We start from the raw sequence: 57,671 nt of genomic DNA on the forward strand, positions 1-57,671 counted from the left end.
GATACAACTAAATTTGACGCAGCTAACAAGGACAACATCCAATCAGTAGGAATCTCAGATGACTACGATGAAACTAAATTAGAGCTTGATGCAACTAAGATCAAAGCTTACGATTCAGTAACAGGTGATGATGTCACAGCTAAGTTCGATATCACAGTTGAAGGTGGAGTGATTACTGCAACACTTAAAGCTGGCTTCACTAAGTCACTTGGCGATGCAGAAAATACTCAAGTTATCGACACAACTAAGTTCGCCTTCGGACGTTACTACAAATTTGATATCCCAACAACAGTGAAAGCTGATGTACCTGGCGGTGTAGATATCGAAAATACTGCGGCTCAAGTAGTTAACTACTACAACCCAACTACGAAGAAAGTTGAAAAACCAAGCAAACCAACTGAAAAACGTGTCAACAGCGTACCAGTACAAGTAGAGTTCAACTTCACTAAACGCTTGGAAGGTCGTGAGTTGAAAGCGAACGAATTCAGCTTCGTTCTTAAAGATTCAACAGGTAAAGTTGTTGAAACTGTAACGAACGATGCATCTGGAAACGTTAAGTTCTCAGCTATCGAATTCAAGAAAGAACAAGCAGGCGTTCACAACTACACAGTTGAAGAGGTAGCTGGAACAGACGCAACCGTTACATACGATACTATGAAAGCGAATGTAACAGTAACTGTTTCTCACGATGGAACAGCTAAAGTTCTTGTGGCTACTGTTGGCGATATCGCTGATAAAGAATTCAACAACCGCGTAACTCCTCCAGAAGAACCTAAGTTCCAACCAGAGAAATACGTTGTTTCTGAAGAGAAATTCGATATCACAGGCGACAAGCTCGTTGACGATGACAAAGAATTGGCAGATAAGGTCGCAGATACAAATGCCAACCCATATGCGGATGATGCATCAAACAACGAAGCACAAAACTTGAATACGAAGACTGTGAAACGTGGCGATAAATTGGTTTATCAAGTTTGGTTGGATACAACTAAATTTGACGCAGCTAATAAGGACAACATCCAATCAGTAGGAATCTCAGATGACTACGACGAAACTAAGTTGGATCTTGATTCTACTAAGATCAAAGCTTACGATTCAGTAACAGGTGATGATGTCACAGCTAAATTCGATATCGCTGTGAACAATGGTGTGATCACTGCAACCCTTAAAGCTGGCTTCACGAAGTCACTTGGCGACGCAGAAAACACTCAAGTGATCGACACAACTAAATTCGCCTTCGGACGTTACTACAAGTTTGACATCCCAACAACAGTGAAAGCTGATGTACCTGGTGGTGTAGATATTGAAAATACTGCGGCTCAAGTAGTCAACTACTACAACCCAACTTCTAAGACAGTTGAAAAACCAAGCAAACCAACTGAAAAACGTGTGAACAGCGTACCAGTACAAGTAGAATTCAACTTCACTAAACGCTTGGAAGGTCGTGAGTTGAAAGCGAACGAATTCAGCTTCGTTCTTAAAGATTCAACAGGTAAAGTTGTTGAAACTGTAATGAACGATGCGTCTGGAAACGTTAAGTTCTCAGCTATCGAATTCAAGAAAGAGGAAGCAGGCGTTCACAACTACACTGTAGAAGAAGTAGCTGGAACAGACGCAACCGTTACATACGATACCATGAAAGCGAATGTAACAGTTACAGTTAAACACGATGGAACAGCTAAAGTTCTTATCGCAACTGTAGGCGACATTGCGGATAAAGAATTTAACAACGTCGTAACTCCTCCAGAAGAACCTAAGTTCCAACCAGAGAAATACGTTGTTTCTGAAGAGAAATTCGATATCACTGGCGACAAGCTTCTTGATGATGATTCTGAGTTGACTGATAAATATGGTGAAACAAATACAAATCCATATGTAGATGGAACTTCAAACAACGAAGAACAAAACTTGAACACTAAGACTGTTAAACGTGGCGCTAAATTGGTTTACCAAGTATGGTTGGATACAACTAAATTTGACGCAGCTAACAAGGACAACATCCAATCAGTAGGAATCTCTGATGACTACGATGAAGCGAAGTTGGAACTTGATTCTACTAAGATCAAAGCTTACGATTCAGTAACAGGCGCAGAAGTAACAGATAAATTCGACATCACTGTGAACAACGGTGTGATGACTGCAACTCTTAAAGCTGGCTTCACTAAGTCACTTGGAGACGCAGACAACACTCAAATCATCGATACAACTAAGTTCGCATTTGGACGTTACTACAAGTTCGACATCCCAACAACAGTGAAAGAATCTGTTAAAGCTGGTGCAGATATCGAAAATACTGCAGCTCAAGTCGTTAACTACTACAACCCAACAACTAAGAAGGTTGAAAAACCAAGCAAACCAACTGAAAAACGTGTAAATAGCGTTCCAGTTCCACTTGATCTTAAATTCACGAAATCTCTTGAAGGTCGTCAATTGCAAGATCAAGAATTCACATTCGTTCTTAAGAAAGATGGCAATGTTGTCGAAACAGTGAAGAATGACGCTACTGGTAAAATTACCTTCAAGACTCTTGAATTTGGTAAAGACGATCTTGGTAAGACTTATAACTACACTGTAGAAGAAGTAGCTGGAACAGACGCAACCGTTACATACGATACTATGAAAGCGAATGTAACAGTAACTGTTTCTCACGATGGAACAGCTAAAGTTCTTGTGGCAACTGTTGGCGATATCGCTGATAAAGAGTTCAACAACGTTGTAACTCCACCAGAAGAGCCTAAGTTCCAACCAGAGAAATATGTCTTGAATGAAGAGAAATTCTCAATCACTGACAACAAACTTCTTGATGATGATTCTGAATTGACTGATAAATATGGTGAAACAAATACAAATCCATATGTCGATGGAACTGACAACAACGAAGCTCAAAACATCAATACTAAGTCTGTTAAACGTGGTCAAAAACTTTACTACCAAGTATGGCTTGATACAACTAAATTTGACGCAACTAACAAAGACAACGTTCAATCTGTAGGAATCACTGATGACTTCGATGAAACGAAAGTCGATGTAGATGCTTCAGCTATCAAGGCTTACGATTCAATAAGTGGAGCAGATGTAACAGACAAGTTCGATATCAAGGTTGAAAATGGTGTGATGACTGCAACTCTTAAAGCTGGCTTCACTAAGTCACTTGGAGACGCAGAAAATACTCAAATCATTGACACAACTAAATTCGAATTCGGACGTTACTACAAGTTTGACATCCCAGCAACTGTTAAAGCTGACGTTAAAGGTGGAGTAGACATCGAAAATACTGCGGCTCAAATTGTAAACTACTACAACCCAGTAAGCAAGACTGTTGAAAAACCAAGCAAACCAACTGAAAAACGTGTGAACAGCGTACCAGTATCAGTAGAATTCAACTTCACTAAACGTTTGGAAGGTCGTGAGCTTAAAGCCAACGAATTCAGCTTCGTTCTTAAAGATTCAACAGGTAAAGTTGTTGAAACTGTAACGAACGATGCATCTGGAAACGTTAAGTTCTCAGCTATCGAATTCAAGAAAGAACAAGCAGGCGTTCACAACTACACTGTTGAAGAAGTGAAAGGTACTGATGGAACTGTCACTTATGATGAGATGAAAGCAGTAGTAACTGTAGAAGTTAAACATGACGGAACAGTGAAAGCTCTCATCACTAACGTAACTGATCCAGCAGACAAAGAGTTCAACAACAAGGTGACTCCACCAGAAACTCCTGAGTTCAATCCAGAGAAATATATTCTTAATGAAGAGAAATTTGATATCACTGGAAATAAACTCCTTGATGATGATAAAGAGTTGACTGATAAAGTAGCTGATACCAACAAAGATCCATACGTGGACAAAGTTGATAATAATGAAAAGCAAAATATCAATACTCAAACACTCCATAAGGGTGATAAGGTTGTTTACCAAGTATGGTTAGATACAACTAAATTCACTGAAGCTCACAATATTCAATCTGTTGGTATTACAGATAAATATGATAGCGAAAACTTGGATGTTAATGTAGCTGAAATTAAGGCTTATGATTCAGTAACTGGTGAAGATGTAACAGCTAAGTTTGATATCTCAATTGTGGATGGTGTCATTACTGCTACATCTAAGGCTGACTTGACTAAGTCACTTGGAGGTGCAGAAAATACTCAAGTAATCGACATTGCTAAATTAGCATTTGGACGTTACTACAAGTTTGATATTCCAGCACGTATCAAGGGAACTGCTAAAGAAGGTGTAGATATTGAAAATACAGCTTCTCAAATTGTTCACCAATATGATCCAACTAAGAAATCAGTTGAAAAACCAGAAAAACCAACTGAAAAACGTGTTGTTAATATTCCAGTGAAAGTTGAATTCAACTTCACGAAGAAATTGGAAGGTCGTGCGTTGAAAGCTGGTGAATTCAGCTTCGTATTGAAAGACAAAGATGGTAACGTGATTGAAACCGTAAGCAATGATGCTGAAGGTAAGATCAAGTTCTCAGCTCTTGAATTCAAACGTGGTCAAGAAGGTACTTATATCTATCATGTAGAAGAAGTGAAAGGTACAGAGGCTGGAGTTGAGTACGATAAGATGGTAGCGACTGTTGGAGTTACTGTAACTAAGGATGGTAAAGTGTTGACTCTTACTTCACAAATGCCTGAAGATACTGAGTTTAACAACAAGGTAACACCACCAACACCACCAACACCACCAACACCACCAACACCGCCAACACCGCCAACACCGCCAACACCGCCAACACCGCCAACACCACCAACACCACCAACACCACCAACACCACCAACACCGCCAACACCACCAACACCACCAACACCGCCAACACCACCAACACCACCAACACCAGAAAAACCTAAAGGTCCTGAATTGCCAAACACTGGTGAACAATCTAAATCTGGAATTGCTGCACTTGGTGCTGCACTTGGTCTTGTAGGTCTAGGTTTGGTTGTGAAACGCAAAAAAGAAGATGAAGCTTAATATTTCTAGTTTTCTAGAATGATTCAAGATTTATCTTTGAGTATCTAAACCAAAGATATTCTAAAGTTGGTTATACATTTATTAAATAAGTGTATGTAAACGCAAGAAGAGAGGTTCATGCCTCTCTTTTTGTTTTATAATTTATTTAAGAAACCGAAAACTTTGAATAAAAATAAAACTTTAAAATTAATTAAACAAATGGTCAGTAATTGTATATTTTTTAAATAAGTATGGTATAATTTGATTAGATAATCAAATGTTTTCTAATCGTAAAGGAGGTTATTATGAAGCATAAATTGTCTAGATGTTTAACATTTTTTTAATGTTTTTGCTAATAGGCTTATCAATAGTTAAATTAGCAAAAACAGTTCAAGCAGATTCGGTGACGGGTTATAATCTTGATACTAAGATTATTCATGAGAGATCTGGTCTTGAATTGAGTGATGATGTGGAAGTTATTGCTGGGGAACGTTTAATCGCAACTTATCAATTAACTTTTCCAGATAGTCAGAGTATCTCTGAGAATGATCAATTGATTTTAGATATTCCTAGAGAGCTTAGATTGATTACAAATTTGACCTTTGACGTTACAAATAGTAAGGGCACGAAGGTTGGTATTGCTCAAACAGATCCTAGTACAGGAAAAGTTACGGTAACTTTCACAGATTATTTTGCTAAGAGGCCTGAGAATAAAGAGCTTTCTTTACAGTTTAATTTAACTATTAATCGAGAAGTCATTAAGGAGAGTCAAACAGTTACTGTTACCATTGGTCATAAGACTTATAGTTTCAAGTACAAACAAGACAGTGGTGAAGCAGGCGACTATGAAATGAAATACGGTTATCAAGATGATACAGATCCAAGTATTATTAAGTGGCGTATTCTCTTGAATGCCAATCAAGATATGATTCGTGGGATGACAATTACGGATACTTTTGGTAATGGACAAACCTTAATTCCTGAGTCATTTAGAGCTGTTCGTTATGATACACAACCTACAAAAATTCGTAATGAGGCTCATATTCTTACGTTAGAGCCATCAGATAACTTTTCAAACAAGGCAGTATTCACTAAAAATGCTCAAGGAGGAATCACAGGCTTTACGATTCCATTTGGAGATAACTATCATTGGGCAATGTATATTGAATACTCTACTAAATTACCAGATGGAGTTCCTGCAGGTTCATTAGTATCGAATAATTTGGCATGGTCTGCCACAAATTTTAAGACACGTAGTATGGTACGTGAAGTCCGTCTAGAGTCAGGATCAGGTTTTGGTAACGCAGAAAAATCAGAATCAGTTATCTTAAAGGCTCACAAAACTTTAAAAGGGAAAACACTAGAAAAAGATCAGTTTAACTTTGCACTTTATGATGCTGCAAACCCTAGTGAACCTCTTCAAATTGTAAAAAATGCTGAAGATGGAAGTGTAACCTTCAATGCTATTAAGTATAAAAAAGAAGGAGTTTACAACTATATCATTCGTGAAGTTATTCCTGAAAGCACTGATAATTACGATTATGATAGTCATGAACTAAAGGTTACTGTAACAGTAACGGATGATGATGGTATCAAAATGGGAACAGTGTCTTACGGTGAAGAGGAAACTACATTTACCAATACTTATCGAGGAACTACAAGTATAAAAGGTAAGAAAATTTGGAATGATACAGATAACAAAGCTGGCATTCGTCCAGATGCTATAACTGTTCGTCTTTTAGCTAACGGTAAAGAAGTAGCAAGTAAATCTGTTAAATCAGAAGATAATTGGAACTTTACATTTGATCAGCTACCTGAAAATGATGCTGAAGGAAAGGCAATTGTTTATACTGTAGCAGAAGACAAAGTTGAGGGGTATACGACAGAAATAGATCAGACAAACTATATCATCACTAATACACATGTCCCTAATATTCCAGATACTCCTGAAGTGACAGAATTAAAAGTCAGCAAGAGTTGGGAGGATGCTGATAATAAAGCTGGGAAACGCCCAAATAGCATTAAGGTACAACTCTATGCTGATGGAAGTAAAGTAGGGCAAGAAGTTATTTTGAACGAAGATAATAATTGGACTCATACTTTTACAAATCTTCCGAAATATTTAGCAGGAAAAATGATTAGCTATACAATTAGTGAAGTCAATGTTCCTGAGGGATATGTATCAAAAATAGTTCGAGATAATGAAACGAACCTAGTTTTGATTAATACCTATCAACCACCAGTACCTCCGGGTCCAGTAACGCCTCCAGGCCCAGTAACGCCTCCAGGCCCAGTAACACCTCCAGGTCCAGTAACACCTCCAGGTCCAGTAACGCCTCCAGGCCCAGTAACACCTCCAGGTCCAGTAACACCTCCAGGTCCAGTAACGCCTCCAGGTCCAGTAACGCCTCCAGGCCCAGTAACGCCTCCGGGTCCAGTAACACCTCCAGCACCAGGAACATCATCAACGCCTGAAAAGAAAAAGGCCAATGAGTTACCGAAAACAGGTGAACAGAAAACTACAGTTTTAATCGTTTTAGGAGTAGCACTTGGTTTAGTTGGATTGAGTTTGGTTGCTAAACGTAAAAAATAATATAAGAAAAAGAATCATTTTCTAAAATATAATCAGGAAGTGTTTCTGATATAAGATTTAAGAGAGGACGTCAAACTCCTCTCTTTTTTTGTTTAAGGGTAGAACTCTTAATTGCTTTGTTTAGTATATTTATATTTCCAACAAAAATAAACCGTTTTCACTTGACAAAAATTGGTCTATACCATATAATGAAATAAAGAATATGGAGGACAAAATTATGAAAGTTATTCAAGTGGAAAATCCAATTGAAGGTGGAAAAGTTGCTTTTGATATCTTAAAAGAAAAATTGGAAAACGGTGCACAAACATTAGGGCTTGCAACAGGAAGTAGCCCTCTGGAATTTTACCAACGAATCGTTGAGAGCGATCTTGATTTTTCAAATCTCACAAGTGTAAACTTGGATGAATACGTAGGTCTTGATGGGGATAATCCTCAATCATACCGTTACTTTATGCAAGAAAATCTATTTAACAAGAAACCGTTTAAAGAAAGTTTCTTGCCACGTGGTGTCAAGGATAATGCAGAAGCAGAAGTAGAACGCTACAACCAAATTCTTGCTGACCATCCAGTTGACCTACAAATTTTAGGAATTGGTCGCAATGGTCATATTGGCTTTAATGAACCAGGCACACCATTTGATAGCCAAACTCACCTTGTAGAGCTTGACCAGTCTACAATCGAAGCTAACGCGCGCTTCTTTGAGAAGATTGAAGATGTTCCAACACAAGCTATTTCAATGGGGATTAAAAATATTTTGGATGCTAAATCTATCCTTCTCTTTGCTTATGGGGAATCAAAAGCAGAAGCTATCGCTGGAACTGTTGAAGGTCCTGTGACAGAAAGTCTTCCAGCAAGCAGCCTGCAAAACCATCCAGATGTGACTATTATCGCAGATGCAGCAGCACTCAGCTTGTTAAAGAAATAAGATTTTTTTCATTAAAAACCATTCGATCCTATAGATTGGGTGGTTTTTTGGTTTGGATATGTTCAAAAAATGAATACAGTTTATCTGAAAGTGGTACAATAGTTCTAATAGAAGAGTGCGTGATAGATTATCCCTTGAAAAGAAGAATATATAATCCTCATTTTTTAAAAAATAAATGGAATGATTGGGGGGAATTTCATTTTTTTCTTGACAATTTTCTTCTTTCCGTGTAAAATAGAATAGATCTTGAACTTGAAGGGAGTGAAAAAAATGTCTAAAACAGTAGTACGTAAGAATGAATCTCTTGACGATGCTCTTCGTCGTTTCAAACGTGCAGTTACTAAAGCTGGTACTCTTCAAGAAACACGCAAACGTGAATTCTATGAAAAACCTTCTGTAAAACGTAAACGTAAATCAGAAGCAGCTCGTAAACGTAAAAAATTCTAATTAATAAGAAAGGCTAGACTTGTCTAGTCTTTTTTGTTAGCTTCTAAGAGTGAAACCTCAGAGAAGATAGTTAATTCAGTGTTAAATAGATATAATGATATTAATTATAGCTGATTTTTTAAGATAGTTTTAAAAGATTAGAGTCAAGAAAGTATTTTTGCAGAGAAGGTTATAAACAAGCAGATAGAAGTTTAGGGAAAAATTATCAGAAACAGTTACTGAAGAAAAGTTATAGAGTACTATGATTACAGATAAAAGAGTACGAAAGTTCATCTTTCATATTTAAATACTATTGCAGAAAGAAGTCATTTTGGGTAGTAAAAATGACATTTTACATTTTTACACCCCTTTTTCATGTTTTTTTGGTATAATTATATATATTAGTAGAAAAATCTGAGAGGCTTTATCATGAAAAAAACAAAAGTTGCAGTCGCTTTAGGAGCATTTTTGTTTCTTAGTGTCAGCGCAAGAGTTGAGGCGGACACAAGTTCGCAGTCTGACGTGAATCGGATTCATTTCATTAATACCAAAGGAAGTCCAGGTACAGATGCCATTTTGCTTGAAAGTAATGGGCATTATGCGCTGATAGATATGGGTGAAGACTATGACTTTCCAGATGGAAGCGATCCTCTTTATCCATTAAGATCGGGGATTATTACGTCAAATTTCTACGCAATTGAAGATCGACTTTTCCGTCATCTTGACCATGTAGGTGTTCAGAAGTTAGACTTTATGCTTGGAACACATGTTCATAGTGACCATATCGGTGGAGCTGACGAAGTTCTAAAAAAATATAAGGTTGATAAATTTTATCTAAAACGATATTCGGATGATCGAATTGCCACTCAATGGGGCTTGTGGGATAACCTTTTCAACTATAATAATGCTCTGAATGCCGCTAGAAAATATGGAGTCAATCTTATCCAAGATATCTCTGATAATGATAGTCATTTCAAATTGGGGGATATGGATATTCAGTTGTATAACTACAAGAATGAATACGGTCCAGATGGAAAATTAAAGAAAGTATATGATGATAATCCCAATTCGATTGTTGCTGTAGTTACAGTAAATGGAAAGAAAATTTATCTGGGTGGGGATCTTGATAATGTTTATGGAGCTGAAGATCGCTTAGGACCACAAATTGGGAAAGTCGATTTGATGAAATGGAACCATCACCTCGATGGAAAAGTTTCGAACAGCATTAATTTCCTCAATAACCTCTCTCCATCTATCGTTGTGCAAACAACAGGTTTGGATATCAATGTTCAAGCAACAAGAGATAAATTGAAAGAGATGAATGTTCAAGTCGTTCATGCTTCAAGTGATAAAAAAGATGCTACTGTCTTTGATATAAAAACAGATGGCATTAATAATATTTCTCAAGAATACCCAGATATTCCGAATACTACTGCACGTTGGATCACTGAGGATGGATATAAGAAGTATTATTTCGCTGATGATCAGATGGCAACTGGTTGGCATACAATTGATGGTGCGAAATACTTCTTCAATGGTAAAGGACATCTGCAACAAGATAAATGGCTTCAAGATTTTGATGATGAAGGTACTCTTAAATCTTTATATATGGATAAAGATGGGAAGTTACAAACTTCTAAATGGCTTCAAATTGACAAGCATTGGTATTATGTAGATTCTAAAGGATATCGAAAAGAATCCGAGTTAGCAATCATTGATGGTAAGACCTATTACTTTGACGAAAAAGGGATTATGCAAACTGGTACCAGAACAGTGAATGGAGCAACTCTGGTCTTTGATGATACAGGTGCGCTTTCAAATGAAGTAAGAGCATCATCCTGGAATAAAATTGGTAATAAATGGTATTACCTAGATGAAAATAAAAAAATGACCATTGGTTTCAAAGAAATTGACGGAAAGTTGTACTATTTCAATGAAGCCGGAGAAATGGGAACTTATTGGCAATACACACACCAAAAATGGTATTACTTTAGCGCTTCAGGTGAAATGAAACGTGGTTGGCTCTATGATGCAGGTAAATGGTATTATCTAGATCCTAAAACTGGAGAAATGTTCACTGGTTTAAATAAGATTGACGGCAAACTCTATCGTTTCAATGATGGAGGCGTCATGGCAACTGGTTGGGAACAGTTTGATAACAAATGGTACTATTATACATCTAGTGGCGATCAGAAAAAAGGTTGGCTTAAATACAACAATGACTGGTACTATCTCGAACTGAAAGATGGAGAGATGGTTACTGGAACCAAAGAAATCGATGGACAACAATATAGCTTTAAAGATAGTGGTGCTATGGTTACTGGTTGGAAACAAACAGATGATAAATGGTACTATTATGCATCAAGTGGTGAACTGAAAAAAGGCTGGATTAAATATGCTGGTGATTGGTACTATCTTGATTCGAAAGATGGAGAGATGGTTACAGGAACCAAAGAAATCGATGGGCAACAATATAGCTTTAAGGCTAGCGGTGCTATGGTTACTGGCTGGAAACAAGAAGATGACAAATGGTACTATTATGCATCAAGCGGTGAGCAGAAAAAAGGTTGGATAAAATCTGCAGGTAAATGGTACTACTTGAATCAAAATGACGGAGTTATGGTGACCGGCAGACAGGAAATTGATGGTGTCAAATATAGCTTTAACCAATCTGGAGCTATGGAAACCGGATGGGTATTTGACGGCAAAGATTGGTACTATCATAAAGAATCTGGAGCTGCAGAGACTGGTTGGTTCAAGTACTCTGGTAAATGGTATTACTTAGACAATGAGACTGGTAAAATGGTCACAGGTATCCATGAAGTCTCTGGAGATTACTATTACTTTAATAAGTCTGGTGAAATGCAAGTTGGTTGGATTCAAGAAAAAGGAGACTGGTATTACTTCAAATCAAGTGGTGAAATGCTTCGAAATGCAACTACACCTGATGGTTACAAAGTAGGTAGTGATGGTAGAATGCTTTCTAATGGAGTAACAACAACCACAAGTACTACAACTACGACTCCAAACGCAACAACTGTGGAAGAACCAACTTCAACAGAAGCAACTCTAAGAGAACCAGCTGAACATACAACTGAATCTACAACAAGTAGTGAAGAAAAATCAGTACCAGCTAGCAGTGATAAAGTGTCTGAGTAGTCTAGTACTGTTGAATAGTTGAATAACTAAAGAGAAGGGATTAAACACTAACCTATTGTTTAATCCCTTTTGGCTGTTAAAATTATAAAGGTTGCTTTCTTAAATAAATACCCCAAACACTGTTAAAAACATAAACTTCCTAATACAATTTGATATAATAGTAGGGAGAACTCGATTGAAGGAGAAAATTATGTCGGTTTTAGTCAAAGAAGTGATTGATAAGCTCAGACTAGATATTGTCTATGGTGAGCCAGAATTACTTGAAAAAGAAATCAATACAGGCGATATTTGTCGTCCAGGTCTCGAAATGACAGGTTATTTTGATTACTATACCCCAGAGCGGATTCAATTATTGGGGATGAAAGAGTGGTCTTATCTGATTAGCATGTCTTCTAATAATCGCTACCATGTGTTACAGAAATTGTTCCAACCGGAAACACCTGCAGTTATTGTTGCGCGTGGTTTAGTAGTTCCAGAGGAAATGCTAAAGGCTGCTAGAGAATGTAAAATCGCTATTTTAACGAGTCGTACAGCAACAAGTCGTCTGTCTGGAGAATTGTCAAGTTACCTAGATTCTCGTTTGGCTGAGCGTGAAAGTGTACATGGTGTCTTGATGGATATCTATGGTATGGGTGTGTTAATCCAGGGCGACAGTGGTATTGGTAAGAGTGAGACAGGTCTAGAACTCGTGAAACGAGGACACCGTTTGGTGGCAGATGACCGTGTAGATATCTTTGCTAAGGATGAAATGACTCTCTGGGGTGAACCAGCTGAAATCTTGAAGCATTTACTTGAGATTCGTGGTGTTGGTATTATAGATGTAATGAGTCTCTATGGTGCCAGTGCAGTTAAGGATTCTTCACAAGTTCAGTTGGCTGTCTATCTAGAAAATTATGATACGCAAAAGACTTTTGATCGCCTAGGCAATAATGCTGAGGAATTGGAGATTTCTGGAGTAGCTATTCCACGTATTCGTATTCCTGTAAAAACAGGACGTAATATTTCTGTCGTTATTGAAGCAGCAGCTATGAATTATCGTGCTAAGGAAATGGGCTTTGATGCTACTCGACTATTTGAAGAAAGATTGACAAATCTGATTGCAAAGAACGAGGTGAAAAATGATTGATCCAATCGCTTTTCAAATTGGTCCTTTAGCTGTTAGATGGTATGCACTCTGCATCGTTTCAGGTCTTGTGTTAGCGGTATATCTTGCCAGTAAAGAAGCACCGAAAAAGAAGATTTTATCTGATGATATTTTGGACTTCATCTTAATTGCCTTTCCTTTGTCAATCATTGGAGCTAGACTCTACTATGTTATTTTTAGATTTGATTACTATAGCCAACATCTGGGAGAGATTTTTGCCATTTGGAATGGTGGTCTTGCCATATACGGTGGTTTAATTACTGGCGCGATTGTACTCTATATCTTTGCTGACCGCAAATTAATCAATACTTGGGATTTCTTAGATATTGCGGCTCCTAGCGTCATGATTGCTCAGAGTCTAGGGCGTTGGGGAAACTTCTTTAACCAAGAAGCTTATGGAGCAGTCGTTGACAATCTAGACTATTTACCTGGTTTTATCAAGAATCAAATGTATATCGATGGTTCCTATCGTCAACCAACTTTCCTATACGAATCTATCTGGAATCTGATTGGTTTTGCCTTGATTGTCATTTTTAGACGCCGATTAAAGAATATCCGTCGTGGTCATATCACTGCCTTTTATCTAATTTGGTACGGATTTGGACGTATGATTATCGAGGGTATGCGTACGGATAGTCTCATGTTCTTTGGACTCCGAGTATCCCAGTGGTTGTCCGCGCTATTGATTGGACTTGGTATTTATATCATATTTTATCAAAATCGGAAAAAAGCACCATTTTATAATGTAAAAAAGGAGAATTAAAATGTTAGAAGTTGCTTATATTATTGTGGCAATTGCCTTGGTTGTGTTTTTAGTTTATCTGATTATTACCCTTCAAAAAGTTGGTCGTGTAATTGATGAAACTGAAAAAACTGTTAAAACTTTAACATCAGATGTAGATGTAACTCTTCATCAAACAAATGAATTGCTTACAAAGGTCAACGTTCTTGTTGATGATATCAATGTCAAAGTTGCTACAATTGATCCCCTCTTTACAGCAGTTGCAGACCTTTCTGTTTCTGTTTCGGACCTAAATGAGCAAGCACGTGTTTTGAGTAAAAAAGCATCAACTGCTGGATCAAAAACTATAAAAACTGGTGCAGGATTGTCTGCTATTCGTGTTGCAAGTAAATTTTTTAAAAAATAAAAAAGGAGTTGACTAATGGGAAAACTATCATCTATCCTTTTAGGAACTGTTTCAGGTGTTGCAGCTGCCTTGTTTCTAACTAGTGATAAAGGAAAACAAGTTAGAAGCCAAGCACAAGAATTTTTAGAAGATCTAAAAGAAGATCCTGAGTATGCGAAAGAGCAGGTTTGTGAAAAAATAACGGATGTCAAAGAACAAACCAAAGAATTTGTTCTTAAAACAAAAGAGCAGATTGAATCTGGGGAAATTACTCTGGACACTGTTCTTGATAAAGCAAAATATCATGCTCAACAAGCGACTGAAGTTTCAAAAGAAACCTTGAATCATTTCAAATCACAACTGGAAGAAAAAGTAGTTGTGGAAGAAAATGGAAATGGTCAAGAAATTGTCATTGAGCTTCAAGAAAATTAAAATAGAGTCACCATTCTTTGTTTTCTAGAAAATCAAGAATGGTGATTTTTTTCTTGAGTGAACTCTTTGTGGTATAATAAATACTATGCAGAAGAAACCGACATCAGCCTATGTGCATATTCCGTTTTGCACACAGATTTGTTATTATTGTGACTTTTCCAAGGTCTTTATTAAAAATCAGCCAGTAGACAGCTATCTAGAGCATCTACTGCAAGAATTTCATTCTTATGATATTCAAAAATTGCGTACACTCTATATTGGTGGTGGGACACCGACAGCCTTGTCTGCTTCTCAGTTGGAAGTTTTGTTAGATGGATTGACTAAAAATCTGGACTTATCAATGTTGGAAGAGTTGACCATTGAGGCTAATCCTGGTGACCTGGATGCTGATAAGATTGCTGTTCTGCAAAATTCTGCAGTTAATCGTGTTTCACTAGGTGTTCAGACTTTTGATGATAAAATGCTGAAAAAGATTGGGCGTAGTCATACGGAAAAGGATATTTATGAAAATATCGATCGTCTCAAACTGGCTGGTTTTGACAATATTTCCATTGACTTGATCTACGCACTTCCTGGTCAGACCATGGATCAGGTCAAGGACAATGTTGCCAAGGCAATTGCCCTTGATATTCCTCATATGAGTCTCTATAGCTTAATTTTAGAAAATCATACGGTTTTTATGAATCGTATGAGACGAGGGAAATTACCACTTCCTAAGGAAGAATTAGAAGCAGAGATGTTTGAGTATATCATTGCAGAACTAGAAAGAGCTGGCTTTGAGCACTATGAGATTTCTAACTTTTCTAAGCAAGGCTTTGAAAGTCGCCATAATCTTATGTACTGGGACAATGCCGAGTATTATGGTATTGGTGCAGGTGCATCTGGTTATGTAGATGGTGTTCGCTATAAAAACCATGGGCCGATCCGCCATTATTTAAAGGCAGTAGAAGAGGAAAGTGCTCGTATCAATGAAGAACACTTGAGTCAAAGGGAGCAAATGGAAGAAGAGATGTTTCTCGGCCTTCGCAAGAAGTCAGGAGTTTCCATGGCACGCTTTGAAGAAAAATTCGAACGGTCTTTCCCGGAACTGTATGGAGAAATCGTCAAAGACTTGATTCAACAAGGTCTCATGCAGCTTGATGGTGACCGTGTTCGCATGACCAAGAGAGGTCTCTTTTTAGGAGATACAGTAGCAGAACGATTTATATTGGAGTAAAATTATGGGCTTAACTTATCAAATGAAGATGAAAATTCCTTTTGATATGGCTGATATGAATGGCCATATCAAGTTGCCAGATGTTATTTTGTTGTCCCTGCAAGTATCAGGAATGCAGTCAATTGAACTGGGAGTAAGTGACAAGGATGTTTTAGAACAGTATAATCTGGTCTGGATTATCACAGATTATGATATCGATGTGGTTCGTTTGCCTCGTTTTGCTGAGGAAATCACCATTGAAACAGAAGCTTTGACCTATAATCGTCTCTTTTGCTACCGCCGATTTACTATTTATGATGAAGATGGTCAAGAAATCATTCATATGCTAGCTACCTTTGTCCTTATGGATCGTGAAAGTCGAAAGGTTCATCCTGTAGTACCAGAAATTGTCGCCCCTTATCAATCTGAGTTTTCTAAGAAACTGGTCCGTGGGCCAAAATATAGAGAGCTGGAAGAAGCGATAAACAAGGACTACCACGTTCGTTTCTATGACTTAGATATGAATGGTCACGTCAATAACAGCAAATACCTAGACTGGATTTTTGAGGTCATGGGAGCAGATTTCCTTACTAATCATATTCCAAAAAAAATTAACCTCAAATATGTCAAGGAAGTTCGACCAGGTGGAATGATTACTTCTAGTTATGAATTAAATGGATTAGAGAGTAATCATCAAGTCACAAGTGATGGTGACATTAATGCTCAAGCAAAGATAACTTGGCAAGAAATTAACAAAGATTAGAAAGAAAGATATGACTTATAAAGGCTATTTAATTGATTTAGACGGAACGATCTATAAGGGGAAAGATAGAATCCCTGCGGGAGAGGCTTTTGTTCACGAGTTACAAAAAAGAGAGATTCCTTATCTTTTTGTAACAAACAACACCACTCGTACACCTGAAAGTGTTCAAGAGATGTTAGCCAATCAGTTTAACATTGACACACCTGTATCGACGATTTATACTGCAACTTTAGCTACAATTGATTACATGAATGACCTAGGACTTGAAAAGACAGTCTATGTCATCGGAGAAGCAGGCCTAAAGGAGGCCATTCAAGCAGCAGGGTATGTCGAAGATAAAGAAAATCCAGCCTATGTAGTTGTTGGTTTGGACTGGCAAGTAGACTATGAAAAATTTGCTACTGCAACCCTAGCTATCCATAAAGGTGCTCATTTTATCGGCACCAATCCAGATTTAAATATTCCAACAGAACGTGGACTTTTACCTGGTGCTGGTTCACTGATTACTCTTCTTGAAGTAGCAACTCGCGTAAAACCAGTTTATATTGGAAAACCAAACGCGATTATTATGGATAAGGCTGTTGAACACCTAGGACTTGAACGGCAAGAAATTGTCATGGTGGGGGATAATTATCTTACTGATATTCGCGCTGGTATTGACAATGGCATTCCTAGTCTATTGGTAACGACAGGATTTACAAAACCTGAAGAAGTAGAGGATTTGCCAATTGCACCAACTCATGTCCTTTCAAGTCTAGCGGAGTGGAATTTCGATGAAAACTAAGTTTACTTTTGTAGGAAGTATTCTCTTTTTCCTCTCGCTTGCGATTTTATTGACTATTTACCTGGCTTGGTTGGTTTACCCTCTGGAGATTTCTTGGTTAAACTTGACAAATCGTGTTCATCTGCAACCTCAGACCATCCAGCATAATTTTAATGTTTTGATGGATTATTTGACCAATCCATTGAGTCAAGTATTGGAAATGCCGGATTTTCCTTCCTCTGCCTCTGGTATTCACCACTTTGTGGTTGTAAAGGGACTCTTCCATCTTGCTCAAGGAGTAGCAGTAGTAACTCTACCGATTTTCTATCTTTTTTGGAAGCAAGTTATTCAGAAAGGTTTTCTGCCACTTTATCGTAGAGCACTCTTAATCATACTTTCTCTACCTTTGGTTCTTGGTTTAGTTGGTGTCTTCATTGGTTTTGAACAATTCTTTACCTTGTTTCATCAGATTCTATTTGTAGGTGATGATACCTGGCTTTTTGATCCCGCTAAAGATCCAGTCATTCTCATCCTACCAGAGAACTTTTTCCTCCAAGCCTTTCTCCTATTTTTCTGCTTGTATGAATTGATTTTTGGATTTATGTACCTACAGAGTCGAAAAACAAATAGATAAGTGAAGAAAAGTCTTACTGATTCCAAATAAAATGTAGGAAGAAACTATCATTTGTAACATGAATATTTCTATATTTAAGCAAAACATTCATATGTGATTCTAAAAAACCTATTTTTCTTGAAAAAGTAGGTTTTTTTACGGAAATAACTAGTCAAGCGCTTTATTTTTTTGTATAATAGAAATAGAAAAGTATGTAAAGAAGAGGAAAGCATGATTACACTATTTTTATCACCGAGTTGTACATCATGTCGTAAAGCAAAGGCCTGGCTCGAGAAGCATAAAGTGCCCTTCCAAGAGCATAATATTATGACCAGCCCTTTAACGAGAAAAGAACTGCAACACATTCTTTCCTTGACCGAAAATGGTACTGATGACATCATCTCGACTCGTTCAAAGATTTTTCAAAAATTGAATATTGATGTAGAGAGTATCTCAGTATCGGAGTTGCTTCATTTAATTGAGCAGTATCCAAGTCTTTTGCGTCGTCCGATTATTATTGATGCAAAGCGGATGCAAATCGGTTTTAATGAAGATGAGATTCGTGCTTTTCTCCCTCGTAGTTACCGTAAACAAGAACTGAAAGAAGCTACATTGAGAGCTGGTATTAATTAGATGAATAAACAGTATAGTTACCCACTAGATTTGTCGTGGAGCACTGAAGAACTTGCTTCAGTGCTTTCTTTTTTTAATGATGTTGAAGCAGCCTATGAGACTAAGGTAGAAGCAAAGAAACTACTAGATTCCTACAAGGGATTCAAAGCGGTTGTTCCAAGCAAGAGTGAAGAGAAACGCTTGGGTCGTGAATTTGAATCTGCGAGTGGTTATTCCTTCTATCGAGCTGTCCAATTGGCCAAAGAACAAGGGGAAGGGAAGATTTCGCTTGGAAAATAAATTTGTGTTTGCCAAAGAGATTGTCAAGGAAGCAGGAGACTATATTCTAGCTCATATGCAGGAAGAATTGCATATTGAGAGAAAATCATCTCCTACAGACTTGGTGACTCGTTTGGACAAGGAAGTTCAGAATTTTTTGGTTGATCGGATTCGTTCGCATTATCCTGATGACCAATTTTGTGCAGAAGAGGGCTGTCTACGTGCTTCAGTTGGATATGGATCTGTTTGGGTCATTGATCCCATTGATGGTACTAACAACTTTGTCGCACAAGGTGAAGATTTCGCCATTATGGTAGCGTATTTTGAAAACGGTGTGGGTCAGTTTGGGATCATTTATGATGTCATGAAAGGTCATTGTTATCATGGAGGAGGTGCTTTTCAGGCCTGTCTCAATGAAGAACTCTTGCCGAACTTTAAGGATAAGCCCTTGCGTGATTTTCTAATTGCGAGTAATGCTGGTATGTTGGAAACAAACGCTTGGGGTGTAGCAGAATTGGCTAATGCTTCACTTGGTGTGCGAATATATGGAAGTGCAGCTATCAGTTTTTCAAAAATCCTCTCTGGTCAGCTATTGACCTATATCACCTATCTCCAACCTTGGGATTATGCTGCAGCTAGTATTATAGGAGAAAGTTTAGGGTATCAGATTGTAACCTTAACTGGAGAACCGGTGGATTTTCAGACACGACAACCAATTATGATGGTTCCAACTGACAAGTTGGCAGAAATCCAATCCTATATCTATGAAAGGAAATAAACTTACATGCAATTTCCAGAAGGATTTGTAAAAAAATATGAAGCAATATTGGGAGATGAGGCAAGAGCTTTTCTTGCCTCTTTTGATGATGAGGCAGTTTCCGCCTTTCGCATCAATCCCTTAAAAGAAAGCCAAGTTTCTTTTTCAGATGCTATTCCAAATACACCCTGGGGCTATTATGGCAAGGTTTCAGGGAAATCACCTGAGCATGTAACAGGCTTGGTCTATTCCCAAGAACCTGCTGCACAAATGGTTGCACAAGTAGCTCAACCAAAGGCTGGTATGAAGGTCTTGGATTTGGCAGCCGCACCAGGTGGTAAATCCACTCAACTGGCAGCCTATCTTGCAGGTGAAGGTCTTCTTGTTTCCAATGAAATTTCTAGCAAGCGAGCAAAGATTTTGGTTGAAAATATGGAACGGTTTGGAGCGTCAAATGTAGTTGTGACCAATGAATCTGCCGATCGTATGGCTAAAGTGTTTAAGGGATATTTTGACCTAATTGTTCTAGATGCTCCATGTTCTGGAGAAGGAATGTTCCGAAAACAGCCAGATGCTATGGATTATTGGAGTGTAGAATATCCAAGCCAATGTGCTGACTTGCAGCGTGAAATTCTAGAGGATGCAGTCACCATGTTGGCTGCTGGTGGTCGTTTGGTCTATTCTACCTGTACCTGGGCTCCAGAGGAAAATGAAGAAATTGTCCAATGGTTACTGGATAGCTATGATTTTGAATTGATCCCAGTTCAACATATCAATGGAATGGTCCCTGGGATTGACTTACCTGAAGCCGCTAGAATGTATCCACATCACTTTAAGGGAGAAGGACAGTTTGTTGCCCATTTGCAATTTCGAGGGGAAAATAAAGTCTCTAAGTTCAAGCCTTCTAAATCCAACCTCTCTCGAGAACAGATTTCCTTATGGCAGGATTTTGAGAAGAAACATTTAAAAGAGAAACTGGCTGGAGTCCTACAGGTTTTTGGAGACCAACTGTATTTATTGCCAGAAGGTCTACCAGATTTAGGAAAACTAAGAATTGCTCGAAATGGACTTCATCTTGGAACCTTTAAGAAAAAACGTTTTGAACCAAGTTTTGCTCTCGGCCTAGCTTTAAAACCAAGTTTAGTCAATCAAGGAATCGAAATTCATCAAGAGGACTTTGTAAAATATGTAGCTGGTGAAACAGTTCAATTATCTGAAAGTCTGCCAAATGGGTGGTACCAAGTTTTGGTTGCTGGAAATGGTTTAGGTTTTGCAAAAGTAACCGGAAATACCTTGAAGAATTATTTCCCTAAGGGCTTGAGGTTTAAGGTGAAAAACTAGTCAAAATCAGTATTCTATGTTATAGTGGAAGTATGGATTTTTTGCATAAAACATAGAAAAATAGGCCGAAATTCCAAGCTATTCATCATTATTTTCAAGGAGACAAATAGTGAAAAAATTTAAAAAACTCACACTCTCTCTTGCGACTCTTTTACTTGCTGGTTCGTTAGTAGGATGTGCAAGTTGGATTGATCGTGGGGAGTCTATGACTGCTGTTGGTTCAACTGCTCTCCAACCTTTAGTCGAGGCGGCTGCAGATGAATTTGCATCAGCTCACATCGGAAAAACAGTCAATGTTCAGGGTGGTGGTTCTGGTACAGGACTGTCGCAGGTTCAGTCAGGAGCAGTAGATGTCGGCAACTCCGATGTATTTGCGGAAGAAAAAGACGGTATTGATGCCTCAGCCTTAGTCGACCATAAGGTAGCTGTCGCAGGTTTGGCTGTTATCATCAATAAAGAAGTAGATGTTGATAATCTAACGACGGATCAGCTCCGACAAATCTTTACAGGAGAAATTACCAACTGGAAAGAAGTCGGTGGGAAAGATTTAGCCATCTCAATTATTAACCGTGCGGCAAGTTCAGGTTCTCGTGCTACTTTTGACAGTGTGATCATGGATGGGCAATCAGCAATGCAAAGTCAGGAACAAGATTCAAACGGAATGGTCAAATCAATTGTTTCTCAAACCCCTGGAGCTATTTCCTACCTAGCGTTTGCTTATGTTGATGACTCAGTTGGGACAATCAAACTCAATGGTTATGAACCAATTTCAGAGAATGTAACCACGAATAATTGGCCTTTGTGGTCTTATGAACATATGTATACACTTGGTGAGCCAAATGAATTGGTTGCCGAATTCCTAAACTTTGTCCTTTCAGACCAAGCTCAGAATGGAATCGTTAAAGGAATGGGTTATATTTCAGTTAAGGAAATGAAGGTTGAAAAAGATGCTGCAGGTACTGTGACAGCAATAGAAGGGAGCCAATAATGAATCAAGAAGAATTATCTAAAAAATTGCTCTCTCCTTCAAAAAACTCTCGTCTTGAGAAATTAGGAAAAGGGCTAACTTTTGCCTGCCTTTCTTTGATTGTCATCATTGTAGCCATGATTTTGATTTTCGTGGCTCAGAAAGGGTTATCTACCTTCTTCGTCAATGGTGTTAACATTTTTGAATTTTTATTTGGACAGACTTGGAACCCTTCAGGGAAACAATTTGGTGCTCTTCCGATGATTTTAGGTTCCTTTATTGTTACCATCCTATCAGCTCTTATTGCAACACCATTTGCCATTGGGGCTGCAGTCTTTATGACAGAAGTATCACCAAAAGGGGCAAAGATTTTGCAACCTGCTATTGAACTCCTAGTTGGGATTCCTTCAGTAGTTTATGGATTTATCGGATTGCAGGTCGTCGTACCATTTGTACGTAGTGTCTTTGGTGGAACAGGTTTTGGTATTTTATCAGGGATTTTCGTTCTCTTTGTTATGATCTTGCCGACTGTAACCTTTATGACAACTGATAGCTTACGTGCAGTTCCTCGTCACTACCGTGAAGCTAGTTTAGCTATGGGAGCTACTCGTTGGCAGACTATCTGGCGTGTAACCTTGAAGGCGGCACGTTCAGGTATTTTTACGGCAGTAGTCTTTGGTATGGCGCGTGCTTTCGGTGAAGCACTAGCTATTCAGATGGTGGTCGGAAACTCAGCCGTTGTCCCAACTTCATTGACAACACCTGCTGCGACTTTGACCTCTGTTTTGACCATGGGTATCGGAAATACTGTTATGGGAACTGTTGATAATAATGTTCTTTGGTCACTAGCCTTAGTATTGCTTTTGATGAGCTTGGCCTTTAACAGTGTGATTAAATTGATTACGAAAGAAAGAGGAAAGAAAAACTATGCACGCTAAGAAATTAGATAAACTTGCTACAGCTGTCCTCTATACCATCGCAGGAATCATTGTGACCATCCTTGCTTCCTTGATTCTCTATATCTTGGTTCGAGGCTTACCTCATGTTTCTTGGTCCTTCTTGACTGGAAAATCATCTTCTTACCAAGCAGGTGGTGGTATTGGAATCCAGCTTTATAATTCCTTCTTCCTTTTGGTCATTACCTTATTCATCTCTGTACCTCTATCAATGGGGGCTGGAATTTATTTGGCTGAATATGCAAAAAAAGGTCGTGTTACCAACTTCGTTCGTACCTGTATTGAAATTTTGTCTTCACTGCCATCAGTCGTAGTCGGTCTCTTTGGTTACCTCATCTTTGTAGTTCAGTTCGAGTATGGATTTTCCATTATTTCTGGTGCCTTGGCTTTGACTGTCTTTAACCTTCCACAGATGACGCGTAATGTTGAAGACAGTTTGAAACACGTTCACCATACGCAACGTGAGGCTGGTTTGGCGCTTGGGCTTTCTCGTTGGGAAACAGTTCTTCATGTCGTTATCCCCGAAGCCCTACCTGGTATTGTAACAGGTATTGTGCTTGCCTCAGGTCGTATTTTTGGTGAAGCTGCGGCTCTTATCTATACTGCAGGACAATCTGCGCCAGCTCTTGACTGGTCAAACTGGAATGTTCTCAGTGTAACCAGTCCAATCTCAATCTTCCGTCAAGCAGAAACCTTGGCTGTTCATATCTGGAAAGTCAACAGTGAAGGAACTATTCCTGATGGAACACTTGTTTCAGCAGGTTCTGCTGCGGTGCTCCTCATCTTTATCTTGATCTTTAACTTCGGAGCACGTAAACTCGGAAGCTATCTACATAAGAAATTAACCGCGGCCTAAAGGAGAAGCCATGTCAAAATATAATTGGGATGAAAGGCATATCATTACTTTTCCAGAAGAAAAAGTGGCCCTCTCTACGAAGGATTTACATGTTTACTACGGTAAGAATGAATCCATCAAGGGCGTGGATATGCAATTCGAAAAAAATAAAATTACGGCCTTGATCGGACCGTCAGGTTCTGGAAAATCAACCTACCTACGCAGTCTCAACCGTATGAATGATACCATTGATATTGCTAAGGTTACAGGACAAATTCTCTATCAGGGAATAGACGTCAACCGCCCTGAGATCAATGTTTATGAAATGCGTAAACATATCGGAATGGTATTTCAACGTCCAAACCCATTTGCTAAATCTATTTACCGCAACATCACCTTTGCACATGAACGTGCAGGAGTTAAGGACAAGAAGGTCCTTGATGAAATTGTAGAAACCTCTCTTCGTCAAGCCGCCCTCTGGGATCAGGTTAAAGACGACCTTCATAAGTCAGCCTTGACGCTTTCAGGTGGTCAGCAGCAACGTCTCTGTATCGCTCGCGCCATCTCTGTCAAGCCAGATATCCTTTTGATGGATGAGCCGGCGTCTGCCTTGGATCCGATTGCGACAGCCCAGCTTGAAGAAACCATGTTGGAGTTGAAGAAGGACTTTACCATTATCATCGTAACTCACAGTATGCAACAAGCTGCGCGTGCTAGTGATTATACAGGATTTTTCTACTTGGGTGATTTGATTGAGTATGATAAAACTGCAAATATTTTCCAAAATGCTAAGCTACAGTCAACAAATGACTATGTAACTGGACACTTTGGTTAGAGAGGAAATAGTATGACAGAACCGATTTTACAGGTTTCAGACCTGTCAGTCTATTACAATAAAAAGAAGGCCTTGAATAGTGTTTCCTTATCGTTCCAACCCAAGGAAATTACAGCCCTTATCGGTCCATCTGGATCTGGGAAATCAACACTTCTAAAGGCTATTAACCGAATGGGTGACCTTAATCCTGAAGTGACGACAACTGGATCAGTGGTTTATAACGGTCACAATATCTATAGTCCTCGTACGGATACAGTTGAATTACGTAAAGAAATTGGTATGGTCTTCCAACAACCCAATCCTTTTCCTATGTCTATCTATGAAAATGTCGTTTATGGTCTCCGTATAAATGGGGAAAAAGACAAGCAGGTTTTAGATGAAGCAGTGGAGAAGGCTTTACAACGTGCTTCAATCTGGGATGAAGTCAAGGACCGTTTGCATGACTCTGCTATTGGTCTTTCAGGTGGGCAACAACAACGTGTTTGTGTGGCACGTGTATTGGCGACTAGCCCTAAAATCATCCTCTTGGATGAACCAACTTCAGCCTTGGACCCTATTTCTGCTGGTAAGATTGAGGAAACCTTGTACGGTCTAAAAGACAAATACACCATGCTCTTGGTTACTCGTTCTATGCAGCAAGCATCTCGAATCTCCGATAAGACAGGCTTTTTCCTCAATGGAGATTTGATTGAATTTAACGATACCAAGGAAATGTTCCTCTATCCTCAACATAAGGAGACAGAGGACTACATTTCAGGTAAATTTGGATAAGGAGTGAGAAGATGTTACGATCTCAATTTGAAGAAGATTTAGAGAAATTGCATAATCAGTTTTATGCTATGGGACAAGAAGTTCTTTCCCAAATCAATCGTACCGTACGTGCTTTTGTAACGCATGACCGTGACATGGCTAAAGAAGTCATTGAGGAAGATGCAGAAGTTAACGAATACGAAGTGAAACTTGAAAAGAAATCATTTGAAATGATTGCCCTACAACAGCCAGTTTCACAAGACTTACGTACAGTTTTAACAGTTCTAAAAGCTGTGTCAGACTTAGAACGTATGGGGGACCATGCAGTATCTATCGCAAAAGCAACGATTCGTATGAAGGGTGAGCAACGTATCCCTGCAGTTGAAGAAGAAATTAAAAAAATGGGTCGTGAAGTAAAAAACTTTGTTGAAGCCGCTTTAGAACTTTATTTGAATGGTTCTATGGATCAAGCCTATGAAGTTGCAACCATGGATGAAAATATCAACCATTACTTTGATAATATTCGAGACCTAGCTACAGAAGAAATCAAAAAACATCCAGAAGCTATCGTCACAGGTCGTGATTATTTCCAAGTCATTTCTTACTTGGAACGCATCGGTGACTATGCAAAAAATATCTGTGAATGGGTTGTTTACTTTGAAACAGGTAAGATTGTTGAATTGTAAGATTGATTAATTATGCAAAAAAAGGAGCTTGTTAGTAAGTAAAAGCTCCTTTTTTGAAACAAAAATTGAAAATTTTTCATAAAAATTTGGAATATGCTTGACAAACGAAGTAGATAGAGTTATAATTATACAAAATTAACAGAGAGGTTGTTTATTTATGAATTTTAAAAAATGGATATTTGTCTTATGTAGTTTTCTTGCAAGCTTCTTATTGGTAGCTTGCCAATCGTCTAGTTCAAGCTCGCAGTCTGCAGTGGAGGCCATCAAGCAAAAAGGAAAATTAGTGGTCGCAACTAGTCCCGACTATGCTCCCTTTGAGTTTCAAGCACTTGTGGATGGTAAAAACCAAGTCGTAGGTGCGGATATTGACATGGCGCAAGCAATCGCTGATGAACTTGGAGTGAAATTGGAAGTTTCAAGCATGAGTTTTGATAATGTCTTGACTAGTCTTCAAACAGGAAAAGCAGACCTAGCAATTGCGGGAATCAGTGCAACTGAAGAAAGACAAGAAGTCTTTGATTTCTCAATTCCTTACTATGAAAATAAAATTAGCTTCCTTATCAGAAAATCAGATCTTGAAAAATACAAGGATTTGGATTCTCTAGCAAGTGCTAATATTGCAGCTCAGAAAGGAACTGTTCCTGAATCTATGGTTAAAGAGCAACTTCCAAAGGCACAGTTGACTTCTTTGACAAATATGGGAGAAGCAGTCAACGAGCTCCAATCTGGTAAAGTTGATGCCGTTCATATGGATGAGCCAGTAGCACTAAGCTATGCTGCTAAGAACTCAGATTTGGCAGTGGCTACAGTAAGCTTGACTATGAAAGAAGGCGAAGCAAATGCTGTAGCTATCAAAAAAGGTAACTCAGATTTGAAGGAAGTAGTTGATAAGGTCATCCAAAAACTGAAAGATGACGGAACTTACCAAACTTATCTTGAAAAAGCTGCTAAGCTAACAGAAGTAGAGCAATAAAAAATAACAGAGTTGGATTTCAGTCCAGCTCTGTTTTTAAATAGCTTAATGTTTCTTCAATATTTTCTAAGGAAATTTTTGCAAAGTGATAAGGGCAGTTCGTTAGATAGGAAGATTCGAAGAAGTCAAGATCTAGAGGACTGTGTTTAAGACTAGCGATGCTAGGATAGTTCCTGAGATCAAGCAAAAGCCCATCATGAAGTGGATAGTTCGGTAGGGAAATGGGATACCTTTGTAAGAGCTGTTGGATGTGCTCCTGACTTTTTTCTTGCAGTGCCAGTCGTGCTAGTCTGTTTTTCTCAAAGAGTTGACTATCGATGTAGAGTGATAGAGCCTTTTGCATGATAAGGTTGTTATCGTAGTCGAGAATGTTTTTATAGGTGACAAAAGCTTCCTTGATAGTGTTTGGAAGAAGAAGGGCAGTGATTCGAAGGGCAGGAAAAAGACTGGTAGAAAAGGATTTGATATAGATGACCAAATCATGTTGGTCTAAATAATGAAAGGTTTGTCCCATTTTAGGATCCAAGTCCCCCAGATAGTCATCCTCAACGATATAAATCTGATATTTTGCAGCCAAGTCAAGGATGGCAAGTTTTTCCTCTTCAGAATAAGAATGCCCCAGAGGATAGTGGAAACGGGGAATAGTATAGAAAAACTTAATCTTTCCGCTTTTAAAGTGTTCCTCAAGTTCGTTTAGGTCAATGCCGTCTACTCGACGGTCAATGGTTTGATAGGGAATATTTTGAGCTAGTAGCAGCTGGTTCATCCGATGATAGGTCGGTTGTTCAACCAGTATTTTCTGAGCTTGACCTGGAAAATCAATCTGAGAAAGAATAAACAGTGCTTGCTGGGTTCCAGACGTCATGACCAACTGGTCTGCCTTACTATAAATCGCTTGATCAAAGAGTAATGTCTGAACGGACTGACGTAATTTTTCTAAGCCTTCTTGGTGTTCATAGTAGTTGTAGAGATAATTTTCTCGCCCAATCAAGCTCTCATTGACGCACAGACGAAAATCATCATAGGCTGCTGCGTGTTCATCGTTAACTGAGATAATTAAGTCTTCATGACTGGTTTGTTGCTCCAATACATAATAACCACTTTGAGGTTTTGAGTAGATATATTTCTCGTATCGGAGTTCTAAGAGTGCGCGCTGTATGGTGTCTTTGCTACAGTGAAAATCTTGACTGAGTTTTCGGATAGATGGTAGGCGACTTCCAGTTGGAAATCTACCTGATTCTATCTCATTTTTTAGATAGTGAACGACTTGTTCATACTTGCTTTCTTGCTTCATCCCAGACCTCTCATGATTTTGTTACATTGTACCTTTTTTTTAGAAGTTTGGCAATGTTATACTCTTCGAAAATCTCTTCAAACCGCGTCAACGTCGCCTTACCGTATATATGTTACGGACTTCGTCAGTTCTATCCACAACCTCAAAACAGTGTTTTGAGCAACCTCCGGCTATTTTCCTAGTTTGCTCTTTGATTTTCATTGAGTATTAAAAGGCAGTCTAGCATTCAATTCTAATCAGAAATGTGATATACTTAGTAAGTAAAATTTTCAAAGAAGAGTGAGATGATGAAGGTGCAAGAACCAGTTAAATTATTCCAATATAATACTTTGGGAGCCTTGATGGCGGGACTTTACGGTGGAACCATGACCGTTGGTGAATTGCTTGAACATGGTGATTTAGGATTAGGAACCCTGGATTCTATCGATGGAGAATTGATTGTCTTAGATGGGAAAGCTTATCAGGCTAAGGGATCAGGTGAGAAACCTGAAATTGTGGAAGTTTCACCAGATGCTTTGATTCCCTATGCAGCAGTTGTACCCCACCAGGCAGAAGTTATTTTCCGTCAGCGTTTTGAAATGACTGATCAGGAACTTGAAAAACGTATTGAGTCCTATTATGATGGAGAGAATCTTTTCCGTTCCATCAAGATCCATGGTGATTTTAAACACATGCATGTTCGCATGATTCCAAAATCGACAAATGAAACGAAGTTTGCTGAGGTTGCGACGCATCAGCCTGAATATAGCTGTGACAATGTCTCAGGAACTATCGTTGGTTTTTGGACACCTGAAATTTTCCATGGAGTTAGTGTTGCTGGTTACCATCTACACTTTATCTCAGATGACCTAACCTTTGGTGGCCACGTTATGGATTTTGTCATCAAGGAAGGTATTGTAGAAGTGGGAGCTGTTGACCAGTTGGATCAACGTTTTCCTGTTCAGGATCGTCAATATCTATTTGCTAAGTTTAACGTTGACGAGATGAAAAAAGATATCGAACAGGCAGAATAATAGGAGTCAAATATGAAAATTCATGTAATAATAACGATGCTGGCCTTGTTTGCCGTCCTCATTGCAGCAGTTTGGTACGCAAGAAAGAAATACAAGATTAATTTTGCAGTTTTGGGACTTGGGGCAGTTGCATTTTTTGCTTCATCTCAGGTCTTAGAGAAAATCGTTCATCTCTTGGTTCTTCATCCACAAAAGGATGGGACAGTTCCACTAATGACGGAAAATCCCCTTCTCTATGTGATTTACGGGATCTGTATGGCTGCTTTGTTTGAAGAAACAGCTCGACTTATTTTCTTTAAATGGTTAGAGAAGAAAAGAACTTTGGAAGATTCTGATGCCCTTGCTTATGGATTGGGGCATGGTGGCTTGGAATTGCTCTACCTCGGAATGGGAAGCTTGATTAGTCTTTTGATCCTCTTTTCGTTATTAGAGTCTTCAAATCCAGATCTGGCAAATCTCCTTCCCCAAAATACACTTGAAACAGTACAATCTCTATCTGGATGGCAGGTTTATTTACTCGGTGTTGAGCGTGTGCTTGCTCTTGTTATGCAAATCGGTCTCTCTTTCTGGGTTTATCAAGCAATTCGCCAAAAGAAATGGATTTACCTAGTAGCTGCTTATGGTTTACACGCCCTATTTGATTTGGCTCCGAGCCTATCTCAAGTTGGCTGGTTGTCAAATCCCCTTCTCGTAGAAGGATTGTTAGCAGTGGAAGTTATTATTTTTATTTACTTTACAAAATCGATCTTTTATAAAAAGCAATAATACAAAAAAGAGGTTCATCCTCTTTTTAGTTTGAGCTTTTGAAAAAGCTAACCAAATCATCGAAAAATAGAGCTAAAAATGGTATAATGGAATGAATTTTATAAAAGGATTAGAAAAATGACCGTATTAGATAAACTAAAAGAAACACTAGAAGGAATCGATATTCGATTCGATGAACCGCTAAAAACTTATACCTATACCAAAGTTGGAGGGAAGGCAGATTATTTAGTTTTTCCACGCAATCGCTATGAGATGGCTCGTGTAGTCAAGTTTGCCAATCAGGAAAACATTCCTTGGATGGTTCTTGGAAATGCCAGTAACATTATCGTCCGAGAAGGCGGAGTTCGTGGCTTTGTAATCATGTGTGACAAGCTTAATAATGTCTCTGTTGATGGCTATACCATTGAGGCAGAAGCTGGAGCTAACTTGATTGAAACCACTCGTATTGCCCTACGTCATAGTTTGACTGGCTTTGAGTTTGCTTGTGGTATTCCAGGAAGCGTCGGTGGTGCTGTCTTTATGAATGCTGGCGCTTATGGTGGTGAGATTGCTCATGTTTTGCAGTCTTGTCAGATCTTGACCAAGGAAGGTGAGATTGAAACCTTGTCTGCTAAAGACTTGACCTTTGGTTATCGTCATTCAGCCATTCAAGCGTCAGGGGCAGTAGTCCTATCTGCTAAGTTCGCCTTAGCTCCAGGTAATCACCAAGTAATCAAGCAAGAAATGGAACGTTTGACCCACCTTCGTGAACTCAAGCAACCTTTAGAGTATCCTTCTTGTGGTTCAGTCTTTAAACGTCCGGTAGGTCATTTTGCAGGGCAATTGATTGCAGAAGCAGGCTTAAAAGGTTATCGTATCGGTGGCGTCGAAGTCTCAGAAAAGCACGCAGGCTTTATGGTCAATATTGCTGATGGAACTGCTAGAGATTATGAAGACTTGATTGAGTCTGTCATTGAAAAAGTTAAAGAACACTCAGGTGTTACTCTTGAGCGAGAAGTTCGTATCTTGGGTGAACACGAATAACATTATTTTTACATAGCATTAAAAGATTGGGATTTTATCGCTAGATATGGTTTGGGTTAATTCCTTACAGTTATTGCTAGCATTTAACAAGGTCCCAATCTGTTAATTTACGAAGAAAAAGGAATTTAGAGGAATTGAAAAAACCAATTATCGAATTCAGAAACGTTTCTAAAGTTTTTGAAGATAGTGACACTAAGGTGCTTAAGGATATTAACTTTGAGTTGGAAGAAGGAAAATTTTATACACTGCTAGGAGCTTCTGGTTCAGGAAAATCAACCATCCTAAATATCATTGCAGGTTTGCTTGATGCAACGACAGGTGATATTTTGCTAGACGGTGTTCGTATCAATGACATCCCGACCAATAAGCGCGATGTTCACACGGTCTTCCAATCTTACGCCTTGTTCCCGCATATGAATGTCTTTGAAAATGTTGCCTTTCCATTGCGTTTGCGTAAGGTCGATAAAAAAGAAATCGAACAACGTGTATTAGAAGTTCTCAAAATGGTACAGTTGGAAGGTTTCGAAAAACGTTCAATCCGTAAACTATCTGGAGGACAACGCCAGCGTGTAGCTATTGCGCGTGCGATTATCAACCAGCCTCGTGTGGTCTTGTTGGATGAACCTTTGTCAGCCTTGGACTTGAAATTGCGAACAGACATGCAGTATGAACTGCGTGAACTGCAACAGCGCTTGGGTATTACCTTTGTCTTTGTTACTCACGATCAGGAAGAAGCTCTCGCCATGAGTGACTGGATCTTCGTTATGAATGACGGTGAAATTGTTCAGTCAGGAACACCAGTTGATATCTATGATGAGCCCATTAACCACTTTGTTGCAACCTTCATCGGTGAATCAAATATCCTGCCTGGAACTATGATTGAGGACTATTTGGTCGAGTTTAACGGCAAACGCTTTGAAGCGGTCGATGGTGGGATGAAGCCAAATGAACCGGTCGAAGTCGTCATTCGTCCAGAGGACTTACGCATTACCCTTCCAGAAGAAGGAAAACTTCAAGTTAAGGTTGATACTCAGCTTTTCCGTGGGGTTCACTATGAGATTATCGCCTATGATGAACTCGGCAATGAATGGATGATTCACTCGACTCGTAAGGCCATCGTTGGTGAGGAAATTGGTCTGGACTTTGAACCAGAAGACATCCACATCATGCGTCTCAATGAAACAGAAGAAGAGTTCGATGCTCGTATCGAAGAGTACGTAGAAATCGAAGAGCATGAAGCAGGTCTGATTAACGCTATTGAGGAGGAAAGAGATGAAGAAAACAACCTCTAAACTCTTTGTAGTGCCCTACATGCTTTGGATTGCACTCTTTGTATTGGCACCCTTGATCTTGATTTTTGGGCAATCCTTTTTCAACATCGAAGGCCAGTTCAGTTTAGAAAACTATAAATCCTATTTTGCGTCACAAAACTTGACCTATCTTAAAATGAGTTTCAACTCTGTTCTTTATGCAGGGCTTGTGACTCTAGTGACACTCTTGATTAGCTATCCAACAGCCCTCTTTTTGACTCGTCTCAAACACCGTCAACTCTGGCTCATGCTAATCATCTTGCCAACCTGGATCAACCTACTCCTTAAGGCTTATGCCTTTATCGGGATTTTTGGTCAAAATGGCTCTATTAATCAATTCCTAGAGTTTATCGGAATTGGTTCTCAGCAGTTGCTATTTACAGATTTCTCCTTTATCTTTGTCGCAAGCTATATCGAGCTTCCATTTATGATTTTGCCTATCTTCAACGTTTTGGATGATATGGATAACAATCTCATTAATGCCAGCTATGACCTCGGTGCGACCAAATGGGAAACTTTCCGTCATGTCATCTTCCCTCTGTCAATGAATGGAGTGCGAAGTGGTGTCCAATCTGTCTTTATCCCGAGTTTAAGTCTCTTCATGCTGACACGTTTGATTGGGGGGAACCGAGTGATCACCTTGGGGACTGCTATCGAGCAGAACTTCCTGACAAACGACAATTACGGTATGGGTTCAACTATCGGTGTTGTTCTTATACTGACCATGTTTATCACCATGTGGGTGACTAAGGAAAGGAGAGAACGATGAAAAAATTATCAAATCTCTACCTAGCCTTTGTCTTTATCGTCCTCTATCTGCCAATCTTTTACTTGATTGGTTATGCCTTCAATGCTGGGGATGATATGAATAGCTTTACAGGCTTTAGTTTGTCTCACTTTGAAACCATGTTTGGCGATGGGAGACTCATGCTGATTTTGGTTCAGACCTTTTTACTAGCCTTCCTATCAGCCTTGATTGCGACTGTCATTGGGACTTTTGGTGCCATTTACATCTACCAATCACGCAAAAAATATCAAGAAGCCTTCCTATCACTCAATAACATTTTGATGGTTGCACCAGACGTTATGATTGGTGCCAGCTTCTTGATTCTCTTTACCCAACTCAAGTTTTCACTTGGTTTTCTGACGGTTCTGTCTAGTCATGTGGCCTTCTCCATTCCAATCGTAGTGCTTATGGTTTTGCCTCGATTGAAAGAGATGAATGGGGATATGATCCATGCGGCCTATGACCTTGGAGCTAGCCAGTTCCAGATGTTTAAGGAAATTATGCTTCCTTACCTAACACCGTCTATCATTGCAGGATACTTCATGGCATTCACTTATTCATTAGATGACTTTGCTGTGACCTTCTTTGTAACAGGGAATGGTTTTTCAACTCTCTCAGTTGAGATCTACTCTCGAGCTCGTAAGGGAATTTCGCTGGAAATCAATGCTCTTTCAGCCTTGGTCTTCCTCTTTAGTATTATCCTGGTAGTTGGATATTACTTCATTTCACGTGAGAAGGAGGAACAAGCATGAAACGACTCTATTCATTTTTAGCAGGAATTCTAGCGATTATCCTTGTTTTGTGGGGAATTTCTTATCATCTTGACAGTAAAATCAATAGTCGCGATAGTCAAAAATTGGTTATCTATAACTGGGGAGACTATATCGATCCTGAACTTCTGGAGAAATTTACAGAAGAAACAGGAATCCAAGTTCAGTACGAGACCTTTGACTCTAACGAAGCCATGTACACGAAAATCAAGCAGGGTGGAACAACCTATGATATTGCTATCCCGAGTGAGTACATGATTAATAAGATGAAGGATGAGGACCTCCTGGTTCCACTGGATTATAGTAAGATTGAGGGCATTGAGAATATCGGTTCTGAATTTCTCAACCAGTCCTTTGATCCCAACAACCAGTACTCTATCCCATACTTCTGGGGGACCTTGGGAATTGTCTATAATGAGACTATGGTGGAAGAAGCGCCTGAACACTGGGACGACCTTTGGAAGCCAGAGTATAAAAACTCTATTATGCTCTTTGATGGAGCGCGTGAAGTACTTGGGTTAGGTCTTAACTCACTAGGCTATAGTCTAAACTCAAAAGATCCAGAGCAACTATCACAAACGGTTGATAAACTGTATGAGCTAACTCCTAATATCAAGGCAATTGTAGCCGATGAGATGAAGGGTTACATGATTCAGAACAATGCTGCTATTGGTGTGACCTTCTCAGGGGAAGCTAGCCAGATGCTAGAGAAAAATGAAAATCTTCGCTATGTCGTTCCGACAGAGGCCAGCAACCTTTGGTTTGACAATATGGTGATACCTAAGACAGTCAAGAACCAGGATGCAGCCTATGCCTTCATCAACTTCATGTTGAAACCCGAAAATGCTCTTAAAAATGCAGAGTATGTCGGCTATTCAACACCAAGCAATCCTGCTAAGGAAATGCTCCCTGAGGAGACAAAAGAGGATAAGTCCTTCTATCCTGATGCAGATACTATGAAACACCTAGAAGTTTATGAGAAGTTTGACCATAAATGGACAGGTATCTACAGTGATCTCTTCCTACAATTTAAGATGTATCGGAAGTAGGAGTTAGCAGTCACGAAACGAATCAGTCAATCTGGTTCGTTTTTTAAATAGTTGTATAGCTGTGTATTTTTACTATCCTATTTGCTTATTTTATAGCCTAGTAGTATACTAAGTTTATAACAATAGAAAGCGGTAACAAATCATGAAAATGTCTACTTTTTTCAAAAAAAGTTATTGGCCAACCTTTTTGATTGTTAACGAAACAATTATACTATTCCATTTAAAGGATGGCTTGGATCGGCAATATTTAACAACGGATTCCATACATTTGGTGATAGGTTACTTTATATTTGCAAATATTTTCGTATTTATGTATAGCAATTCGAAAACTTGGAATAAAAGTTGGGATAAAAAGAAAAATGGCAGTAAGAAAAAATATATTCTGAAAAAGTAACCAGAGATTAGCAGAGTTGACATCTAGCAGTTTAGTTATTAGGGTTAATAGTAGCGAGTCAGTTCACCTGACTCGCTTTTTCGTTATTTAGTTTTCCGATAAATTGTAATAAATGTCTACCAGAATAATTCAGTTATGTTTCGTGACAGTCGGCTTGTGACTCATTTTTGTCAAGTCAGAAATGAAACTCCTGTCGGAATAGGTTAGACTGACAAATTTAGACTAAGTTTTGCAGTATTTCATGTGATAGATTAGGCTTAAAAATCTCATTTTATGGAGTTGAAATAAGTTGCTTCATAGACACGATTCGAAGAGCGATTGGAACGATTCTCATTTATAAAGTAATTTGAGTACGCATCTTGTTTTATGTTATCTCTACATGATATAATGAAAAAGAGGTATAAGCTATGTCAGATTTAGAAATTAAAAAAATTGATATCAAAGATTTTGGTTGCTATAAAGACTACAAACAGCATAGTCAGTCAGGCATCGGTAATGATTTTAATGATGGAAGTATTAATATTTTTTACGGTAGAAACTATTCCGGAAAAAGTACTTATTCGAAAATTTTTCAAAGTATTGAACTTAAGCAACTTCCAGAAAAGTACGGAGATATAGAGTTTGAAATCAAATTATCTAACCAGATAGTTATCAAATCAAATGAAATAGTGACTCATGCGTTACCTATAGATTGTAAGGTTTTTAATCAGCGATTTATTGACGATAATATTTATCTTCACAATGATAATAAATTAAATAGTTTCCAAATTTCGATAGGTAGTGATACTAATGAAGCCTTGAAGAAAATTGAAGATATACGATTAAACAAACTTAAACCCAGAAATGAAAAATTGTCACAGATTGAATTGGATATAACTAAAAAACAACAAAAGACTAAAATCAGTGAAAATAGGTTAAACTTAAAACTGAAAATAACTGCTTCAAAAATCAAGAATTTAAAGAATCCCTCGGTCGTAGTTAGTAATAAATATGATATACGAGATATAAAGGAGGAGTTTGAAAAATATTCAGCTCATTTTCCTATTCTACCATTACAAGATGATGAGAAGGATGTAGCTGAGTTAGAAAAGAATGTTGAACAAGCCAAAATACGAATTCTCGAAAAAAACATAAATAAACCACAAAAAATTGATTTAGTTAGTTTTGATAAAAATTTTAATTTCACATTATTTTTAGAAAATACGAAGAAACTTTTATCTAGAGTTGTCTCAGTAAGTAATATTTTAGATGAATATAAAGATAGTCCAGATAAAATAAATTGGATTAAGCATGGTGTTGATATCCATGGAGAAAATCCAGAAAAATGTGTATTTTGTGGTAACAGAATTGATAGTGACTTCATTAAAAATCTAAAGTTAGCTTTTTCTGATGAGTTAAGATCTTTGGAAAACGAATTAGTACTGCAAAATAATAGGATAAAATCAGAAATCCAAAAATTAGATTCTATTCCAAATATTAATAAGGAAGATTATTTTAAGGATTCTTTATCCGATATTCAAAATATAAACAAAGAGATTGAAAATAATATTGATAACAAAAAAAGAGTTCTAGAAACACTAGAATCAAAAATTTCAGAAAAACAACGAGACATTTTTTCTAAAATTGAAATTAATGATTTAAATTGGCTTGATTTTTCTAAAATTCAAGTTGAGATTGACTCACTATATAATGAAACTATTGAACAGATAGAACAATTTGAGGATAGGAAAACTAAAAGTATAGATTTTCTTCGAAGATATTATATTGTAAAAGAATTCCCTGTATCTGAGTTCACTAAACTATCTCAAGAAGTTGACCAACTCCAAGAGGACATGGAAAAAATAAATTTGGAACAGAAAATATTAAACGAAGAAAAAGAAAAATTTGAGCAAGATATTCTTGAACTTGAAGGTAGTTTAAAGTCAGAATCTGAAGCAGCAAAACGTATAAATATGATACTTCAAAATTCTTTAGCACATTCAGAGATGTCCCTAAAATCAGTCGATGATGAGGAAGGTATATATTTTGAAGTTTCTCGTAATGAAGAGAGAGCATATAATTTAAGTGAGGGTGAAAAATCATTAATAGCCTTTGCTTATTACATTACAAGATTAGAAAGTTTGTCGACAGAAGAAAAGTCAAAAACAATCTTATTTATTGATGACCCTGTCTCTAGTCTGGATGAAAATAACATTTTTTATATTTACAACCTAATTTTTTGTCTTCTAGAAAAGAAAGAATTTTTACAGTACTTCTTGTCCACTCATAATCTAGATTTCTTGAAATATACAAATAGATTTTCTAATAAAAATAAAAAAGATTATTACTTAATAGAAAAGATAAAAGAAGCTGAAAATGTCCCGTCGAAAAGTTATATAAAAAAATTGCCCAAGCATTTATCAAATAAAGTCACAGAATTTGTATTTCTGTTTGAACAGATATATAGAGTGGCGACGGAAGATGAAGACGAAAATAATTTTTCTGTTTTTTATAATTTTCCAAACAATGGTAGAAAATTTATTGAAACTCTCTTGTACTTTAAATATCCTGATTATAAAACAAAGAATGACGATAAAATTATTAATTATTTCGGAGATGAGAATGCTCCATTTATACAACGCATAAATAATGAGTACTCTCATGGAGAAGATAGGTTTGATAGAACTCGCAATCCTATTAATACAAGCGAATTTAAGCATGATGCTAGAATAATATTAGGTGTCTTACATCGAAATGATCCAGAACAATTTAAATCATTTCTTAATAATAGTAATTTAACTCTCCCAGATTTTCTGGAAGATAGATAAAAATAAAATAAGGACATTTCATTAAAGAGATTGTCCTTATTTCTATTCTGCTGAGTGTCATGCTCCCGTTTAGGGAGTTGGTTATTTAAATGAGGATTATTTCCAGTTGACGCAGGCTTAAAAAAACGATATAATAAGAAAGTTGAGAATTGATTTTCTCTCCATCTTAGTTCAGAGAATTGGCGGTGCTGCGAGCCATCTAAGATAGAAAATCATGCTACTCAATCTAACAATTGCATAAGAATCAAAGAATGACAAGTTCATTGAATGAAGGTGGTACCGCGGTTTTTCGCCCTTCGTGATATGGATTTGTCTTTTATTTTTGGAGGTGTTTATGAGAACATTTCTTGTCAAACAAAAATTTCGCCTAGGTGGTGAACGCTTTGACATCAAGGATGAGTTGGGCAATGTTGCCTATCAGGTTGAAGGTTCTTTTTTTAAGATTCCTAAAACCTTTACCATCTATGATGTTGCTGGTGAACAGGTCAGTGAGATTAGTAAGGAAGTCTTAACTTTCCTACCTCGTTTTGAGATTCAACTCAGTAATGGAGATCATTTTTATATCCGAAAGAAGTTGACTTTCTGGAAGGATAAGTATGAGTTTGACAATCTCGGCCTTCGCATCGAAGGAAATGTCTGGGATTTGAATTTTAAATTGCTAGACGATCGTGACCAAGTAATTGCGGAGATTGCCAAGGAACTTTTCCATTTAACCTCTACCTATACCGTAACAGTCTACGACGAATCTTATGCAGACCTAGTCATTTCCCTCTGTGTCGCTATCGACTATGTGGAAATGCTAGAAAGCCAATCAAATTAGTAAAAAGGAGATACATATGAAACAATTATCTAGTGCACAAGTCCGCCAAATGTGGCTTGATTTCTGGGCTACAAAAGGCCACTCAGTAGAACCATCTGTTAGCTTGGTTCCAGTAAACGACCCAACACTTTTGTGGATCAACTCAGGGGTTGCCACTCTTAAAAAATACTTTGATGGAACCATCATTCCTGAAAATCCACGTATTACCAATGCTCAAAAGGCTATCCGTACCAATGATATCGAAAACGTAGGGAAGACTGCTCGTCACCATACCATGTTTGAAATGTTGGGGAACTTCTCAATCGGGGATTACTTCCGTGACGAAGCAATTACATGGGCATATGAGCTTTTGACAAGTCCTGAGTGGTTTGACTTCCCGAAAGACAAACTTTACATGACTTATTATCCAGATGACAAGGATTCATACAACCGCTGGATTGAAGTGGGAGTAGATCCAAGTCATTTGATCCCAATCGAAGACAACTTCTGGGAAATCGGTGCGGGACCTTCTGGACCTGATACAGAAATCTTCTTTGACCGTGGAGAAGCCTTTGACCCAGAAAACATCGGTCTTCGTCTTCTTGCAGAAGATATCGAAAATGATCGTTATATCGAAATCTGGAACATCGTTTTGTCACAATTTAACGCAGACCCTGCTGTTCCTCGTAGCGAGTACAAGGAATTGCCACACAAAAACATTGATACGGGCGCTGGTTTGGAGCGTTTGGTGGCAGTTATTCAAGGGGCTAAGACAAACTTTGAAACAGACCTCTTCATGCCGATCATCCGTGAAGTTGAGAAATTATCTGGTAAGGTTTACGATCAAGATGGCGACAACATGAGCTTCAAGGTTATTGCAGACCATATCCGTTCTCTTTCATTTGCCATCGGTGATGGTGCCCTTCCTGGAAATGAAGGTCGTGGTTATGTCCTCCGTCGTCTTCTCCGCCGTGCCTCTATGCATGGTCAAAAATTGGGTATCAATGAGCCTTTCCTTTACAAACTCGTTCCAACTGTTGGAAAAATCATGGAAAGCTACTACCCAGAAGTTCTTGAAAAACGTGACTTTATTGAGAAAATCGTTAAGAGTGAAGAAGAGTCATTTGCTCGTACTCTTCACTCAGGTCAACACTTTGCCCAGGGTATCGTAGCAGACTTGAAAGAAAAAGGACAATCTGTCATTGCTGGTCAAGATGTCTTTAAACTCTATGATACATACGGATTCCCAGTAGAGTTGACAGAAGAGATCGCTGAAGAAGCAGGAATGACTGTAGACCGTGAAGGATTTGAAGCAGCCATGAAGGAACAACAAGAACGTGCGCGTGCGTCTGCTGTCAAAGGCGGATCTATGGGTATGCAGAACGAAACCCTTCAAAACATTACTGTTGAGAGTGTCTTCAACTACAATGCTAGCCAATTGTCTTCTAAGTTAGTGGCTATCGTAGCGAACAATGCTGAAGTAGAAAGTGTATCAGAAGGAACTGCTTCACTTATCTTTGCAGAAACACCATTCTACGCTGAAATGGGTGGACAAGTTGCGGACCACGGTCAAATCTTGGATGCTGCAGGAAATGTTGTAGCGACTGTAACAGACGTTCAAAAAGCACCAAACGGACAAGCATTGCACACCGTTGAAGTTCTTGCTCCTCTTGCTTTAAACCAAGAATACACTTTGGTCATCGATAGTAATCGTCGTCACCGTGTCATGAAGAACCACACAGCAACTCACTTGCTCCATGCAGCCCTTCACAATATCCTTGGCCACCATGCAACTCAAGCAGGTTCACTTAATGAAGTAGAATTCCTTCGCTTTGACTTCACTCACTTCCAAGCTGTCACTCCTGAAGAATTGCGTGCTATTGAGCAACAAGTCAATGAGAAGATTTGGGAAGCCATTGCAGTGGAAACAGTTGAGACAGACATTGACACCGCTAAAGAAATGGGAGCTATGGCCCTCTTTGGTGAGAAATACGGTAAAGAAGTCCGTGTTGTCACTATCGGAGACTACTCAGTTGAACTGTGTGGTGGTACCCACGTTGGCAATACTTCTGAAATCGGTCTCTTCAAGATTGTCAAAGAAGAAGGTATCGGATCAGGAACTCGTCGTATCTTGGCAGTGACTGGTAAGGAAGCCTTTGAAGCTTATCGTGAACAAGAAGACGCTCTGAAAGCAGTCGCAGCAACCTTGAAAGCTCCTCAACTCAAGGAAGTACCTCACAAGGTGGAAGGTCTTCAAGAACAACTCCGTCAATTGCAAAAAGAAAATGCAGAATTGAAGGAAAAAGCAGCAGCAGCGGCAGCAGGTGATGTCTTCAAGAATGTTCAAGAAGCAAACGGCCACCGTTACATTGCCAGCCAAGTTTCAGTATCAGATGCAGGTGCCCTTCGTACCTTTGCGGATAACTGGAAACAAAAAGATTACTCTGATGTCCTTGTTCTTGTCGCAGCTATCGGTGACAAGGTCAATGTCCTTGTAGCTAGCAAGACAAAAGAGGTACATGCAGGTAATGTGATTAAAGAATTAGCTCCAATCGTCGATGGACGTGGTGGTGGTAAACCAGATATGGCCATGGCAGGAGGAAGCAACCAAGCGAAAATCCAAGAATTGTTGGATGCAGTAGCAGGTAAATTGTAAGAAATTAAAGATCTATCCAGTAGGGTAGGTCTTTTTTTTATGTATAAGAAAAAACTCCTCACACGAGATGTGAGGAGTTATATAGTTACTAGGAATTAAACAATCCCTTGGGCAATCATAGCGTTTGCTACATTTTCAAAGGCTGCAATGTTTGCACCTGCAAGGTAGTCAGTACCAAGACCGTAAGTTTCTGCAGTTGTTTTAGCAGTGTTGAAGATGTTAGTCATGATATCTTTCAAACGACCGTCAACTTCTTCACGTGTCCATGAAAGGCGAAGGCTGTTTTGGCTCATTTCAAGAGCTGATACAGCTACCCCACCAGCATTGGCAGCTTTGGCAGGTCCGTAAAGGATTCCATTTTCCTTGTAGACTTTGATAGCTTCAAGGTCGCTAGGCATGTTAGCACCTTCAGATACACAGATAACTCCTTGAGCAACCAAGCGTTTCGCAGCTTCACCGTTGATCTCGTTTTGAGTCGCACATGGAAGAGCGATATCGTAGTTTCCAGTGTAAGTCCATACAGAACCTTCGTAGTAAGTAGCAGTTGGTTTTTCTGCAGCGTACTCAGTCAAACGAGCACGACGTTTTTCCTTAACATCTGTAAGAAGGTCAAAGTCGATACCATTTTCATCAATGACATAACCATTTGAGTCAGATACAGAGATAACAGTTGCACCAAGTTCAGTTGCTTTTTGAAGAGCGTATTGAGCTACGTTACCAGAACCTGAAATCACAACTTTCTTACCAGCAAAGCTATTGTTGTTAGCTTTAAGCATTTCTTCAGTGTAGTAAACCAAACCGTAACCAGTTGCTTCTGGACGAATCAAGCTACCACCAAATCCAAGAGGTTTACCAGTCAAGACACCAGCATCAAATTGGTTGAGGCGTTTGTATTGTCCGTAAAGGTAACCAATCTCACGTCCACCAACACCGATATCACCAGCAGGTACGTCAAGAGATGGTCCGATGTATTTTTGCAATTCAGTCATGAAGCTTTGGCAGAAGCGCATCACTTCAGCATCAGTTTTGCCTTTAGGATCGAAGTCTGATCCACCTTTACCACCACCGATTGGAAGTCCAGTCAAAACGTTTTTAAAGATTTGTTCGAATCCGAGGAATTTCAAGATCCCTTGGTTTACAGTTGGGTGGAAACGAAGTCCGCCTTTATATGGTCCAACAGCTGAGTTGAATTGAACACGGTAACCACGGTTAACTTGAACTTTTCCATCACGGTCAACCCAAGGAACACGGAAAGAAATCACGCGCTCAGGTTCTGTGATACGTGCCAAGATATTTTCTTCAATATACTCAGGGTGTTTTTCAAAGACAGGCTCCAAAGTGCTGAAGAATTCTTCAACCGCCTGGAGAAATTCAGCCTCGTGCCCGTTACGAGCTTTTACAGTTTCAAACACGCTTTGGATATATTCTTTAGCAGATGTCATATCGTTCTCCTTTTTGTTGTCATATTTTATTACATGAGACATTATAGCAGAAAATTTTTTCAGTGTAAAGAAAAAAACATAAATTTTCTAAAAATTCTTTCAATTTAAAATGACTGATTCAAAACATGCTAAAAAACGAACCTTTTCTATGGAAATGGTTTTATTGAAAAGCAAAAGTCAAAGTATGGTATAATAATAGACATAAAAAGGAATCTGGAGGAACAGAATCATGGTATCAACTAAAACACAGATTGCTGGTTTTGAGTTTGACAATTGCTTGATGAATGCAGCAGGAGTTGCTTGTATGACAGTTGAGGAGTTGGAAGGTGTCAAAAACTCAGCAGCAGGAACCTTTGTCACTAAAACAGCAACCTTGGAATTTCGTCAGGGAAATCCGGAACCACGTTATCAAGATGTTCCACTCGGTTCTATCAACTCTATGGGGCTACCAAATAATGGTTTAGACTACTATCTGGACTATCTTTTGGACTTGCAGGAAAAAGAGCCAAACCGTACTTTCTTCCTATCTCTAGTTGGCATGTCTCCAGAGGAAACTCATACCATTTTGAAAAAGGTTCAAGAGAGTGATTTTCGAGGTCTAACTGAACTCAATCTCTCATGTCCAAATGTTCCTGGTAAACCTCAGATTGCCTATGACTTTGAAACTACAGACCGTATCTTGTCAGAAGTCTTTGAATATTTTACAAAACCATTAGGAATTAAGCTTCCACCTTATTTTGATATTGTTCATTTTGACCAGGTTGCAGCGATCTTTAACAAATATCCGCTCAAGTTTGTCAATTGTGTCAACTCTATTGGAAATGGTCTTTATATAGAAGATGAGTCAGTCGTGATTCGTCCTAAGAATGGCTTTGGTGGGATTGGTGGAGAATACATCAAACCAACAGCCCTTGCTAATGTCCATGCTTTTTATCAACGCTTGAATCCAGAAATTCAAATCATCGGAACAGGTGGAGTATTAACAGGACGTGATGCCTTTGAACATATCCTATGTGGTGCCAGCATGGTGCAGGTAGGAACTACCCTGCACAAAGAAGGTGTAGGTGCTTTTGATCGCATTACAAACGAACTTAAAGAAATTATGACGGAAAAAGGTTATGAAAGCCTTGAAGATTTCCGTGGTAAATTGAATTATATTGATTAAATAAAAGCGAAACTAAAAAGAAAGGAGAAATGATGCTAGCAATAGAAGAAATCCAAAAGCTATCTTTATCAAACTTACCTAGTTTGACCTTGTTTACAGGTGCTGATCAAGGACAGTATGAAGTCATGAAAACTCAGGTGCTAAAGCAAATCAGCTACGATTCTGCTGATTTGAACTTTGCTTATTTTGATATGAAAGAAGTAGACTACAAAAGCTTGGAACTAGAGCTGGTCAGTCTTCCTTTCTTTGCGGATGAAAAAATTGTAATCCTAGATCACTTTGTGGATATTACAACTGCTAAAAAACGCTATCTATCTGATGATGAGCTTAAGACTTTTGAAGAATATTTGGAAAACCCTTCTCCGACGAGTAAATTAGTTATTTTTGCTGAAGGTAAACTAGATAGCAAGCGACGTCTAGTTAAAATTCTAAAGAGAGATGCCAAGATTTTTGAAGCCCTTGAACCAAAAGAGCAAGAGATGCGATCCTATTTTCAAAAGTGGTCTCAAGAACAAGGACTGACCTTTGACGGGAAATCCTTTGAACAGTTACTTATCAAATCAGGTTTTCAATTCAGTGAAATTCAGAAAAATCTACTCTTCTTACAGTCTTATAAGGATGATGACCGGATTACCGAAGAAGACATTGTTGAAGCCATACCAAAGACTTTGCAGGATAATATCTTTGATTTAACTCAGTTAATATTGACTAAGAAGATTGATCAGGCACGTGATTTAGTGAAAGATTTGACTTTGCAGGGAGAAGATGAGATTAAACTGATTGCCATTATGTTGGGGCAGTTCAGACTCTATACACAAGTGAAAATTTTGCAAGAGTCTGGTCAGACAGAGTCCCAGATGGTCAGCAGTTTAGGTCACTATCTTGGTCGCAATCCGAATCCCTACCAAATCAAGTTTGCCCTTCGTGATTCTCGAAGACTATCCCTTGATTTTCTCCAGAATTCTATTCGTCATCTCATCCAAGCTGATTACCAAATTAAGACAGGAGTTTATGAGAAAGGCTACTTGTTTGAGAAGGCTTTGTTGCAGATTGCTAGCCAGTCAAATTGAGCAAATAACTTGAAAAAATAGGATGATTGCGTTATCATCTTTATATAGAAAGAAAAAGAGGTATTACAGATGGCTATTATCTTACCAGATCTTCCATACGCTTACGATGCATTAGAACCATACATCGATGCTGAAACAATGCACTTGCATCATGACAAACATCACCAAACTTACGTTAACAATGCAAATGCAGCTCTTGAAAAACACCCTGAAATCGGTGAAGACCTTGAAGCTTTGCTTGCTGATGTAGAATCTATCCCAGCTGATATCCGTCAAGCGCTTATCAACAACGGTGGTGGACATTTGAACCACGCTCTTTTCTGGGAATTGATGACTCCTGAAAAAACAGCTCCTTCAGCAGAACTTGCAGCAGCAATCGATGAAACTTTCGGTTCATTCGAAGAATTCCAAGCAGCCTTCACTGCAGCAGCAACAACTCGTTTTGGTTCTGGATGGGCATGGTTGGTTGTTAACCAAGAAGGTAAACTTGAAGTAACTTCAACTGCAAACCAAGACACACCAATCTCAGAAGGTAAAAAACCAATCTTGGGCTTGGATGTTTGGGAACATGCTTACTACGTGAAATACCGTAACGTTCGTCCTGACTACATCAAAGCTTTCTTCTCAGTTATCAACTGGAATAAAGTAGACGAACTTTACGCAGCAGCTAAATAATCTTAATAACGACACCTTTGGGTTAGAATTTCATCTAACTTGAAAGGTGTTTTTTTGGTTGCTTTCTTTAGAAGTAACTGTCTTATGATTTTCCTTTGTTGGATAGGCTTGATTTATGGTATAATGATAAGATAGAAATCGAAGGAGAAATCATGAATATTCAACAATTACGCTACGTTGTAGCTATTGCTAATAGTGGTACTTTTCGTGAAGCGGCTGAGAAAATGTACGTTAGCCAGCCGAGTCTATCTATTTCTGTAAGAGACTTGGAAAAAGAGCTTGGCTTTAAGATTTTCCGCAGAACCAGTTCAGGAACTTTTCTTACACGTCGTGGGATGGAATTTTATGAAAAGGCACAAGAGTTGGTTAAAGGATTTGATGTTTTCCAAAATCAGTATGCCAATCCTGAAGAGGATAAAGATGAGTTTTCAATAGCCAGCCAGCACTATGATTTCTTGCCACCAACCATTACAGCTTTTTCGCAACAATATCCTGACTATAAGAATTTTCGTATCTTTGAATCTACAACTGTTCAGATTTTGGATGAAGTAGCCCAAGGACATAGTGAGATTGGAATTATCTACCTCAACAATCAAAACCAAAAGGGAATTATGCAACGGGTTGAAAAGTTAGGACTTGAAGTGATTGAGTTGATTCCTTTCCAGACGCATATCTATCTGCGTGAAGGGCATCCTTTAGCCAAGAAAAGAGAGTTGGTCATGGAGGATTTGGCTGATTTACCAACAGTTCGATTCACACAGGAAAAGGATGAGTATCTTTATTACTCAGAGAACTTTGTGGATACAAGTGCTAGCTCTCAAATGTTTAATGTAACTGACCGTGCTACCTTAAATGGGATTCTTGAAAGAACAAATGCTTATGCGACTGGATCTGGATTCTTAGATAGCGATAGTGTGAACGGGATTACCGTTATTCCATTAAATGATAATCTCAATAATCGCATGGTTTATGTAAAACGTGAGGAAGTAGACTTGAGCCAAGCAGGGACTTTATTTGTAGAGGTTATGCAAGAGTATTTTGATCAGAAGAGGAAAGCATGAAAAAAAGAGGAATAATTGCAGGGATTATAGCAGCCTTGATTGTCTTAGATCAATTTGTAAAGGCGTACGTCGTTCAAAATATTGCTCTTGGTGAAATCAAGTCATGGATCCCAAATCTAGTTAGTTTAACCTATCTGCAAAATAGGGGGGCAGCCTTTTCTATGCTTCAAGATCAACAGTGGTTTTTTGCAGTGATTACCTTAGTGGTCATGGTAGGAGCTATCTGGTATTTGCATAAGCATATAGAGGATTCTTTCTGGACTGTCTTTGGACTGGTTTTGATTATTGCAGGTGGTCTAGGAAACTTTATCGATCGTATCAGTCAAGGATTTGTCGTGGATATGTTTCACTTAGATTTTGTTAATTTTGCCATATTCAATGTGGCTGATAGCTATCTGACGGTCGGAGTGATTGTATTATTGCTTGCGATGCTAAAAGAGGAAATGAATGGAAATTAAAATTGAAACAGGTGGACTACGCTTAGATAAGGCTTTGTCAGATTTAACAGAACTGTCGCGAAGTCTCGCCAATGAACAAATCAAATCAGGTCAAGTCTTGGTAAATGGTCAGGTCAAAAAAGCCAAGTATACGGTCCAAGAGGGCGATGTCGTTACTTATCAGGTGCCAGAACCAGAGGTTTTGGAGTATGTAGCTGAAGATATTCCTCTAGAAATCATTTATCAAGATGAGGATGTAGCAGTAGTCAATAAACCTCAAGGGATGGTTGTTCATCCAAGTGCTGGACATACCAGTGGTACCTTGGTTAACGCCCTTATGTACCACATCAAGGACCTATCGGGCATCAATGGTGTATTGCGTCCAGGGATTGTCCATCGTATTGATAAGGATACTTCAGGTCTCTTGATGATTGCTAAAAACGATGATGCCCATTTAGCACTGGCTCAAGAATTGAAGGACAAGAAGTCTCTTCGTAAATATTGGGCTATTGTTCATGGTAATCTTCCAAACGACCGTGGAGTCATTGAGGCGCCGATTGGTCGTAGCGAAAAAGATCGTAAGAAACAAGCTGTGACTGCCAAAGGTAAACCAGCAGTGACACGTTTCCAAGTCTTGGAGCGCTTTGGTGATTATACCTTGCTGGAATTGCAACTGGAAACTGGAAGAACTCACCAAATCCGTGTTCACATGGCTTACATCGGTCATCCTGTCGCTGGCGATGAGGTTTATGGTCCTCGTAAAACTCTGAAGGGGCATGGACAATTTCTCCATGCCAAGACACTTGGATTTACCCATCCAAGAACAGGGAAAACCATGGAATTTACTTCCGAAATCCCAGCTATCTTTAAAGAGACTTTGGAAAAACTTCGAAATAACTAAAAAAGGACTCAAGCGAGTCCCTTTTATTTGCGTTTTTTCTTAGCTTTTTTCATTTTATTGGCCATGCGTTTCATGGATTGTTTCATAGCAAATTCACCGATTTTACCTTTGAGACCTCCACCGAACATCTGGCTCATATCTGGCATTCCTGCTCCTCCAAGAGCTGACAAGTCAGGCATTCCACCTTGTCCCATCATACCTTCAAGTGCAGACATATCCATACCACCAGGCATATTCTTAGGAAGGTTGTTAGGGTTGATGCCCATCTGCTTCATCATCTTGTTCATGTCACCAGACATGACACCTTGCATAAGCTGTTTAGCTTGATTGAAGTCCTTGATGAACTTGTTGACTTCGATAAAGGTATTCCCAGAACCAGTAGCGATACGGCGACGGCGACTTGGAGTAAGCAAGTCTGGATTTTCACGTTCTTCAGGAGTCATGGAAGAAACGATGGCACGTTTGCGAGCAATTTGTTTTTCATCCACCTTCATATTTTGAAGGGCAGGATTGTTGGCCATACCTGGAATCATCTTGAGCAAATCTTCCATTGGGCCCATATTTTGCACCTGATCCAACTGATCGATGAAATCGTTGAAATCAAAGGTATTTTCTCGCATCTTTTCAGCCATTTCAAGGGCTTTTTGCTCATCGTATTCTTGGGAAGCTTTCTCAATCAGAGTCAGCATATCCCCCATACCGAGAATACGGCTAGCCATACGATCAGGGTGGAAGGTTTCAATGTCGGTAATCTTTTCACCAGTACCAGTGAACTTGATTGGTTTTCCTGTGATGTGACGAACAGAGAGGGCAGCACCACCACGAGTGTCCCCGTCAATCTTGGTAAGGATGACCCCAGTAACTTCTAATTGAGCGTTAAATTCACGCGCAACGTTTGCAGCTTCCTGACCGATCATGGCATCGATGACCAAGAGAATCTCATTTGGTTGAGCAAGTGCTTTAACGTCACGAAGCTCATTCATGAGAAGTTCGTCAATTTGCAAACGACCTGCCGTATCAATCAAAACATAGTCGTTATGGTTGGCTTTTGCTTGCTCCAAACCTTGGCGAACAATCTCAACTGCAGGAACTTCAGTACCAAGAGCAAATACGGGAACATCAATCTGTTGCCCCAGTGTTTTCAACTGGTCAATAGCAGCAGGACGATAGATATCGGCTGCAATCATCAAAGGACGAGCATCCTCTTCCTTTTTGAGTTTATTAGCAAGTTTACCTGCAAAAGTTGTTTTACCAGCACCCTGCAAACCAACCATCATGATAATGGTTGGGATTTTTGGTGACTTGATAATCTCAGCTGTGTCTGAACCAAGAATTTCTGTTAATTCTTCATTAACAATCTTGATGATTTGTTGGGCTGGATTGAGGGTATCAATGACTTCATGCCCAATGGCACGTTCGCGAACCTTCTTGATAAAATCCTTGACAACTGGTAGAGCAACGTCAGCCTCTAAAAGAGCCAGACGAATTTCCTTGGTTGCTTCTTGGATATCACTCTCTGTGATTTTTCCTTTTTTACGTAGGTTTTTAAAGACGTTCTGTAAACGTTCTGTTAAATTTTCAAATGCCATTATTTTCTCCTATTTTTTCAATTCAGTGGAAATCGTCCGAAATGTTGCAAACACTCTAGTTCTTCGGGTATGACTTCTTTCATGATTTCATTTGGATATCCCCAACAGCTAAAACCTATTTGCATAGCTTTGTTGATATCATTGGGCGAGATAATCTGTAGTCGACTAGGAAATGGTTCCTCTGCAGCTAATAATTTACAGGGTATCCCTTTATAGACGACAAGATTTTCCATGATTACTCCCTATTATCAATACTGGTCAAAATCTCAATTTGCTCTTGCAGAAAAGTATCCTCTGGATAACGCTCCAAAATCTGATCAAAAATCTGACTGCGAACAATGTAGTCAGAGTACATATGGAGTTTCATCTCATAGTCTTCCAGAATCTTTTCAGTTCGTTTGATATTATCATAAACGGCCTGGCGACTGACACCGAATTCTTCAGCAATTTCAGCCAAACTATAGTCGTCTGCATAGTAGAGTTCGATATAGTTCATCTGCTTATCAGTCAAAAGGGCTGCATAAAATTCAAACAGAGCATTCATTCGATTGGTTTTTTCAATTTCCATAAGATTTATTATACCAAAAAAAAGCCCAATCCGCTAGCTGGGGGCTGATTTTAGCTAGAAGTTAGAAAATAAGCTTTTCACTGTTCTTTTCTGACTATGAAGGCTTTTTTTGATATAATGGATAGGATTATAATGATTTAGAAAGAGGTAATCATGAAAGAATTAGAATCAGTGTTACAAGACCGTTTTGATCTTGTTTTTACAGATAAAAGCTTACTTGAAACAGCTTTTACCCATACCAGTTATGCCAATGAGCACCGCCTCTTAAAAATTTCACACAACGAACGCTTGGAATTTTTAGGAGACGCTGTTCTGCAATTATTGATTTCAGAATATCTGTTTAAAAAATACCCTAAAAAACCAGAAGGGGACCTGTCAAAACTCCGTGCTATGATTGTCCGTGAGGAGAGTTTGGCTGGTTTTGCCCGTGATTGTCAGTTTGACCAGTTTATCAAGCTTGGTAAGGGGGAGGAAAAGTCTGGTGGTCGTAACCGAGACACGATATTGGGCGACGCCTTTGAAGCCTTTTTGGGTGCTCTGCTTTTAGACAAGGATATAAAGACTGTAAAAACCTTTATCTACCAAGTCATGATTCCTAAGGTTGAAGCTGGCGATTTTGAGATGATAAAGGATTATAAGACTCATCTGCAAGAATTGCTCCAAGTTAATGGAGATGTTGATATTCGTTATCAGGTGATTTCAGAGATTGGGCCAGCCCATGATAAGATGTTTGAGGTTGAAGTCCTTGTTGAGGGGCAAAGTCTAGGTTCAGGAAAAGGACGCTCTAAAAAATTGGCCGAGCAGGAAGCCGCTAAAAATGCAGTTGAGAAAGGGCTGGATTCATGTATTTAAAGGAAATTGAGATCCAAGGGTTTAAGTCCTTTGCTGACAAGACCAAGGTTGTTTTTGACCAAGGGGTGACGGCGGTTGTAGGACCAAATGGCTCTGGGAAATCAAATATCACTGAAAGCCTCCGTTGGGCACTTGGTGAATCTAGTGTCAAGAGTCTGCGTGGTGGGAAGATGCCTGATGTCATCTTTGCAGGAACAGAAAGTCGGAAGCCTCTAAACTACGCTTCTGTTATTGTTACTTTGGATAACCAAGATGGCTTTATCAAGGATGCAGGCCAGGAAATCAAAGTTGAACGTCATATCTATCGGAGTGGAGATAGTGAGTACAAGATTGACGGCAAAAAAGTTCGTCTCCGTGATATCCATGACCTTTTCTTAGATACTGGTCTTGGGCGCGATTCATTCTCTATTATTTCCCAAGGGAAGGTCGAAGAAATCTTTAACTCCAAACCTGAAGAACGTCGCGCTATCTTTGAAGAAGCGGCTGGAGTTTTGAAGTATAAAACCCGTCGTAAAGAGACAGAAAGCAAGCTTCAACAAACTCAGGACAATCTAGACCGTTTAGAAGACATCATATATGAGCTGGACAATCAAATCAAGCCTTTGGAGAAGCAAGCAGCTACAGTTCGTAAATTTATGGAGTTGGAGGGTCAGCGTAAAGCGATATACTTGGACGTTTTGGTTGCTCAGATTCAAGCCAATAAGACTGAATTGGATCTAACTGAAGAAGAATTAAACCAAGTCCAAGAACTTTTAACCGGTTATTATCAAAAACGCGAGTCACTAGAACTTGAAAATCAATCTCTCAAGAAGCAAAGACAAGATTTACAAACAGAGATGGCTAAAGATCAAACTAGTTTGATGGATTTGACTGCTCTAATCAGTGATTTAGAGCGTAAGTTAGCTTTATCAAAACTAGAAACTGAGCAAGTTGCCCTTAATCAACAAGAAGCTCAGACACGTTTGGCTGGTTTAGATGAAAAGAGAAAGGCTCTCATTCAAGAGAAGGAAGAGAAAGAAGCCAATCTTCATCAGCTAGAAGAAAATTTAGCTGTCAATACGAAGGAACTCAATCGTTTAGAAGCTGAGTTATTAGCTTTTTCTGATGATCCAGACCAAATGATTGAGCAGCTGCGTGAACGTTTCGTGGCTTTCTTACAGGAAGAAGCGGATGTCTCTAACCAGCTGACCCGAATTGAGAACGACCTTGAAAATAGTCGCCAACAGACTCAAAAGCAAGAAGAACAATTAGAATCCTTGAAGGAACAATTGGCTTCTGCCAAGTCTAAGGCTAGTGAGCAAGAAGTTGCCCTTAAATCAGCTAAAGAAGAAGTACAGAACTTACTCGCTGACTATCAAACCAGTGCCAAGCAAGAAGAAGCACAAAAGCAGGCTTATCAAAGTCAACAAAATCAACTCTTTGACCGTTTAGATAGTTTGAAAAACAAGCAGGCTAAGGCACAAAGTTTGGAGAACATTCTTAAAAACCATAGCAATTTCTATGCTGGTGTTAAGAGTGTCTTACAAGAAAAAAATCGTTTAGGTGGTATTGTTGGAGCTGTTAGTGAACATTTAACCTTTGATGTTCGTTATCAGACAGCACTTGAAATTGCCCTTGGTGCAAGTAGCCAACACATTATCGTTGAAGATGAACAGGCAGCAACTAAGGCCATCGATTTCCTAAAAAGAAACCGATCTGGTCGTGCGACTTTCCTTCCTTTGACAACCATTAAGGCTCGGAGCATTTCTGGGCAGAATCAAGAGGTGATTGCCTCAAGTCCTGGTTTTCTTGGCATGGCAGATGAACTGGTTACTTTTGATGCCAAGCTTGAAGCTATCTTTAAAAATCTGCTAGCTACCACAGCTATTTTTGATACAGTTGAACATGCGCGTGATGCAGCTCGTAAGGTGCGTTATCAAGTTCGCATGGTAACCCTAGATGGTACAGAATTGCGAACAGGTGGTTCTTATGCTGGTGGTGCCAATCGTCAAAATAACAGCATTTTCATCAAGCCTGAATTGGAGCAGTTGAAAAAAGAGATTGCTCAAGAAGAAAAACTTCTTCGCCAAGAGGAAGAAAATCTGAAGTCAGTTCAAGAAAACTTAGCTAACCTCACTCAAACTTTGGAGACCATTAAGTCTCAGGGAGAGCAAGCTCGTATCCAGGAACAAGGCTTGTATCTGGCTTATCAACAAACTTGCCAGCAAGTCGAAGAACTCGAAACACTTCTTGAACTTCAGGAAAAAGAATTAAACAATCTCAGAGGTGGAGATTGGCAAGCTGAAAAAGAAAAATGCCAGGAACGTCTCGCAGTTATTGCAACCGAAAAACAAAAGCTGGAATCTGAAATCGAAGAAATCAAATCCAATAAAAATGCGATTCAGGAACACTATCAAAACTTACAGGAAAAACTTTCCCAAGAGCGTCTTCGTAAAACAGAAATGTTAGGTCAAAAGCGTTATGAAGTTGCTGATATTGAACGGATCAATAAAGAACTTGAGAATCTCAATATTGAACAAGAAGAGATTGAACGTCTTTTGCAAGAAAAAGTAGACAATCTTGAAAAAGTTGATACTGAACTTTTAGCTAAGCAGGAAGCAGAAGCTAAGAGTCAAAAGGAAGAAATTCAACAAGGACTCATTCGTAAGCAGTTTGAACTAGACGACATTGAGGGACAATTGGATGATATTGCTAGTCATTTAGAACAAGCTCGTCAGCAAAATGAAGAATGGATTCGAAAGCAAACACGAGCGGAAGCGACTAAAGAGAAGATTACAGACCGCCTTCGCTATCTTCAAGGTCAACTGACTGAAGAATACCAGATTAGTTATACAGAAGCGTTAGAACAAGCCAACCAATTGGAAGACTTGGCTGTCGCTGAACAAAAGGTTAAGGATTTGGAAAAATCCATTCGTTCACTTGGTCCTGTTAATTTGGATGCCATTGAACAGTTTGACGAAGTACACGAACGCTTGGAGTTCTTGAATAGTCAGCGCGACGATATTCTTTCTGCTAAAAATCTTCTTCTTGAGACCATTACAGAGATGAATGATGAAGTGAAGGAACGCTTTAAGTCTACGTTTGAAGCTATTCGTGAGTCCTTTAAGGTGACTTTCAAGCAGATGTTTGGTGGTGGTAAAGCAGACCTAATTCTGACAGAAGGTGATTTATTGACAGCAGGTGTCGAAATCTCTGTTCAACCTCCAGGCAAGAAAATTCAGTCTCTCAATCTCATGAGTGGTGGAGAGAAGGCTTTGTCAGCTCTGGCTTTGCTCTTCTCAATCATTCGTGTCAAGACTATTCCATTTGTTATCTTGGATGAGGTAGAGGCCGCACTCGATGAGGCCAACGTTAAACGTTTTGGGGATTATCTCAACCGATTTGACAAGGATAGTCAGTTTATCGTTGTTACCCACCGTAAGGGTACTATGGCAGCAGCAGACTCTATCTATGGTGTGACCATGCAAGAATCTGGTGTATCTAAGATTGTCTCTGTAAAACTAAAAGATTTAGAGAATATGAATGCTTAGTTAGTGCTCGTTACAAATTTTTAAGCTAAGCATTTAAATAACCTTCAAGAAGTCGGAAGGGTTACAAAATAATTTGAGGAGCTTATATGGATTTTGATCTATTCCTAATGATCTGTAATTATATTGGAACTATAGCCTTTGCTGCTTCAGGAGCCATCAAAGGATTCGGTAAACGTTTAGATATTTTTGGAATCAGTTTATTGGCAATTGTAACTGCAGTAGGCGGAGGAATCCTAAGAGATTCCATTATTAGTCGCTTTCCTGCTTCTCTAGCAGATCCTAGCCCCATTTATGTCTCTATCCTGGTAGCGGTTATCATGTATGGCTTTGTAACTTCAAAACAGGCCAATGCTAGTCATGATAAAAAGTTCTATAAGTGGTTGAGAGAAGCCTATCTCATCTTTGACTCCATTGGGCTGATTATTTTCTCCTTGATTGGAGCGACAGCCTTAGTGGACAGTAAGCTAAATTTGATGTCTGCAGGGATTTTGGCTTGTCTAACAGGAGCCGGTGGTGGTATTATCCGAGACCTCTTAATCAACGAAGTTCCAAGTGTTCTAAAAGAAGACATTTATGCCCTTCTATCTTTCGTAATTGGAGTTATTTATTACTGGCTAGCATTTGTTCTTCATTTTCCTAGAATTACTGCCTTTATCATTCTCTCGATAGTTGGCTTTGTGATTCGACTTTGTATTATTAAGTTCAAGCTCTCTTTGCCAAATATGGATAAGAGAACCTTGAATTGATGAATAAGCGAGAGTTATATTATCAGCGTCTAATCTCATGTGGATTAGGCGTTATTTTTTTGCAAATACGGGAAATGAATGATGTAAAGATTAATTTTTGCTATTATATTTGTAATTTCGAATAAGGTAGGAATAGCAATGAGTAATTTGAAACATTCAGTTGATTTTATTAAAGAAATAGAGAAGTTAAAGTCAGTAAGAAGATTTAATAGAACTCTTGATGGCAGATTTGAAAATAGTGCCGAACATTCTTGGCAGGGTGCCATAGCTGCGATGGTTCTTCAAGATTATTATCCTGAAAAATTGAATATGGAGAAGGTCATTTCTATGTTATTGATTCATGATTTAGGTGAGATTTATGCCGGAGATACTTGGGTGTTTGATGATGAAAAAAAGCTTCATTCTCATGATAGAGAACTAGCATCTATTGAAAAAACACTGAGTATCCTTCCAGAAGAAAAATATTTACAAATGAAAAATTCGTGGTTGGAATTTGAAAAAGGGCAGAGTTCTGAAGCAAGATATGCAAGAGTTATCGACGCCTTGGTACCACTGATAAATCACTTGGAAGTGTCAGAATTCAATTATAATCCTGATAATATCAGTGCAGACATGGTATTAGAAAAGAAAAAGTTCATAAAAAGTGAATCAGAAGAATTATGGAAACTGACAGAAGAGTTAATTCAGGAAAGTGTGGAAAAGGGCTTATATTTTTAATAACAATTGACCCAATTGATACAATAGAATATATAGAGAAAGCCTTGGAATAAGCTGTTTCCAAGGCTTTTTAGCTATCTATAGATATAAGGAAAAAGTTGTTAGAGTAGATGATTTTTATTAGATACCCTTATTTTGTATAACGTTAAACTATATGTTATTAAAGACAGATTGTGTTGAGTATTGAATTATACAAAAATACTAATGGATTAAGATTTTTGCATTTGATTATACTGTAGAGAATATTAGTCAAATAAAATTGTTTTGTTTTCACTAATGCATTTCTTATTATCATCCCAATAGTTAATACTTTCAAAGCTTCCTTTTCTTAAATAAAGCGGTAGCCTTTTTCTTATTTCATCTTGCATTGGTATTTTATCAATATCTTTTAGATTCCACCATTTTGGCTCACCTTCAGCTGATGTGCTTAGTTCACCAGTAAACTGAGTACATAAAAAGTCATAGAAGACAAATCTCTCATTACCAATTGAATTAGTAAAGCCTGAAATTCCTTTTAATTCAAGATTTAATGCAGTGAGTCCAGTCTCTTCCTTAAGTTCCCGTAATGCAGCTTCAAAAAAACTTTCAGGGAATTCAACTTTTCCCCCGGGTGGAATCCAGCCAGGAAAATTATCGTGCTGCCTATTAAGTAATAAAATTTCTTGATTTTTCAAAACGCAAATATTAACCCAGTTTTTGATTTTTTCAGTCATATTATTAACCTCCAACAAGTATTTTTTCATATGCAAGATTATATGTCAAGAACTATATGCTATTTATGATTGTGACAAATGTATCTCAGCAGAAGATTGATAATTTTTACGCAATAGCTGATGAACTCTCAGAATAGACTTCAATCAAGAACTTTGGAAGAAAAGAGTTGAGAGGTTGGATATAAAAGAAAGTAAGCAAATCAGCCTGGCCTTTAAATTGGCCCTACGGGATTATTTATAGAAGACAAAGACGTGTCAATTCAGCACGTCTTTTTTTACTTTTTCTATGGTATAATAGAAGGTAGATTTATTAATTGGAGTATGAAGAATTTTATGATTAAATTAGTAGCAACGGATATGGATGGTACTTTTTTGGATGGTGCCGGTCAATTTGATATGGAGCGTCTGAAAAAGTTGCTCCATTCTTATAAAGAAAAAGGAATCTATTTTG

At 38.6% G+C, this 57,671-nt stretch carries 52 protein-coding genes (1 of these 52 running past the window's edge); 46 read left to right on the forward strand and 6 right to left on the reverse strand.

Going from position 1 to position 57,671, the window contains the following annotated elements; translation table 11 throughout:
• The 24 genes from ACESOD_RS07290 to ACESOD_RS07405 form a co-directional block, all read left to right on the forward strand.
• The coding region (locus ACESOD_RS07290; RefSeq protein ID WP_373094695.1) for an SspB-related isopeptide-forming adhesin at positions 1-4,977 on the forward strand (4,977 nt) is incomplete at its 5' end.
• A gap of 322 nt (positions 4,978-5,299) precedes the next feature.
• Positions 5,300-7,549, forward strand: coding sequence for a Cna B-type domain-containing protein (locus ACESOD_RS07295; protein WP_373094697.1), 2,250 nt, complete (start codon positions 5,300-5,302; stop codon positions 7,547-7,549).
• A gap of 217 nt (positions 7,550-7,766) precedes the next feature.
• Positions 7,767-8,474: a glucosamine-6-phosphate deaminase gene (locus ACESOD_RS07300; protein WP_049508421.1), complete on the forward strand. Its 708-nt coding sequence runs from the start codon at positions 7,767-7,769 to the stop codon at positions 8,472-8,474.
• A gap of 270 nt (positions 8,475-8,744) precedes the next feature.
• The gene (rpsU, locus tag ACESOD_RS07305; RefSeq protein WP_000048054.1) at positions 8,745-8,921 is read left to right on the forward strand and encodes a 30S ribosomal protein S21; all 177 of its coding nucleotides are present in this window, start codon (positions 8,745-8,747) and stop codon (positions 8,919-8,921) included.
• 408 nt (positions 8,922-9,329) lie between these two features.
• Positions 9,330-12,059 carry an MBL fold metallo-hydrolase gene (locus tag ACESOD_RS07310; protein ID WP_373094699.1) on the forward strand — a complete coding sequence of 910 codons (2,730 nt, stop codon included), beginning with the start codon at positions 9,330-9,332 and terminating at the stop codon, positions 12,057-12,059.
• A 190-nt stretch (positions 12,060-12,249) separates the two neighbouring features.
• Positions 12,250-13,185 (forward strand): HPr(Ser) kinase/phosphatase, encoded by a 936-nt coding sequence (gene hprK / locus ACESOD_RS07315; RefSeq protein WP_061863279.1) that lies wholly within the window; start codon positions 12,250-12,252, stop codon positions 13,183-13,185.
• Positions 13,178-13,966 (forward strand): prolipoprotein diacylglyceryl transferase, encoded by a 789-nt coding sequence (gene lgt, locus ACESOD_RS07320; RefSeq protein ID WP_373094701.1) that lies wholly within the window; start codon positions 13,178-13,180, stop codon positions 13,964-13,966. The genes hprK and lgt overlap by 8 nt, the downstream gene beginning before the upstream one ends.
• A gap of 1 nt (position 13,967) precedes the next feature.
• Positions 13,968-14,351, forward strand: a complete 384-nt coding sequence (locus tag ACESOD_RS07325) for a DUF948 domain-containing protein (protein WP_373094703.1) — start codon at positions 13,968-13,970, stop codon at positions 14,349-14,351.
• 15 nt (positions 14,352-14,366) lie between these two features.
• Positions 14,367-14,762, forward strand: a complete 396-nt coding sequence (locus ACESOD_RS07330) for a YtxH domain-containing protein (RefSeq protein WP_373094705.1) — start codon at positions 14,367-14,369, stop codon at positions 14,760-14,762.
• Positions 14,763-14,847: 85 nt separating this feature from the next.
• Positions 14,848-15,978, forward strand: a complete 1,131-nt coding sequence (gene hemW / locus ACESOD_RS07335; protein ID WP_373094706.1) for a radical SAM family heme chaperone HemW — start codon at positions 14,848-14,850, stop codon at positions 15,976-15,978.
• A gap of 4 nt (positions 15,979-15,982) precedes the next feature.
• Positions 15,983-16,720, forward strand: coding sequence for an acyl-ACP thioesterase domain-containing protein (locus tag ACESOD_RS07340; protein ID WP_373094708.1), 738 nt, complete (start codon positions 15,983-15,985; stop codon positions 16,718-16,720).
• A 10-nt stretch (positions 16,721-16,730) separates the two neighbouring features.
• Entirely contained in the window at positions 16,731-17,504 is a 774-nt protein-coding gene (locus tag ACESOD_RS07345) for a TIGR01457 family HAD-type hydrolase (protein ID WP_373094710.1), read from the forward strand.
• Entirely contained in the window at positions 17,494-18,117 is a 624-nt protein-coding gene (locus ACESOD_RS07350; protein ID WP_373094712.1) for a TIGR01906 family membrane protein, read from the forward strand. Before ACESOD_RS07345 ends, ACESOD_RS07350 begins: the two co-directional genes overlap by 11 nt.
• A 210-nt stretch (positions 18,118-18,327) precedes the next feature.
• Positions 18,328-18,729, forward strand: a complete 402-nt coding sequence (locus ACESOD_RS07355; protein WP_000631256.1) for a Spx/MgsR family RNA polymerase-binding regulatory protein — start codon at positions 18,328-18,330, stop codon at positions 18,727-18,729.
• Positions 18,730-19,008 (forward strand): UPF0223 family protein, encoded by a 279-nt coding sequence (locus tag ACESOD_RS07360; protein WP_373094714.1) that lies wholly within the window; start codon positions 18,730-18,732, stop codon positions 19,006-19,008.
• A complete protein-coding gene (locus ACESOD_RS07365; RefSeq protein ID WP_049548254.1) occupies positions 18,998-19,765 on the forward strand; it encodes an inositol monophosphatase family protein in 768 nt (255 codons plus the stop codon). Before ACESOD_RS07360 ends, ACESOD_RS07365 begins: the two co-directional genes overlap by 11 nt.
• 6 nt (positions 19,766-19,771) lie before the next feature.
• On the forward strand, positions 19,772-21,085 hold the full coding sequence (locus tag ACESOD_RS07370) for an RsmF rRNA methyltransferase first C-terminal domain-containing protein (protein WP_070458350.1): 1,314 nt from the start codon (positions 19,772-19,774) through the stop codon (positions 21,083-21,085).
• 109 nt (positions 21,086-21,194) lie between these two features.
• Positions 21,195-22,073 carry a phosphate ABC transporter substrate-binding protein PstS family protein gene (locus tag ACESOD_RS07375; RefSeq protein WP_373094717.1) on the forward strand — a complete coding sequence of 293 codons (879 nt, stop codon included), beginning with the start codon at positions 21,195-21,197 and terminating at the stop codon, positions 22,071-22,073.
• On the forward strand, positions 22,073-22,990 hold the full coding sequence (pstC, locus tag ACESOD_RS07380) for a phosphate ABC transporter permease subunit PstC (protein ID WP_049509826.1): 918 nt from the start codon (positions 22,073-22,075) through the stop codon (positions 22,988-22,990). Before ACESOD_RS07375 ends, pstC begins: the two co-directional genes overlap by 1 nt.
• A complete protein-coding gene (gene pstA, locus ACESOD_RS07385; RefSeq protein ID WP_000543058.1) occupies positions 22,980-23,864 on the forward strand; it encodes a phosphate ABC transporter permease PstA in 885 nt (294 codons plus the stop codon). The genes pstC and pstA overlap by 11 nt, the downstream gene beginning before the upstream one ends.
• 10 nt (positions 23,865-23,874) lie before the next feature.
• Positions 23,875-24,678 carry a phosphate ABC transporter ATP-binding protein PstB gene (gene pstB, locus ACESOD_RS07390; protein WP_000049858.1) on the forward strand — a complete coding sequence of 268 codons (804 nt, stop codon included), beginning with the start codon at positions 23,875-23,877 and terminating at the stop codon, positions 24,676-24,678.
• Between the two features lie 12 nt (positions 24,679-24,690).
• Complete coding sequence (gene pstB / locus ACESOD_RS07395; protein ID WP_223338828.1) at positions 24,691-25,449, forward strand: phosphate ABC transporter ATP-binding protein PstB; 759 nt, start codon at positions 24,691-24,693, stop codon at positions 25,447-25,449.
• Between the two features lie 11 nt (positions 25,450-25,460).
• Positions 25,461-26,114 carry a phosphate signaling complex protein PhoU gene (gene phoU, locus ACESOD_RS07400; RefSeq protein ID WP_373094718.1) on the forward strand — a complete coding sequence of 218 codons (654 nt, stop codon included), beginning with the start codon at positions 25,461-25,463 and terminating at the stop codon, positions 26,112-26,114.
• A gap of 157 nt (positions 26,115-26,271) precedes the next feature.
• The gene (locus ACESOD_RS07405) at positions 26,272-27,087 is read left to right on the forward strand and encodes an ABC transporter substrate-binding protein (RefSeq protein WP_049509820.1); all 816 of its coding nucleotides are present in this window, start codon (positions 26,272-26,274) and stop codon (positions 27,085-27,087) included.
• Positions 27,088-27,106: 19 nt separating this feature from the next.
• On the opposite strand, the gene ACESOD_RS07410 is transcribed toward ACESOD_RS07405, so the two are convergent.
• Complete coding sequence (locus tag ACESOD_RS07410) at positions 27,107-28,381, reverse strand: aminotransferase-like domain-containing protein (protein ID WP_373094720.1); 1,275 nt, start codon at positions 28,379-28,381, stop codon at positions 27,107-27,109.
• Between the two features lie 284 nt (positions 28,382-28,665).
• Between ACESOD_RS07410 and budA the strand changes: the two genes are divergently transcribed.
• The 11 genes from budA (at position 28,666) to alaS (ending at position 41,754) form a co-directional block, all read left to right on the forward strand.
• Positions 28,666-29,394 carry an acetolactate decarboxylase gene (gene budA / locus ACESOD_RS07415; RefSeq protein ID WP_373094722.1) on the forward strand — a complete coding sequence of 243 codons (729 nt, stop codon included), beginning with the start codon at positions 28,666-28,668 and terminating at the stop codon, positions 29,392-29,394.
• A gap of 12 nt (positions 29,395-29,406) precedes the next feature.
• The gene (locus ACESOD_RS07420; protein ID WP_373094723.1) at positions 29,407-30,159 is read left to right on the forward strand and encodes a YhfC family intramembrane metalloprotease; all 753 of its coding nucleotides are present in this window, start codon (positions 29,407-29,409) and stop codon (positions 30,157-30,159) included.
• A gap of 117 nt (positions 30,160-30,276) precedes the next feature.
• A complete protein-coding gene (gene murB, locus ACESOD_RS07425; RefSeq protein WP_373094725.1) occupies positions 30,277-31,182 on the forward strand; it encodes a UDP-N-acetylmuramate dehydrogenase in 906 nt (301 codons plus the stop codon).
• A 134-nt stretch (positions 31,183-31,316) separates the two neighbouring features.
• Entirely contained in the window at positions 31,317-32,474 is a 1,158-nt protein-coding gene (locus tag ACESOD_RS07430) for an ABC transporter ATP-binding protein (protein ID WP_049530887.1), read from the forward strand.
• Complete coding sequence (locus ACESOD_RS07435; RefSeq protein WP_049530886.1) at positions 32,455-33,261, forward strand: ABC transporter permease; 807 nt, start codon at positions 32,455-32,457, stop codon at positions 33,259-33,261. Before ACESOD_RS07430 ends, ACESOD_RS07435 begins: the two co-directional genes overlap by 20 nt.
• On the forward strand, positions 33,258-34,031 hold the full coding sequence (locus ACESOD_RS07440; RefSeq protein ID WP_045763347.1) for an ABC transporter permease: 774 nt from the start codon (positions 33,258-33,260) through the stop codon (positions 34,029-34,031). Before ACESOD_RS07435 ends, ACESOD_RS07440 begins: the two co-directional genes overlap by 4 nt.
• Complete coding sequence (locus ACESOD_RS07445) at positions 34,028-35,098, forward strand: ABC transporter substrate-binding protein (protein WP_373094728.1); 1,071 nt, start codon at positions 34,028-34,030, stop codon at positions 35,096-35,098. The genes ACESOD_RS07440 and ACESOD_RS07445 overlap by 4 nt, the downstream gene beginning before the upstream one ends.
• Before the next feature lie 142 nt (positions 35,099-35,240).
• Positions 35,241-35,492, forward strand: a complete 252-nt coding sequence (locus tag ACESOD_RS07450) for a hypothetical protein (RefSeq protein WP_060955564.1) — start codon at positions 35,241-35,243, stop codon at positions 35,490-35,492.
• Positions 35,493-35,899: 407 nt separating this feature from the next.
• A complete protein-coding gene (locus ACESOD_RS07455; RefSeq protein WP_373094730.1) occupies positions 35,900-38,299 on the forward strand; it encodes an AAA family ATPase in 2,400 nt (799 codons plus the stop codon).
• Positions 38,300-38,633: 334 nt separating this feature from the next.
• Positions 38,634-39,119, forward strand: a complete 486-nt coding sequence (locus ACESOD_RS07460; RefSeq protein ID WP_373094732.1) for an LURP-one-related/scramblase family protein — start codon at positions 38,634-38,636, stop codon at positions 39,117-39,119.
• A 16-nt stretch (positions 39,120-39,135) separates the two neighbouring features.
• Positions 39,136-41,754: an alanine--tRNA ligase gene (alaS, locus tag ACESOD_RS07465; protein WP_373094734.1), complete on the forward strand. Its 2,619-nt coding sequence runs from the start codon at positions 39,136-39,138 to the stop codon at positions 41,752-41,754.
• 95 nt (positions 41,755-41,849) lie between these two features.
• Here alaS and gdhA read toward each other — a convergent pair whose 3' ends face one another.
• The gene (gdhA, locus tag ACESOD_RS07470) at positions 41,850-43,196 is read right to left on the reverse strand and encodes an NADP-specific glutamate dehydrogenase (protein WP_373094735.1); all 1,347 of its coding nucleotides are present in this window, start codon (positions 43,194-43,196) and stop codon (positions 41,850-41,852) included.
• Between the two features lie 229 nt (positions 43,197-43,425).
• On the opposite strand from gdhA, the gene ACESOD_RS07475 reads away from it, so the two are divergent.
• The 6 genes from ACESOD_RS07475 (at position 43,426) to ACESOD_RS07500 (ending at position 48,505) form a co-directional block, all read left to right on the forward strand.
• Complete coding sequence (locus tag ACESOD_RS07475; protein ID WP_373094737.1) at positions 43,426-44,361, forward strand: dihydroorotate oxidase; 936 nt, start codon at positions 43,426-43,428, stop codon at positions 44,359-44,361.
• Between the two features lie 32 nt (positions 44,362-44,393).
• On the forward strand, positions 44,394-45,431 hold the full coding sequence (gene holA, locus ACESOD_RS07480; RefSeq protein WP_373094739.1) for a DNA polymerase III subunit delta: 1,038 nt from the start codon (positions 44,394-44,396) through the stop codon (positions 45,429-45,431).
• Positions 45,432-45,500: 69 nt separating this feature from the next.
• Positions 45,501-46,106: a superoxide dismutase SodA gene (sodA, locus tag ACESOD_RS07485; protein ID WP_126419845.1), complete on the forward strand. Its 606-nt coding sequence runs from the start codon at positions 45,501-45,503 to the stop codon at positions 46,104-46,106.
• Between the two features lie 152 nt (positions 46,107-46,258).
• Positions 46,259-47,167 (forward strand): LysR family transcriptional regulator, encoded by a 909-nt coding sequence (locus ACESOD_RS07490; protein ID WP_373094742.1) that lies wholly within the window; start codon positions 46,259-46,261, stop codon positions 47,165-47,167.
• Positions 47,164-47,625 (forward strand): signal peptidase II, encoded by a 462-nt coding sequence (gene lspA / locus ACESOD_RS07495; RefSeq protein ID WP_373094743.1) that lies wholly within the window; start codon positions 47,164-47,166, stop codon positions 47,623-47,625. The genes ACESOD_RS07490 and lspA overlap by 4 nt, the downstream gene beginning before the upstream one ends.
• Positions 47,615-48,505: an RluA family pseudouridine synthase gene (locus tag ACESOD_RS07500; RefSeq protein ID WP_373094745.1), complete on the forward strand. Its 891-nt coding sequence runs from the start codon at positions 47,615-47,617 to the stop codon at positions 48,503-48,505. Before lspA ends, ACESOD_RS07500 begins: the two co-directional genes overlap by 11 nt.
• Before the next feature lie 23 nt (positions 48,506-48,528).
• Here the strand turns inward: ACESOD_RS07500 and ffh are convergent, their stop codons facing one another.
• The 3 genes from ffh to ACESOD_RS07515 are packed head-to-tail and all read right to left on the reverse strand — an operon-like array spanning position 48,529 to position 50,662.
• Positions 48,529-50,094, reverse strand: a complete 1,566-nt coding sequence (ffh, locus tag ACESOD_RS07505) for a signal recognition particle protein (RefSeq protein WP_373094747.1) — start codon at positions 50,092-50,094, stop codon at positions 48,529-48,531.
• A gap of 17 nt (positions 50,095-50,111) precedes the next feature.
• Positions 50,112-50,327: a 2-oxoglutarate:acceptor oxidoreductase gene (locus ACESOD_RS07510; protein WP_316107953.1), complete on the reverse strand. Its 216-nt coding sequence runs from the start codon at positions 50,325-50,327 to the stop codon at positions 50,112-50,114.
• 2 nt (positions 50,328-50,329) lie between these two features.
• Positions 50,330-50,662, reverse strand: a complete 333-nt coding sequence (locus ACESOD_RS07515) for a putative DNA-binding protein (RefSeq protein WP_000402065.1) — start codon at positions 50,660-50,662, stop codon at positions 50,330-50,332.
• Between the two features lie 153 nt (positions 50,663-50,815).
• Here ACESOD_RS07515 and rnc point away from each other — a divergent pair, with 153 nt between their 5' ends.
• The 4 genes from rnc (at position 50,816) to ACESOD_RS07535 (ending at position 56,507) form a co-directional block, all read left to right on the forward strand.
• Positions 50,816-51,514, forward strand: coding sequence for a ribonuclease III (gene rnc, locus ACESOD_RS07520; protein ID WP_373094750.1), 699 nt, complete (start codon positions 50,816-50,818; stop codon positions 51,512-51,514).
• Complete coding sequence (smc, locus tag ACESOD_RS07525; protein WP_373094752.1) at positions 51,505-55,044, forward strand: chromosome segregation protein SMC; 3,540 nt, start codon at positions 51,505-51,507, stop codon at positions 55,042-55,044. The genes rnc and smc overlap by 10 nt, the downstream gene beginning before the upstream one ends.
• Positions 55,045-55,130: 86 nt before the next feature.
• The gene (locus ACESOD_RS07530; RefSeq protein WP_373094754.1) at positions 55,131-55,790 is read left to right on the forward strand and encodes a trimeric intracellular cation channel family protein; all 660 of its coding nucleotides are present in this window, start codon (positions 55,131-55,133) and stop codon (positions 55,788-55,790) included.
• 138 nt (positions 55,791-55,928) lie between these two features.
• Positions 55,929-56,507, forward strand: coding sequence for an HD domain-containing protein (locus tag ACESOD_RS07535; RefSeq protein ID WP_373094755.1), 579 nt, complete (start codon positions 55,929-55,931; stop codon positions 56,505-56,507).
• Positions 56,508-56,752: 245 nt separating this feature from the next.
• On the opposite strand, the gene ACESOD_RS07540 is transcribed toward ACESOD_RS07535, so the two are convergent.
• The gene (locus ACESOD_RS07540; RefSeq protein ID WP_000136624.1) at positions 56,753-57,220 is read right to left on the reverse strand and encodes an 8-oxo-dGTP diphosphatase; all 468 of its coding nucleotides are present in this window, start codon (positions 57,218-57,220) and stop codon (positions 56,753-56,755) included.
• A 333-nt stretch (positions 57,221-57,553) separates the two neighbouring features.
• Between ACESOD_RS07540 and ACESOD_RS07545 the strand changes: the two genes are divergently transcribed.
• Positions 57,554-57,671, forward strand: partial view of a Cof-type HAD-IIB family hydrolase gene (locus ACESOD_RS07545; RefSeq protein ID WP_373094757.1) — the start only. It continues 674 nt past the right edge of the window; only the first 118 of its 792 coding nucleotides appear in the window; it begins with the start codon at positions 57,554-57,556; the stop codon falls past the right edge of the window.

Origin of the sequence: Streptococcus oralis (assembly GCF_964238205.1) — a bacterium.
In the GTDB taxonomy this organism is placed as follows: domain Bacteria; phylum Bacillota; class Bacilli; order Lactobacillales; family Streptococcaceae; genus Streptococcus; species Streptococcus oralis_CZ.

What these genes read in the sequence shown, in the direction of transcription:
- hprK (WP_061863279.1), top strand. Translation starts at nt 12,250, where the DNA reads ATGTCGGTTTTAGTCAAAGAAGTGATTGATAAGCTCAGACTAGATATT.
- ACESOD_RS07510 (WP_316107953.1), bottom strand. Translation starts at nt 50,327, where the DNA reads ATGGAAAATCTTGTCGTCTATAAAGGGATACCCTGTAAATTATTAGCT.
- rpsU (WP_000048054.1), top strand. Translation starts at nt 8,745, where the DNA reads ATGTCTAAAACAGTAGTACGTAAGAATGAATCTCTTGACGATGCTCTT.
- ACESOD_RS07345 (WP_373094710.1), top strand. Translation starts at nt 16,731, where the DNA reads ATGACTTATAAAGGCTATTTAATTGATTTAGACGGAACGATCTATAAG.
- ACESOD_RS07435 (WP_049530886.1), top strand. Translation starts at nt 32,455, where the DNA reads ATGAAGAAAACAACCTCTAAACTCTTTGTAGTGCCCTACATGCTTTGG.
- ACESOD_RS07350 (WP_373094712.1), top strand. Translation starts at nt 17,494, where the DNA reads ATGAAAACTAAGTTTACTTTTGTAGGAAGTATTCTCTTTTTCCTCTCG.
- ACESOD_RS07330 (WP_373094705.1), top strand. Translation starts at nt 14,367, where the DNA reads ATGGGAAAACTATCATCTATCCTTTTAGGAACTGTTTCAGGTGTTGCA.
- ACESOD_RS07445 (WP_373094728.1), top strand. Translation starts at nt 34,028, where the DNA reads ATGAAACGACTCTATTCATTTTTAGCAGGAATTCTAGCGATTATCCTT.
- rnc (WP_373094750.1), top strand. Translation starts at nt 50,816, where the DNA reads ATGAAAGAATTAGAATCAGTGTTACAAGACCGTTTTGATCTTGTTTTT.
- ACESOD_RS07310 (WP_373094699.1), top strand. Translation starts at nt 9,330, where the DNA reads ATGAAAAAAACAAAAGTTGCAGTCGCTTTAGGAGCATTTTTGTTTCTT.
- murB (WP_373094725.1), top strand. Translation starts at nt 30,277, where the DNA reads ATGACCGTATTAGATAAACTAAAAGAAACACTAGAAGGAATCGATATT.
- ACESOD_RS07440 (WP_045763347.1), top strand. Translation starts at nt 33,258, where the DNA reads ATGAAAAAATTATCAAATCTCTACCTAGCCTTTGTCTTTATCGTCCTC.
- ACESOD_RS07475 (WP_373094737.1), top strand. Translation starts at nt 43,426, where the DNA reads ATGGTATCAACTAAAACACAGATTGCTGGTTTTGAGTTTGACAATTGC.
- ACESOD_RS07420 (WP_373094723.1), top strand. Translation starts at nt 29,407, where the DNA reads ATGAAAATTCATGTAATAATAACGATGCTGGCCTTGTTTGCCGTCCTC.
- holA (WP_373094739.1), top strand. Translation starts at nt 44,394, where the DNA reads ATGCTAGCAATAGAAGAAATCCAAAAGCTATCTTTATCAAACTTACCT.
- ACESOD_RS07460 (WP_373094732.1), top strand. Translation starts at nt 38,634, where the DNA reads ATGAGAACATTTCTTGTCAAACAAAAATTTCGCCTAGGTGGTGAACGC.
- ACESOD_RS07410 (WP_373094720.1), bottom strand. Translation starts at nt 28,381, where the DNA reads ATGAAGCAAGAAAGCAAGTATGAACAAGTCGTTCACTATCTAAAAAAT.
- ACESOD_RS07360 (WP_373094714.1), top strand. Translation starts at nt 18,730, where the DNA reads ATGAATAAACAGTATAGTTACCCACTAGATTTGTCGTGGAGCACTGAA.
- pstA (WP_000543058.1), top strand. Translation starts at nt 22,980, where the DNA reads ATGCACGCTAAGAAATTAGATAAACTTGCTACAGCTGTCCTCTATACC.
- ACESOD_RS07450 (WP_060955564.1), top strand. Translation starts at nt 35,241, where the DNA reads ATGAAAATGTCTACTTTTTTCAAAAAAAGTTATTGGCCAACCTTTTTG.
- ACESOD_RS07355 (WP_000631256.1), top strand. Translation starts at nt 18,328, where the DNA reads ATGATTACACTATTTTTATCACCGAGTTGTACATCATGTCGTAAAGCA.
- ACESOD_RS07515 (WP_000402065.1), bottom strand. Translation starts at nt 50,662, where the DNA reads ATGGAAATTGAAAAAACCAATCGAATGAATGCTCTGTTTGAATTTTAT.
- pstB (WP_000049858.1), top strand. Translation starts at nt 23,875, where the DNA reads ATGTCAAAATATAATTGGGATGAAAGGCATATCATTACTTTTCCAGAA.
- hemW (WP_373094706.1), top strand. Translation starts at nt 14,848, where the DNA reads ATGCAGAAGAAACCGACATCAGCCTATGTGCATATTCCGTTTTGCACA.
- smc (WP_373094752.1), top strand. Translation starts at nt 51,505, where the DNA reads ATGTATTTAAAGGAAATTGAGATCCAAGGGTTTAAGTCCTTTGCTGAC.
- ACESOD_RS07455 (WP_373094730.1), top strand. Translation starts at nt 35,900, where the DNA reads ATGTCAGATTTAGAAATTAAAAAAATTGATATCAAAGATTTTGGTTGC.
- ACESOD_RS07500 (WP_373094745.1), top strand. Translation starts at nt 47,615, where the DNA reads ATGGAAATTAAAATTGAAACAGGTGGACTACGCTTAGATAAGGCTTTG.
- pstB (WP_223338828.1), top strand. Translation starts at nt 24,691, where the DNA reads ATGACAGAACCGATTTTACAGGTTTCAGACCTGTCAGTCTATTACAAT.
- ACESOD_RS07300 (WP_049508421.1), top strand. Translation starts at nt 7,767, where the DNA reads ATGAAAGTTATTCAAGTGGAAAATCCAATTGAAGGTGGAAAAGTTGCT.
- ffh (WP_373094747.1), bottom strand. Translation starts at nt 50,094, where the DNA reads ATGGCATTTGAAAATTTAACAGAACGTTTACAGAACGTCTTTAAAAAC.
- ACESOD_RS07530 (WP_373094754.1), top strand. Translation starts at nt 55,131, where the DNA reads ATGGATTTTGATCTATTCCTAATGATCTGTAATTATATTGGAACTATA.
- ACESOD_RS07405 (WP_049509820.1), top strand. Translation starts at nt 26,272, where the DNA reads ATGAATTTTAAAAAATGGATATTTGTCTTATGTAGTTTTCTTGCAAGC.
- alaS (WP_373094734.1), top strand. Translation starts at nt 39,136, where the DNA reads ATGAAACAATTATCTAGTGCACAAGTCCGCCAAATGTGGCTTGATTTC.
- ACESOD_RS07540 (WP_000136624.1), bottom strand. Translation starts at nt 57,220, where the DNA reads ATGACTGAAAAAATCAAAAACTGGGTTAATATTTGCGTTTTGAAAAAT.
- ACESOD_RS07295 (WP_373094697.1), top strand. Translation starts at nt 5,300, where the DNA reads ATGTTTTTGCTAATAGGCTTATCAATAGTTAAATTAGCAAAAACAGTT.
- ACESOD_RS07535 (WP_373094755.1), top strand. Translation starts at nt 55,929, where the DNA reads ATGAGTAATTTGAAACATTCAGTTGATTTTATTAAAGAAATAGAGAAG.
- budA (WP_373094722.1), top strand. Translation starts at nt 28,666, where the DNA reads ATGATGAAGGTGCAAGAACCAGTTAAATTATTCCAATATAATACTTTG.
- lgt (WP_373094701.1), top strand. Translation starts at nt 13,178, where the DNA reads ATGATTGATCCAATCGCTTTTCAAATTGGTCCTTTAGCTGTTAGATGG.
- ACESOD_RS07490 (WP_373094742.1), top strand. Translation starts at nt 46,259, where the DNA reads ATGAATATTCAACAATTACGCTACGTTGTAGCTATTGCTAATAGTGGT.
- phoU (WP_373094718.1), top strand. Translation starts at nt 25,461, where the DNA reads ATGTTACGATCTCAATTTGAAGAAGATTTAGAGAAATTGCATAATCAG.
- pstC (WP_049509826.1), top strand. Translation starts at nt 22,073, where the DNA reads ATGAATCAAGAAGAATTATCTAAAAAATTGCTCTCTCCTTCAAAAAAC.
- ACESOD_RS07325 (WP_373094703.1), top strand. Translation starts at nt 13,968, where the DNA reads ATGTTAGAAGTTGCTTATATTATTGTGGCAATTGCCTTGGTTGTGTTT.
- ACESOD_RS07370 (WP_070458350.1), top strand. Translation starts at nt 19,772, where the DNA reads ATGCAATTTCCAGAAGGATTTGTAAAAAAATATGAAGCAATATTGGGA.
- sodA (WP_126419845.1), top strand. Translation starts at nt 45,501, where the DNA reads ATGGCTATTATCTTACCAGATCTTCCATACGCTTACGATGCATTAGAA.
- gdhA (WP_373094735.1), bottom strand. Translation starts at nt 43,196, where the DNA reads ATGACATCTGCTAAAGAATATATCCAAAGCGTGTTTGAAACTGTAAAA.
- ACESOD_RS07340 (WP_373094708.1), top strand. Translation starts at nt 15,983, where the DNA reads ATGGGCTTAACTTATCAAATGAAGATGAAAATTCCTTTTGATATGGCT.
- lspA (WP_373094743.1), top strand. Translation starts at nt 47,164, where the DNA reads ATGAAAAAAAGAGGAATAATTGCAGGGATTATAGCAGCCTTGATTGTC.